45 protein-coding genes (2 of these 45 only partly in view) are annotated in these 57671 nt (G+C 53.1%); 17 read left to right on the plus strand and 28 right to left on the minus strand.

Features of this window, described 5'->3' with window-relative positions; all coding sequences use genetic code 11:
- On the plus strand, positions 1–279 hold the 3' end of the coding sequence (locus AC0YNS_RS21775) for a DsbA family oxidoreductase (protein ID WP_475783066.1). The gene continues 357 nt to the left of window position 1, outside the view; only the last 279 of its 636 coding nucleotides appear in the window; its start codon lies off the left edge, out of view; its stop codon occupies positions 277–279.
- A gap of 49 nt (positions 280–328) precedes the next feature.
- Positions 329–496, plus strand: a complete 168-nt coding sequence (locus tag AC0YNS_RS21780; RefSeq protein ID WP_475783067.1) for a glucoamylase family protein — start codon at positions 329–331, stop codon at positions 494–496.
- Positions 497–564: 68 nt separating this feature from the next.
- Here the strand turns inward: AC0YNS_RS21780 and AC0YNS_RS21785 are convergent, their stop codons facing one another.
- From AC0YNS_RS21785 to AC0YNS_RS21795, 3 genes are read right to left on the minus strand one after another with little or no spacing between them, the layout of a single operon-like run.
- Complete coding sequence (locus tag AC0YNS_RS21785) at positions 565–888, minus strand: DMT family transporter (protein ID WP_475783068.1); 324 nt, start codon at positions 886–888, stop codon at positions 565–567.
- 16 nt (positions 889–904) lie between these two features.
- The gene (locus tag AC0YNS_RS21790) at positions 905–1276 is read right to left on the minus strand and encodes a DMT family transporter (RefSeq protein ID WP_475783069.1); all 372 of its coding nucleotides are present in this window, start codon (positions 1274–1276) and stop codon (positions 905–907) included.
- Between the two features lie 17 nt (positions 1277–1293).
- The gene (locus tag AC0YNS_RS21795) at positions 1294–1878 is read right to left on the minus strand and encodes a TetR/AcrR family transcriptional regulator (RefSeq protein ID WP_475783070.1); all 585 of its coding nucleotides are present in this window, start codon (positions 1876–1878) and stop codon (positions 1294–1296) included.
- Between the two features lie 277 nt (positions 1879–2155).
- Between AC0YNS_RS21795 and AC0YNS_RS21800 the strand changes: the two genes are divergently transcribed.
- Positions 2156–3901, plus strand: a complete 1746-nt coding sequence (locus AC0YNS_RS21800; protein ID WP_475783071.1) for an alpha-glycosidase — start codon at positions 2156–2158, stop codon at positions 3899–3901.
- Positions 3902–4192: 291 nt separating this feature from the next.
- Here AC0YNS_RS21800 and AC0YNS_RS21805 read toward each other — a convergent pair whose 3' ends face one another.
- From AC0YNS_RS21805 to AC0YNS_RS21835, 7 genes are all read right to left on the minus strand, one after another.
- The gene (locus AC0YNS_RS21805; protein ID WP_475783072.1) at positions 4193–4960 is read right to left on the minus strand and encodes a GTP cyclohydrolase II; all 768 of its coding nucleotides are present in this window, start codon (positions 4958–4960) and stop codon (positions 4193–4195) included.
- Between the two features lie 162 nt (positions 4961–5122).
- Positions 5123–6295 carry a DUF4097 family beta strand repeat-containing protein gene (locus AC0YNS_RS21810; protein ID WP_475783073.1) on the minus strand — a complete coding sequence of 391 codons (1173 nt, stop codon included), beginning with the start codon at positions 6293–6295 and terminating at the stop codon, positions 5123–5125.
- Between the two features lie 15 nt (positions 6296–6310).
- Positions 6311–6709: a DUF2089 family protein gene (locus tag AC0YNS_RS21815; protein ID WP_475783318.1), complete on the minus strand. Its 399-nt coding sequence runs from the start codon at positions 6707–6709 to the stop codon at positions 6311–6313.
- A gap of 786 nt (positions 6710–7495) precedes the next feature.
- Positions 7496–9133 (minus strand): alpha-amylase family glycosyl hydrolase, encoded by a 1638-nt coding sequence (locus AC0YNS_RS21820; RefSeq protein ID WP_475783319.1) that lies wholly within the window; start codon positions 9131–9133, stop codon positions 7496–7498.
- Positions 9133–9972: a sugar ABC transporter permease gene (locus tag AC0YNS_RS21825; RefSeq protein WP_475783074.1), complete on the minus strand. Its 840-nt coding sequence runs from the start codon at positions 9970–9972 to the stop codon at positions 9133–9135. The genes AC0YNS_RS21820 and AC0YNS_RS21825 overlap by 1 nt, the downstream gene beginning before the upstream one ends.
- Positions 9969–11282, minus strand: a complete 1314-nt coding sequence (locus AC0YNS_RS21830) for a carbohydrate ABC transporter permease (protein WP_475783075.1) — start codon at positions 11280–11282, stop codon at positions 9969–9971. The genes AC0YNS_RS21825 and AC0YNS_RS21830 overlap by 4 nt, the downstream gene beginning before the upstream one ends.
- Before the next feature lie 127 nt (positions 11283–11409).
- Positions 11410–12714 (minus strand): sugar ABC transporter substrate-binding protein, encoded by a 1305-nt coding sequence (locus AC0YNS_RS21835; protein WP_475783076.1) that lies wholly within the window; start codon positions 12712–12714, stop codon positions 11410–11412.
- 489 nt (positions 12715–13203) lie between these two features.
- On the opposite strand from AC0YNS_RS21835, the gene AC0YNS_RS21840 reads away from it, so the two are divergent.
- Positions 13204–14235 (plus strand): LacI family DNA-binding transcriptional regulator, encoded by a 1032-nt coding sequence (locus tag AC0YNS_RS21840; protein ID WP_475783077.1) that lies wholly within the window; start codon positions 13204–13206, stop codon positions 14233–14235.
- A gap of 103 nt (positions 14236–14338) precedes the next feature.
- Here the strand turns inward: AC0YNS_RS21840 and nagZ are convergent, their stop codons facing one another.
- The 8 genes from nagZ to nirB all read right to left on the minus strand — a co-directional run bounded on the left by nagZ (position 14339) and on the right by nirB (position 23355).
- Positions 14339–15670, minus strand: a complete 1332-nt coding sequence (gene nagZ / locus AC0YNS_RS21845; RefSeq protein WP_475783078.1) for a beta-N-acetylhexosaminidase — start codon at positions 15668–15670, stop codon at positions 14339–14341.
- Between the two features lie 276 nt (positions 15671–15946).
- Entirely contained in the window at positions 15947–16771 is an 825-nt protein-coding gene (locus tag AC0YNS_RS21850) for an alpha/beta hydrolase family protein (RefSeq protein ID WP_475783079.1), read from the minus strand.
- A gap of 101 nt (positions 16772–16872) precedes the next feature.
- Positions 16873–17520 (minus strand): DNA alkylation repair protein, encoded by a 648-nt coding sequence (locus AC0YNS_RS21855; protein ID WP_475783320.1) that lies wholly within the window; start codon positions 17518–17520, stop codon positions 16873–16875.
- A 159-nt stretch (positions 17521–17679) separates the two neighbouring features.
- The gene (locus AC0YNS_RS21860; RefSeq protein WP_475783080.1) at positions 17680–18441 is read right to left on the minus strand and encodes a hypothetical protein; all 762 of its coding nucleotides are present in this window, start codon (positions 18439–18441) and stop codon (positions 17680–17682) included.
- A 90-nt stretch (positions 18442–18531) separates the two neighbouring features.
- On the minus strand, positions 18532–19299 hold the full coding sequence (cobA, locus tag AC0YNS_RS21865; protein ID WP_475783081.1) for a uroporphyrinogen-III C-methyltransferase: 768 nt from the start codon (positions 19297–19299) through the stop codon (positions 18532–18534).
- Between the two features lie 66 nt (positions 19300–19365).
- Entirely contained in the window at positions 19366–20448 is a 1083-nt protein-coding gene (locus AC0YNS_RS21870; protein ID WP_475783082.1) for a uroporphyrinogen-III synthase, read from the minus strand.
- Between the two features lie 51 nt (positions 20449–20499).
- Positions 20500–20838 (minus strand): nitrite reductase small subunit NirD, encoded by a 339-nt coding sequence (gene nirD / locus AC0YNS_RS21875; RefSeq protein ID WP_475783083.1) that lies wholly within the window; start codon positions 20836–20838, stop codon positions 20500–20502.
- Between the two features lie 51 nt (positions 20839–20889).
- Positions 20890–23355, minus strand: coding sequence for a nitrite reductase large subunit NirB (gene nirB, locus AC0YNS_RS21880; protein WP_475783084.1), 2466 nt, complete (start codon positions 23353–23355; stop codon positions 20890–20892).
- Between the two features lie 380 nt (positions 23356–23735).
- On the opposite strand from nirB, the gene AC0YNS_RS21885 reads away from it, so the two are divergent.
- The 3 genes from AC0YNS_RS21885 (at position 23736) to AC0YNS_RS21895 (ending at position 28192) form a co-directional block, all read left to right on the plus strand.
- The gene (locus tag AC0YNS_RS21885) at positions 23736–24293 is read left to right on the plus strand and encodes an ANTAR domain-containing response regulator (RefSeq protein ID WP_475783085.1); all 558 of its coding nucleotides are present in this window, start codon (positions 23736–23738) and stop codon (positions 24291–24293) included.
- Between the two features lie 366 nt (positions 24294–24659).
- Positions 24660–25901, plus strand: a complete 1242-nt coding sequence (locus AC0YNS_RS21890; protein ID WP_475783321.1) for a nitrate/nitrite transporter — start codon at positions 24660–24662, stop codon at positions 25899–25901.
- Positions 25902–26062: 161 nt separating this feature from the next.
- On the plus strand, positions 26063–28192 hold the full coding sequence (locus AC0YNS_RS21895) for a molybdopterin oxidoreductase family protein (protein WP_475783086.1): 2130 nt from the start codon (positions 26063–26065) through the stop codon (positions 28190–28192).
- A gap of 260 nt (positions 28193–28452) precedes the next feature.
- On the opposite strand, the gene mobA is transcribed toward AC0YNS_RS21895, so the two are convergent.
- Complete coding sequence (gene mobA, locus AC0YNS_RS21900) at positions 28453–29106, minus strand: molybdenum cofactor guanylyltransferase (protein ID WP_475783087.1); 654 nt, start codon at positions 29104–29106, stop codon at positions 28453–28455.
- A gap of 311 nt (positions 29107–29417) precedes the next feature.
- Positions 29418–30527 carry a glycoside hydrolase family 172 protein gene (locus AC0YNS_RS21905; RefSeq protein ID WP_475783088.1) on the minus strand — a complete coding sequence of 370 codons (1110 nt, stop codon included), beginning with the start codon at positions 30525–30527 and terminating at the stop codon, positions 29418–29420.
- A gap of 131 nt (positions 30528–30658) precedes the next feature.
- On the opposite strand from AC0YNS_RS21905, the gene AC0YNS_RS21910 reads away from it, so the two are divergent.
- Complete coding sequence (locus AC0YNS_RS21910; protein ID WP_475783089.1) at positions 30659–31555, plus strand: AraC family transcriptional regulator; 897 nt, start codon at positions 30659–30661, stop codon at positions 31553–31555.
- A gap of 96 nt (positions 31556–31651) precedes the next feature.
- A complete protein-coding gene (locus AC0YNS_RS21915; protein WP_475783090.1) occupies positions 31652–33004 on the plus strand; it encodes a hypothetical protein in 1353 nt (450 codons plus the stop codon).
- Between the two features lie 680 nt (positions 33005–33684).
- Here AC0YNS_RS21915 and AC0YNS_RS21920 read toward each other — a convergent pair.
- Entirely contained in the window at positions 33685–35343 is a 1659-nt protein-coding gene (locus tag AC0YNS_RS21920) for a glutamine--tRNA ligase/YqeY domain fusion protein (protein ID WP_090982104.1), read from the minus strand.
- Positions 35344–35498: 155 nt separating this feature from the next.
- Between AC0YNS_RS21920 and AC0YNS_RS21925 the strand changes: the two genes are divergently transcribed.
- From AC0YNS_RS21925 to AC0YNS_RS21945, 5 genes are all read left to right on the plus strand, one after another.
- On the plus strand, positions 35499–36023 hold the full coding sequence (locus AC0YNS_RS21925; RefSeq protein WP_475783091.1) for a MarR family winged helix-turn-helix transcriptional regulator: 525 nt from the start codon (positions 35499–35501) through the stop codon (positions 36021–36023).
- 6 nt (positions 36024–36029) lie between these two features.
- Positions 36030–37763, plus strand: a complete 1734-nt coding sequence (locus AC0YNS_RS21930; protein ID WP_475783092.1) for an ABC transporter ATP-binding protein — start codon at positions 36030–36032, stop codon at positions 37761–37763.
- Positions 37760–39748, plus strand: coding sequence for an ABC transporter ATP-binding protein (locus AC0YNS_RS21935; RefSeq protein WP_475783093.1), 1989 nt, complete (start codon positions 37760–37762; stop codon positions 39746–39748). The genes AC0YNS_RS21930 and AC0YNS_RS21935 overlap by 4 nt, the downstream gene beginning before the upstream one ends.
- A gap of 166 nt (positions 39749–39914) precedes the next feature.
- A complete protein-coding gene (locus tag AC0YNS_RS21940; RefSeq protein WP_475783094.1) occupies positions 39915–41486 on the plus strand; it encodes a glutamate synthase-related protein in 1572 nt (523 codons plus the stop codon).
- 113 nt (positions 41487–41599) lie between these two features.
- Positions 41600–42133 carry a YceI family protein gene (locus AC0YNS_RS21945; protein ID WP_475783095.1) on the plus strand — a complete coding sequence of 178 codons (534 nt, stop codon included), beginning with the start codon at positions 41600–41602 and terminating at the stop codon, positions 42131–42133.
- 539 nt (positions 42134–42672) lie between these two features.
- On the opposite strand, the gene AC0YNS_RS21950 is transcribed toward AC0YNS_RS21945, so the two are convergent.
- From AC0YNS_RS21950 to AC0YNS_RS21975, 6 genes are all read right to left on the minus strand, one after another.
- The gene (locus AC0YNS_RS21950) at positions 42673–43932 is read right to left on the minus strand and encodes an MGH1-like glycoside hydrolase domain-containing protein (protein ID WP_475783096.1); all 1260 of its coding nucleotides are present in this window, start codon (positions 43930–43932) and stop codon (positions 42673–42675) included.
- Between the two features lie 42 nt (positions 43933–43974).
- A complete protein-coding gene (locus AC0YNS_RS21955) occupies positions 43975–44868 on the minus strand; it encodes a carbohydrate ABC transporter permease (protein ID WP_475783097.1) in 894 nt (297 codons plus the stop codon).
- Positions 44869–44886: 18 nt separating this feature from the next.
- A complete protein-coding gene (locus AC0YNS_RS21960; RefSeq protein ID WP_475783098.1) occupies positions 44887–45792 on the minus strand; it encodes an ABC transporter permease in 906 nt (301 codons plus the stop codon).
- A gap of 71 nt (positions 45793–45863) precedes the next feature.
- Positions 45864–47570 (minus strand): sugar ABC transporter substrate-binding protein, encoded by a 1707-nt coding sequence (locus AC0YNS_RS21965; RefSeq protein ID WP_475783099.1) that lies wholly within the window; start codon positions 47568–47570, stop codon positions 45864–45866.
- 136 nt (positions 47571–47706) lie between these two features.
- Positions 47707–48744: a response regulator transcription factor gene (locus AC0YNS_RS21970; RefSeq protein ID WP_475783100.1), complete on the minus strand. Its 1038-nt coding sequence runs from the start codon at positions 48742–48744 to the stop codon at positions 47707–47709.
- Positions 48719–50554, minus strand: coding sequence for a sensor histidine kinase (locus AC0YNS_RS21975; RefSeq protein WP_475783101.1), 1836 nt, complete (start codon positions 50552–50554; stop codon positions 48719–48721). Before AC0YNS_RS21975 ends, AC0YNS_RS21970 begins: the two co-directional genes overlap by 26 nt.
- Before the next feature lie 255 nt (positions 50555–50809).
- On the opposite strand from AC0YNS_RS21975, the gene AC0YNS_RS21980 reads away from it, so the two are divergent.
- From AC0YNS_RS21980 to AC0YNS_RS21990, 3 genes are read left to right on the plus strand one after another with little or no spacing between them, the layout of a single operon-like run.
- Positions 50810–52009, plus strand: coding sequence for a tetratricopeptide repeat protein (locus AC0YNS_RS21980; RefSeq protein ID WP_475783102.1), 1200 nt, complete (start codon positions 50810–50812; stop codon positions 52007–52009).
- Positions 52006–52761, plus strand: a complete 756-nt coding sequence (locus AC0YNS_RS21985) for a glycosyltransferase family 2 protein (protein ID WP_475783103.1) — start codon at positions 52006–52008, stop codon at positions 52759–52761. The genes AC0YNS_RS21980 and AC0YNS_RS21985 overlap by 4 nt, the downstream gene beginning before the upstream one ends.
- Positions 52758–54401, plus strand: coding sequence for a glycosyltransferase (locus AC0YNS_RS21990; RefSeq protein ID WP_475783104.1), 1644 nt, complete (start codon positions 52758–52760; stop codon positions 54399–54401). Before AC0YNS_RS21985 ends, AC0YNS_RS21990 begins: the two co-directional genes overlap by 4 nt.
- A 556-nt stretch (positions 54402–54957) precedes the next feature.
- On the opposite strand, the gene AC0YNS_RS21995 is transcribed toward AC0YNS_RS21990, so the two are convergent.
- Positions 54958–57671, minus strand: partial view of a X2-like carbohydrate binding domain-containing protein gene (locus AC0YNS_RS21995; RefSeq protein ID WP_475783105.1) — the 3' portion only. 1999 nt of this gene lie beyond the right edge of the window; only the last 2714 of its 4713 coding nucleotides appear in the window; its start codon lies off the right edge, out of view — the gene reads right to left on this strand; its stop codon occupies positions 54958–54960.

The following is a 57671-nucleotide window of genomic DNA, read 5'->3' on the forward strand; positions in this document are numbered from 1 at the left end:
GAGCTGTTTCGTGCGTATTTCGAAGAAGGCCTTGATGTGGCGCAGATGAGCGTCATTATGTTGATTGCGGAGCGACTCGGCGTTTTCTCTCCAGAACTGCAAGCTCGTCTTGAGATCGGCGAAGGTGGCGAGGCCGTAGACGCCGATCTGAAGCGCGCGCAGCAAATTGGCGTGACAGGCGTTCCTTTCTTCGTCTTCAACAACCGCTATGCGCTGTCCGGCGCTTATCCCGCTGAAGAACTGCTAGGTTTGATGAGCGGCGTGAACACGGGCGTATAGCCACCTGTAAGCTGCTGCACAACTTCTGGCGGTCGAGGAGCAGACTGGAATGAATTCTTTGAACAGAAGGTATGACACTGACGTCATCGGGATCGACAAAGGCATCACCTTGCTGATGCTGGAGAACTACCGGAGCGGCTTCGTGTGGGAGCAATATATGAAGAATGCCCATGTGAAGCTTGGGGCGCAGAAGATTGGGTTGAACGCGAAAAAATAAAAGAAGCTTACCCTGCCGTCTTATGACGTCGCGGTAAGCTTCTTTTTTATTATAAGGCAGATCATTAATTAATGACCGCCGCCTGTAATACGTAATCCTGCAACACTTATTATGATCATAGCGATAAAGAGCAATTTCCGTTTATCCTTCGATTCACCAAACACCAGCATCCCCAGTATAACACTACCGACCGAGCCAATCCCCGTCCAAACGCCGTAGGCGGTGCTGATCGGGACATCCTGCAGCGATCGCGACAGGAAATAGAAGCTGACCATCCCGGACGCTAACGCGAGCACCGTTCCCTTCCAGTTTTTGAACCCATTCGACAGCTTCATCCCCGTCACGCCGCCTACCTCACCCAGCCCAGATATGAGCAAGAACAACCAGGCCACTTGCAGTCACCTCCATTTACTCCGTTGCCTCAGGAGCAGCATGCTCCGCTTGAGATTTCTTCGGCGTCTCTTCCTTACTTGATATCACTTTGAGCCCCACGATACCTCCGATAAGCATCGCGATAAACAACAGTTTGAGCAGATCTGCCGGCTCTCCTCGGACAATGCCGACGATGACGGTACCCACGGTACCAATACCGGTAAATATCGCGTACGCCGTTCCGATTTCGATGGTCCGCATCGCTCGTGCAAACAACATAAAACTTATAATTAACAACACAATGGTGATTACACTAGGCAGCCACTCCGTAAATCCATCTGACGCCTGCATGCCATAAGCCCAGCCCACCTCAAGCAGCCCGGCCAGCAGCAAATACAGCCATGCCATCGCGACTCATCCCCTCTCTATGCCGTTGCCGGCTTCAACGCCTCCCGCAGCCAGCTCCACAGCTGTTCCTGCCTCTTCCGATACAGCGCCGAATCGTACAATTTATGTTCCACGAGCAAGCCGTCAATAAGCGCATAAAATAAAGCCAGCAGCCGTTCAGCCTGTAACTCGCCCAGATTCCCCTCATTCGAGCTGCCCCGAAGCAGCGCCGATACGTGAACCGTTACTTCCTCTTCATAAGTCGTAAAATATTGGCTAAGCCGCGACTCCAAATGCCGTGGCGGGACAAGCATGGTTCGCTTAAGGAAGGATTGCCCCTTCGTAATCTGATCCAGATCGGTGTAAAACAAGAACACGGCATACAGCCGCTCTATTGGCGGATGATCCTCCATACTTTGAAGCAGCAGCAGAAGCTTCTCCCGCTCTTCCCGAATCGCGTCCTCCAGCAGCTCGATAAACAGCTGTTCCTTGGAGTCAAAATGAGCATAAATCGACGGTGTCTTGATACCCACTGACTTGGCGATCTCCGATAAGGAAACACCCTCATAGCCCGAATCCGCAAATAACGTCAATGCAGCTTGCTTCAACCGATTCGCCGTCATTATTAGTTCTCCCCTTGCATGGTCCGTATTATTGCCTAACGAACGTTAGTTAGCCTCAAGTGATAATAGCCCCTTTGGCAGCGGGTGTCAAGCGGTGGACAAATTCAATCCAAACTTTGGACGAAAGAGGTGAATATTTCATCGCAGATGTGGTACAATAGACGTAATTAAAAGGCCATGCTACCGCAAGGGTACAACCTCGTTATGAATGACGAGGTTGTACCCTTTTTTGCATTTTGCATGGGCTCAGATCTATTTTAGGAGAGTGAACCATATTATGATGCTTGAAGCCATTTATCATCGTCCGAAGCAAAACTGGTCCTACGCCTACGACCGTTCCACGCTGCATTTGCGTATCCGCACGCAGAAAGGCGACATGGATGCTGTCCAAGCCGTGGTAGGCGACAAATATGCGTGGGACAAAACGATGCAAATCGTGCCGATGCGTATTTTTACAACGGATGCGATGTTCGACTACTGGGAAGTTGCCGTGGAACCGCCGTTTCGCCGTCTGCGTTATGCGTTCCAATTAGAGAAAGGCACGAAGACGCTTTGGCTGACCGAAAGTGGTTTCGTTGACGCGCTTCCTTCCGACTCCCTCACGTTCTACGACTACCCGTTCATCAACCCGATCGACGTGTTCCAGCCGCCGGCTTGGGTGAAGGAAGCCGTTTTCTATCAAATCTTCCCGGAACGTTTCGCGAACGGCGACCCCTCGCTCGATCCCGACAATGTAGAGCCATGGGGCGGCAAGCCGACACCGAAGAACTTCTTCGGCGGCGATATTCAAGGGGTTATCGATCACCTGGACTATTTGGAGACGCTCGGCGTAACCGCGATTTATTTCACCCCTGTATTTGAAGCGACGACGAATCACAAATACGATACGCAGGATTATTTGAAGGTTGATCCCCATTTCGGCACCAATGCGCTCATGAAGGAGCTCGTGGACATCTGCCACAAACGCGGCTTGCGCGTATTGCTTGATGCGGTGTTCAATCATGCCGGCGCTACTTTCCCTCCGTTCCTCGATGTGCAGGAGAAAGGTGCCGATTCGAAGTATGCGGGCTGGTTCCATGTTCGTGAGTGGCCGCTTCGTATCGAGGATGGTATCCCTACTTACGACACGTTTGCTTTTGAACCGATCATGCCGAAGTTGAATACCGAGAATCCGGATGTCAAAAAGTACCTGTTGGACGTGGCCCGCTACTGGGTGGAGGAAATCGGCATCGACGGCTGGCGGCTTGATGTCGCGAATGAGGTCGATCATCATTTCTGGCGCGACTTCCGCAAGACGGTCAAGGACGTTAATCCGGATGCCTACATTCTCGGCGAGATTTGGCATGATTCGATGATGTGGCTCGAGGGTGATCAATTCGACGCGGTCATGAACTACCCATTCACCAACGCCGTGCTCGATTATGCCGCTTATGGCAAGCTTGACGGGTGCAGCTTCGCGAACGCCATCGGCACGCAGCTGGCGAACTATCCTCAGCAAGCGACCGAGGCTGCGTTCAACCTGCTGGACAGCCATGACACGCCGCGTCTGCTCACGTTGTGCGATGATGAAGAGGGCCGCATGAAGCTGGCCGTGCTGTTCCAAATGACATACCCGGGTACACCGTGCATCTACTACGGTGATGAAGTGGGCATGTCCGGAGCGGGCGATCCCGACTGCCGTCAATGCATGGTGTGGGAAGAGGAGCAGCAGAACGGCGATCTGCTGAAGTTCTATCAGACACTGATTGCGCTTCGTAAGCAGCACGCCGCTCTTCGCTCGTTGGATATTACGTTCCTGCACGCCGAGGCGAATGATGCAGCGGTAGTTTATGCTCGCCGCAGCGGAGATGAGCAATTCATTATTGCGATGAATGCCGGAGCGCAATCTCGCAGCCTCACTGTGCCGGCTGCAAGCGGGAAGTGGCAGGATATGTTCGCCGGTTCGACGGTCGAGTCGAAGGGCGCGCAGCTCTCCATCGCGCTCGATGGCTTCGGATTCGTTGTGTATAAGCTTGTAGGTTAGTTTGATTGGCCGGCCGCATCCGGCTGGCTGCTCCCCCAGCCGCCGCAAGGGGGCGATTTCGGAGCTGAGAGCCGCGTTTTCCGACTCTCGGCTCTTTTTTGCGGCGGATTTGGCGCTGACAGTCGGTTTTTCATACTCTCAATGAGGCAGCCATCCACCTACACGCGGCGGCCAGAGGGTGAGCTGAAAGCAAAAAAGACCAACCCTTCATCATCCACGATGAAGAGTCGGCCTTCCCTACCCGGCACGGGGTCGTCAGCTCCTTCGCAAGTCAGCCTTCTCCCTACGCCGTCACTTCTTAATCGTCAGTTCCTCCGCGAAGTGCCCGGAGCGGTTCACTTTGGTCTCCAGATACTTGCGGTTGAATTCGGAAATGTCGCCCCAGAGCGGGACACGGTCTTCCACGTTCATGCCGGATGCTTTGAGCGCCGCCAGCTTCCTTGGATTGTTCGTGATGAGCGTGACTGGCTTGCTGCGCAGATGGGCGAGTACGAGCAGCGTCTCTTCGTAGCTGCGTGTATCGTCCTGAAATCCGAGCTCCAGATTTGCCTCAACCGTGTCGTAGCCCTTCTCCTGCAGAATGTAGGCCATCGCCTTACTGAACAGCCCGATTCCCCGGCCTTCATGGTTGGCTAAGTAGAACAGAGCGCCGGTACCGTGCGAGGTGATCATTTTCATCGATTGGTGCAGCTGATACCCGCAATCGCACCGCTTGCTCCCGAAAATATCTCCCGTATGGCAGATGCTATGCATACGAATCAATGCTTCCTCCCCGCCGGCGAAGTCGCCATACACGAGCGCGCTGGACTGCTGCTTCTCAGCCAGATTGGACGCGGACAGCTGCTCAATCAGAAACTCGGTCCGCTCCTTTTCCTTACAACCGCCCTCGGTATGGACCAGGTCCCTGCACGGAAGCCAGCAATACCACTGGAAGGTGTGCGTTTCCCCCTCCAAATTAACCGGCAGCTGAATAGGCCCAACCAAGATCAACGTACCGTTTTTGCTTTTGATCGTTTCAATCCTATCATCCAGAATGCCAACGATTTTCTCATCAATCATGCCATGACGTCCTTCCCGCTTCTGACAGTCAACCTCAGGTTAGTGTTTATTGCGCGGAGAGGAAATATGCAGCCATCAGCTGCCTCACCTATTTCTTCCACCCCATGCTCGCCCGTCTATCCAGCCTGCGCGCCGTACCCTCGTTCACATAATACATGCAGGCTAAAATTCGTCGCTCACATGGATCGATCCGTTGTGGGAAGAAGCCTCCACATAGATTAATTCCTCGTCTCCTTGACGGAATGTTTGGCAGGAGTCAGTATCATCGCCCTGTTTCTTGTCGACCAGCTGTTGGCCATTCAAGCGGCAAGCCGCGCGACCATGATTGACGTTTAATTCGCCATATACACCGGTCGAATGAGCCGGGAACTGAATCGTAATGCTGCCATTATGTGTTTTAGCGGTAACGCTGCTTTCTGAGGTCGCATTCGCTACCCGAATTTCAATCTTCCCATTTTGCGATTTGCATGCCAATTCCTCGAACTGGCAATTCGCTTTGATGTTGCCATTCTGCGTGTGTACCTCTATCGTCTCGGCTATAACGTCGTCTGTATGGACGGAACCGTTCGTTGTCCGGCATTCCAACTTCTCCAGTTGGCCTTTCGCTATAATATTACCGTTCGTTGTCGTAAGAACAGCTGATTCCGCCAGGAGCCCACCCGTGTGAATGAAGCCGTTAACCGATGTTACTTTCACCTGCTCAACCTGTATGCCTTCAATCTTGATTTTTCCGTTCGTCGATGTGAATGCAGCCGTCTCTGAGATCATCTGCTGGACATCAAGGCCACCGTTCGTCGCAGACATGTGGAATAACTCGTAGGCTTGTCCTTGCGGAACTTGAATGGTTACGGCGAGATCTACTTGACGGCCATTCAGATCGTCCGTCTTCAAGCTGAATCGGTAACGTTCGTCATCGGAGCTTTGCGAAACCGCCTCTTGCAGCCAGCTGTGCAAATCGAAGCTGCTCTCGGGTTTATCCATCTTCGCCGATACATTCACCTGCGTAAATTCTTGATCCCATGTCAGGTACTGGATGGAGGCGTTATCCGTCGCAAATTCCACATACTCTGTCGGAAACGAATGATGCTTACTTTCCCAGTAAGCTTCACCTTGCGCCCCATGAGCGCTGACCTGCGGCTCGATTTCTTTATGAAGCGGTGCCGCAGGGGAGGGTGGGGCTGGTGCAGGAGGAGGAGTGGGAGTAACTGCTGTCCCTTCAGCTTCAACCGACTTACTGTCGCCTCGTTCAAGCGCTTCAAGCAGCGCCAAGCCTTCCTCTACGGTAATTTTATGCTCCTCGATCATTTTTGTAATCATCGTCCGTTCTTCACTCATATCGCAATCGCTCCTTTATTTTTTGCTGGCTTGGATGAGCTTAAGCGCCTCTTCTACGGTTATCGTGCCTTCATCGAGCTTCGATAGAATCTGCTTGCGCTGTGAATCCTCCGTGGCGGCGGGCGTCTCTGTCGCAGGCGAGGTCTGGTAACCAAGCGCTTCCACGATGTGGTCTAGCCGGTTCCGTACCGTTGGATACGATATGCTGAGCTCCTTCTCCATCTCCCGGATGTTCCCCCGAACCTTCAAGAAAACCTCCACGAATTTCAATTGTTCGTCGTTCAAGGAGGCTAGTCGGGTCGATTCGAAGCTGCCTTTAATCGTCGTGTGGCAATGATCGCATTTGAGCTCTTGGATCGTCAGCTTATTCTCGCAAACGGGACATTGCTGCGGTGGTGGGTATTTCAGAGCAATCCCTCCTTCTGTTTAATGGTGAGTTTAAAAATATTTATATTATATTGAATTATATTAAACAATAATATTGAATTTTACAAGTTATAAGTTAAATAAATTAATTTATATGTTTATGCGTGGCGTTTTATCTGCTAGCCTTGAGCAGGGAGCTCGACTATCAGGCGGGTGGGGGGGGGATTTACTTAGTGATGAGCGGAGGAAGGGAGAAATTGCTGCTTAAAATGCAACATTTCCCCCTCAGAATGAGCAAAGACAGCCAATTGTTGCGCGATATGCAACATTCAGCTGTGGAAGGACGATCAGGAGGCTAGTTGGGGCGAAAATGTTGATATATGCGCAACATTTCCTCCACTAGCCTCCCTTTTCATCAAAAATGCTGCATGTTATGCAACATTTCATCTAGACCTGCCACCTAGGTGGGCGGCGAGGTTACTTGATGTTGGTGGGTAAGCGAAGATTAGGTGGACGGCAGGGTTACTTGGTGTTAGGCGAGGGAGCGACGATTAGATGGACGGCAGGGTTACTTGGTGTTAGGTCGAGAGGCGACTGTCAGGTAGTCAGCGAGATTACTCGGCGATGTGTAGGTTGCACGACTATCAGGCCGCCAGCAGGGTTTTACCTGTTGATAAGTCAGGGGAGCGTCCGCCAGCGCTGCATTCGGGCTCGTTATCCCCAAACTTACGCACATATTATCCACATTATCCACAGCTTACTCAGAATTCTCATCAAAAAAAGCTGCCCCACCCGGCATCATCCTGCGATGATCACGAGTGGGACAGCCACTTACTATTGCAATATAACCGTACTATACGGCGGCAGCTTCAGCTTGCCTTCGCCGAATTTCGCGCCTTCCTTGCTGGACCGCGCGATTTCCTTCAAATCATCCTTCTCAGCGGTTCCCCCCGAAGTCAGATCGATAATCTGCTCCGTAGCTGACATATTATGCGCAACGAGAACCTTCTGATCGTTCGTTACTCGGTAATACGCAGCAACGGCCGGGCTGTCGGTGTTCTTCTCTACGATCGTGCCATCGCGCAGTGCAGGCAATTCATTACGCCAAGCAATCAGCTTCTTGTAATGCGATAACAACGAGTTCGGGTCCGCTTGCTCCGCTTCAACCGAAACCGTGTTCGGCGTCGTGTTGTAGCGGGAGGCTTCCCAAGTCGTCTGCCCCTTGCCGCCCGCAGCGCCTGAAGCGTACCAAGGCATCGGCTCGCGAATGGCCTCGTCGGGCTTCATCCCCTTCATGCCTAATTCCTCGCCGTAGTAGATGAACGGATTGCCCGGAAGCGTAAGCAGCAAGGCCGAGGCCATCTTGGCATGGTCCACGTTGCCGCCAAGCTCGCTCATTGTCCGGTTCTGGTCGTGATTCGTCAGAAACGGCGCATCCACAAACGCACCATTCGATGACTTGTTGTACATCTGGTAGATACGGCCAAGACTAAACCCGACATCGGGATTCTGCTCCCGATCTGCACCGGACAGCAGTTTCTTCGCCAAATCAAAGTTAAAAGCCGAATCCAGCGCTTGATCCAAGTACGGTGCGATAATAACCGAAGAATCCCACACTTCGCCTACGATATAGGCATCCTTCTTCGTGTCGGCAATGCCCTTGCGGAACTCCTGCCACCACTTCTGGTTGCTCGCTTTGACGGCATCGGTGTTAATGGTAGACGCGAAGTCGCCATAGATATGCTTCGCAGCATCCATCCGGAAGCCATCCAAGCCTTGCTCCAGCCAGTAATTGCCAACGTTGATCATCTCACTGCGTACAGCAGGCTCGTCAAAGTTCAAATCAGGCATCCCTTCCCAGAAGTCGCCTAAGTACTTCAAGCTCCCAAACGGATGCCACGGATTACCGCCAACTGCGCCGTCTGCCGGCACCTGTACATCCGCTTCCTCAATATGATACCAATTCCGATACGGACTCTTCGGATCAGCGATCGCGGATTTGAACCACGGATGCTCATTGCTCGTATGATTGACCACCAGATCCATAATGACCTTTATCCCCAGCTTATGAGCGGCTTCCGTCAGTTTATTCAAATCTGCCATCGTGCCGTAATCCTTGTTAATTCCATAATAATCCGTTACATCATACCCGTGATAGCTGGGAGAAGGATTAATCGGCATCAGCCAGATCCCGCCAATGCCCAGCTCCTTCAGGTAGCTCAGTTTCTCAGTCACACCATTCAGATCGCCAATGCCATCACCGTTGGAGTCCGAGAAGGAACGAACAAAGATTTCATAATAAACCGCTCCCGGCTGCTCATCGACCTGTGCCGCAACCGCATCTTTCCCAACCTTCTTCTCTAGCTCCTGCTCGCCCTTAGAGGAGGAGCAGCCTGCCAGCACGCTGATTAGAAGAGCGGCGGCCAATATGGCCGCCGCGAATATGTTGCTTATACCTGTACGGATGATCATCACCCCTTGGATGCCCCCGCAGTGAGTCCTTCAACAAGGAACTTCTGCAGAAACGCGAACAGAATCATAATCGGAATCGCAATCATAACTGCGCCTGCCGCGAACATCGTGAAGTTACTGTTCTGGAAGTTAGCCACCATATCCCACATGCCGACCGCAAGCGTCCAGTTTTCTTTGGAACGCAGAACAAGTCTTGCGAAGATAAAGTCTACCCACGCACCGGTAAACGTCGTTAGTCCGATGTACGTAAGCATTGGACGAGACAACGGGAGCATAATGCGCCAGAAGATCGTTAAGTGGCTTGCACCGTCAATCCGCGCTGCTTCATCCAAGCTCCGCGGAATCGTATCGTAGAACCCTTTTACAATGAAGCCGCCAAGCACAGATCCCGAAGAATATACGAGAACGAGCGCTGTATGCGTATCAAGCAAATCCAGCTGAAGCAGCAGGATATAGATCGCGACCATGCTCATGAAACCCGGGAACATCCCAAGGACGAGCATCGTAGTGAGCAAGGTTTTACGACCTTTGAAACGGAAACGCGACAAAGCGTACATGCTCAGCGTAGTCAGCAAAGTCGAGAGAATCATCGACAGTGTAGCGATCTTCAGCGTGTTCCAATACCAGCGGCCGAAGCTGAAGCTAGGTGAAGTGAACAGCTCCTTGAAATGGATAAGAGTCGGATGACTCGGGAAGAACTGTTCGCTAAACAGTGCGCTGCCGGGACGCAGAGCTGAGAACAGCACCCATACGGCCGGATAAATCGCACAAATCGCAATCAGGGTCAGAATGATATAGGTCAACGTTAAACGGAAGACGTTCCTCGATTTCATACTCATTGGATCATATCCTCCTCTTTAAACGACCGTGAACGACGGTAGCTCCAGATCGAGAGCGAAGCGACAATCACGAAGATGATAATACCGATCGCGGATGCAAAATTGTACTTGTTGTTATTAAGCGTCAGCTTGTACAGCCATGTAACGAGCAAGTCGGTGCTGCCTGCATACTGATAGTCACCCTTAACCGGATCACCATTCGTCAGCAGGAAGATGACGTTGAAGTTATTGATGTTACCTGCAAATTGCGTAATGAGAATCGGTGTTGTAGCAAAGAACACGAAAGGCAACGTGATTACGCGAAGCTTCTGGAACGCTGTGGCACCATCGACCTCGGCAGCCTCGTACATATCTCTTGGAATGGCAGTAAGTACGCCCAGAATAAGGACCATGGAGACCGGAATCCCGACCCACATGTTGACGAGAATGACCGTAACCTTCGCCCAGAACGGATCCGTCAGCCAAGGAAGCTTGCCGATTCCGAAATAGCCGAGGTACTGATTGATCGGTCCGAATTGGCCGTTGAACAAGTTACGCATTACAAGCAGCGAGATGAGCTGCGGAATCGCGTAAGGAATAATGAAGATCGAACGCCACATGCCTTTGAAACGAATGCCCTGCTGATTGATGAGCAGCGCAACGAACAAACCGCCGAAATACGTCGTAACGGTGGCGATAACCGCCCAAATGACCGTCCAAATGAAAACCCCGTAGAACGTATGGCTCCACGTCTTTAATTGGAGCAAATCGATAAACGTCTGGAACCCAACCCAATCGACAAGCTTCGCAGGCGGAATATGCTCCGGTGCGGAGTAGTTGGTGAATGCGAGCAGGATCGCCATCATAATCGGCATGATCGTTAAGAACAGCACGGAGATAGCAGGCAGCGTGAGGAGCAGCTGAGGGAACCGTCTGTCGGTTACATAGCTGACTGTTTGCTTAAACGATGCCGGTGTTACGCCTTCATCCCGCAGCTTGCCGGTTCGGTTCGCATCCCTGACGTTCATCACATAGATGACAACAAATAAGCTGAATAAAATCAGAATAACAAGCCCGCCGATTAATAAGTTGACGGAGTGGTCACCAACAACGTTCTTATAGCGCTTGCCGATTTTGACAAGCTTTGTCGGTGTATCACCAAGCGTTACAAGACCCCAGATTGCATGAGGAAGCCTTTGTACGAAATAATAACCGCCCATAATTTCAACACAAAGCAGAAGAATGCCTTTCACGAACTGACGATTGTACAGTTGACCAAGACCCATCGCGAGAACAGATAAAATTGTGGCTGTTTTTTGATGCCGCTGCATCCACCTCCAGCTCCTTTCCCTTGTCCGAATAAAGTTACGTCACCCGCCCCTCATAAGAAAGGGCGGGTGACGGCATTGTATGGTTGTTTATTCGCAGCCAACAGGCTGCGTCTGATGCTGCCGCGATTTACTTCGCAGCTGCGTTAGCATCTTCGATTTGCTTCACAGCATTATCAAGTGTTGCTTTCGGATCTTTGCCAGCGTTCCAGATGTCGGAAAGCGCTGCGCCGATTGGTGTCCATACGTTGCCCATTTCAGGGATCGAAGGCATCGGCTGCGAGTTTTTGAACTGCTCAACGAATGCTTTTACAATTTCATCGCCTTGGATCTTCGGATCTTCTGTTGCTTCCTTGTTTGCAGGAATCGCGCCAGTCAACGAGAAGTCATCCAATTGCGCTTCTTTCGTGGAAGCAAAACGTGCGAACAATTTCGCTGCGTTCGGGTATTTCGTGTACGAGTTTACGTACCAAGCTTTAACGCCGGAGAACGATACGGATTGTTTGCCGTTGATGCTAGGGATTGGCGCTGCACCGAAGTTGATGCCGGATTTCTTGATATCGCCGATTGCCCATGGGCCGTCGATGTTCATCGCAAGCGTACCGCCTGTGAACAGACCTTTCTTGATATCATAAGTTACATCACCGGATTTAAGCGGCAATACGTCTTTCTTCAGCGATGCGAAGTAAGTTGCGCCTTCTACCGCACCGGCGTTGTTAAGGCCGATTTCAGCTTTGTCTTGGCCGTTGTTGCCGTATACGAAGCCGCCTGTAGTAGCTAGGAACGGATAGCTGAAGTAGAAGTTTCCGATATCCCACATGAATGCATATTTATTCTTTTTACCGTCGTTGAACGTTTTCGCGAATTCTTTCACTTCGTCGAACGTTGTTGGAGGCGTTGCGATCAGATCTTTGTTGTAGAACATCGCATACGTTTCAACTGCACGCGGGAAGCCGTATAGAACGCCATCATACGTTACCGCTTGAACCGCAACATCGCTGTTCTCCGATTTCGCTTCTTCTTCATAAACGTCATTCGGAAGCACAAGACCTGCTGCTACTGCTTTACCAAGGTTATCGTGCGGGAACAATACAACGTCTGCACCGATTCCGGCAGGACCGTCAGTTGTAAGCTTCGCCACTTGGTCGCCAGCGCCAAGCTCTTCCATTTTCACTTCAACGCCGTATTTTTCTTTGAATTCTTTCATCATTTTCTCAACGAAAGGACGCTCTTCTTTGGCTTCCCATACAAGCAAAGTTGCGCCGTCTTCCGGTACAAGCTCAGCGTCTTCAGCTGTGTTGTTGCCAGTGCCGTTGTTTACTGTGCCCGTGTTTGTTTCACCGGTGTTCTCATTCGCATTGTTGTTCTTCGAGCCGCAAGCTGTCAGTGTTGCAGCAAGTGTTAGAACTAGAAGTAAGGATACTGTCTTTTTCATTCTATTTAACCCCTCTCGTTATTAAAGCGTAATCGCGCCGGAGCATAAACCTAGAGTAACCAATTATCGACATCCTATTACGAATAGCGCGATTGCTTCGGATGATGCAATAACCGAGCTTGCAAGTATTTCTCAAAAATGCGGCTCTTGCATTGTACACGATCCTCTGCGTTTGTGCAAACGTTTGTACAGATGGCAATCGAAATGGGAATTCAAGGCTTTAATTTCCTTCTAATTGCGAAAGAAAGCGTTTTACCGACGCCCTTACTATACACTACGGCCTGCAGATTGGGAAAACGTTTGCACAGTTCATTTGCACAAATAATCACGGACCGTTCTTCCATTTGCTCTGTTTTTCTCTCCCTATCTCAGAAAATTAAATTTGTGCATGAAAAACTTTTCAATGATATACTCTAGGTAAAGTACAGCTATAGCATCGGCTCACATAAACAATGATACGTGCATACGTTTGCGCAATTGGGGGATTTTATGTCAGTCACGATTAAAGATATTGCAAAAATCGCCGGCGTCTCGCCTTCAACCGTTTCACGGGTTGTCTCGAATCATCCGCGAATTAGCCGGGAAACGTCCCGTAAAGTCAAAGAGATTATGGAGCAGCTCGGCTATCACCCGAACATGATGGCGAAGAGTCTGGTGTCGAAAACAACCCAAACGATTGGCATCGTCTTGCCGCGCCCTGCCGAGGAGCTGTTTCTGAACTTCTTCTTCGGCGAGCTGATTCGAGGGATCGTTACGCAGGCGACCAGAGCCGGTTATGACATGCTGATGACGACGGTTACGTCTGACTCTAATGAGCTTGAAGCCATCTCGCGCCTCGTCATGGGACGCCGCGTTGATGGTATTTTGCTATTGTCGTCCCGCACCTCGGATCCGATCATCGGATTTCTGAAACAGCAGAACTTCCCCTTCGTTCTCATCGGGCGAAGCGACGAGTTTCCGGACGTGCTTTCGATTGATAATAACAACATCCAAGCAGCTTATGATGCCACGAGCCACTTTATCGCCCAGGGGCATAAGCGGATCGGCTTCATCAGCGGTCCGCCGAATCTCGTTGTTTCCCAGGATCGACTGTTCGGCTATAAGAAAGCGCTCAAGGAAGCCAACCTGCCGTTTCAGCAGGAATGGGTGCTGGAAGGCGATCTGCTGCAGCAAAGCGGATACCGGGCGATGTCCTTCTTCATGAGCTTGCCGGATCGGCCGACAGCGCTTGTCATCTTCGACGATTTGCTCGCCTTTGGCGTGCTGCGCGGACTGACAGAGCTTGGCTACAGCGTTCCGCAGGACATTTGCATCGTCAGCTTTAACAATATTCCGCTGTCCGAGCTCGCTTCAACGCCGATCAGCTCCATCGATATCGGCACTTATCAGCTCGGCTATACCGCGTCACAGTCGCTGCTTCGCATCGTACACGATGAGCCGCTGTCGCAGAACCATATCATTATTCCGCATCGACTGATTGTGCGGGAATCATCGATTCATTCGAGCAGCAAGAAAACATGACAAAAGGCATCCTCCGCTGACAAGCCGGGAGATGCCTTTTTAGTTATCCTACGCTAAATAAATCGCTCGATTGCCATGACTGCCGCCGAGGCTATAGTTGACTTTAATAGACAGCTACTGCTTTTTGAATCGCTGCATTAAGTGCATCCAGATTCGGCGTTGACGGCGTCTTAGCGTCCGTCAGCTCGTATTTCCCTTTCAGCATGAGAATCCGTTTCACGCTCTCATCTATCCGCTCCACCGTAATCTCTCCGCTATTCACGCTCTTCTTCAGCGCTGCGAGTATGGCGTCCACATTCTTGTACTCATGGGCCACCAGCAAAATATCACTGCCCGCCTTGACCGTCATGACCGCCGCTTCTCCCATGCCATAATTCTTCGCAATGGCCCCCATCGTGAGGTCGTCCGTCATGACGACACCTTCGAATCCCAATTCGCCGCGAAGCTCATCCGTGATGACTCGTTTGGACAGGGAGGCCGGCACTTTGTCGTCCACCTTAGGGTAGAGAATATGCGCGATCATGACCGCATCCACCCCTTTATCGATGGCTTCTTGGAAGGGCAGCCACTCGAAGGCTTTGAGCGCAGCTTCGCTTTTGCCCACAACCGGCAGCTCCAGATGGGAATCAACCGACGTATCCCCATGCCCCGGAAAATGCTTCACCACCGGAATGACACCTTCCTCCTCGATAGCCTCCATAACGGCGATCCCCATCTTCGTAACAACCTTAGGCGTCGAACCGTAGGAGCGGTCGCCGATGACCGGATTCTTCGGGTTACTGTTAATGTCCAGCACCGGTGCGAAATCTACGTTGAAGCCCATCTTCTTGCTCGCTTCCCCAAGTATGCTTCCTATCTTGGCTGCATATTCACTCTTGCCGGTGTCTCCGATTGCCTTGGCGGTTGGCAGCTTCACAAGTCCGGGAAGCCGGCTCACCCTGCCCCCCTCCTGATCGACAGAGACGATCAGCGGTGAAGCATTATCTTTGTTCCAAGCCTTCAACTGATTCACATAGGCGACAACCCCTGTAGGCGTCGAAATATTATTCGCATAGAAAATAACGCCGCCCACATGCTGACTCGCAATCATCCGTTTCGCTGCCTGACTGCCCGTCGTACCGTCCACGCCGGCAATAATCATCGCCCCAAGCTTCTCATCGAGCGACATTTTCTCCACCTGCTGCGTGATTTCATCCGCCGGCGCCTGCTCGGGCTGATCGGGCGTCTCCGGCACGGCCGGTGTTGCCGGTTCTTCTTCCGACGTATCCGGCGGCGTTTCCGGTGTCTGCGTTGGCGGTTCATCCGTCGGCTGCTCCGAGTCCGGCGGCGAAACGACGACAGGCGGCTGGTCAGCGGTCTCTCCCTTATGCGTACAACCGCCTAATATTCCGATCGACAAAGCCATTAATCCTATAGCAAGTTTTCTCATCTGCATGGTCACCCGTTCCTCTTCGCGTACTTATTGCAATTGTAACCATTAGAACGCAAGAAGAACCGCCAAATGTTGCAGCATCGGAATTAAGATTCTTTAATTCCCGCTAAGGGCTTGGATGCGGCGGTAGGGAAATGTTGCGTTTTGCGCAACATAATCAGGAAAACCGCAGCTAGTTGGCTAAAATGTTGCATGAATCGCAGCATTTCACCTCCGCCAAACAAACCAAAAAACCGCTTCCCCCTCGAAGAGGGAAAAGCGATCCACAAATAAATTCAATTAGATCGTCCACAAGCTCCAATCATTGCGTCTGCGGCCGATGGAATCAATCCAGCGCAGCGATACATCGAACAACTCATCGCGCGAAGCTTTCGAAGAGAACGTATGGTCACCTTGCAAAATAACCTCTTTGTCGCAATTGCCCTCTTTGCGCAGCCAGAACATTTTCTGATACAAGAAGCAGTAGTCGACTGGGATCACCGTGTCCGCCGTGCCATGCACGATCAGCACATCCCCGTTGTAGCCGCGCAGCTCCGTCAGCGGTTGATATTGCGCCAACGAATCGGTGAACTTCTTCGTAAACTGATAATGCATATAATCCGTCGTACCATTGGTGTCAATCTCTTGAATCGCCTTGGTTCCGATAATGTTGCGGATATCCATGAACGGGTGGGCGACCGGCGCCCACATGACCAATGACTTCACGCGCGAGTCGCGAGCAGCTGTCAACACCGCGACCGCGCCGCCCAGGCTGTGGCCCACAAGAATAAGCCGCTCCGCATCCACCATATCGAGGCTGAGCGCGTAATCGATGACCGTTCTCGTCTGTCCGATCAGCTCATCCAAACCGCCGCTTCCGTAATCGCCGGTGCTCTCGCCGCAGCCGCCGTAATCGAAGCGCAGCACAAGATAACCGCTGCGAGTCAGCCGTTCTGCTGCCTCAACGAATAACCGGTCCGTCCCCATACGATTGCCGATAAAGCCATGGCAAATGATGATAAGCGGGTATTTGGCAGCTCTCTTCTCTTCGCGATCCACTACGGGATACTGCAGCACGCCGGACAATTCTATGTCGCCGCTGCGGATTGATATGGGATGATTCATGATCGGCACCACCTTATTCCTATAATTCCTACCTACTTTGTTGGAATTAAGAATATCACGGATATGCGGCATCGTCAATCGTCAGTTTGCACGGCTTCGGACTATGCTTTTACACCGACATGTTTGAGCGCTTCACGTACACTTAACGGTGATAACGCCGTATCCGCTACGAACTGCTGCACCGCAGCCGAATCGGTCTTCGCATATTCGCGCAATGCCCAACCGATTGCTTTGCGAATGAAGAACTCTTCCTCATGCGCAGTTCGGCGAATGAGCGAGAATAGCAGCTCCGCATCCGTCCGGCCTTTATAACCGAGCTGGAACAAGATTGCGGTACGACGCAGCCAGAGGTTGTCCGATGTGATCCATTTCTCCGTGTAGGCGGGCACAAGCTCCGGATAGCGGGTGAACATCGTGCCAACAAGGTGGCTCGCAATCATATCGACCGTATCCCACCACGATTGTGCCGTAATGAGATGTTCGATGAACGCTACCTGGTCAATCGTCAGATCCTTCTGCCGCTTCTCAAGCAGGAGCAGCGCCGTATAATGAAACTCCCGCTCCGGCAGCGACCACAGCTTACGAGCAATCCTTTCAAGCTCCGCACCCGACGGTACACCGTGCTCCTTCATAAACCGCTTCGTCACCGCAGCCCGCTCCGGCGTCCGAATGCCCAGAAACGGAAATAAATCGCGCATATAAGCCTTCATCGGGCCTGCGACTTCCTCACTCGCATGACTGCGAAGCATCTTCTCGAGATCCTCGCAGTAGGTGTCCGAAACGATATTCACTTTCACTGGCAGCAGCCTCCTTCATATGACCCCATTATACCAAACCTGTCACCGCATCTAAGCAAGGGCAGCAACAAAAAGACGACCGATGATCCAGCCATCCGTCGCCCTTTTGCATTATCTCTTATAGATCAGCTTCCGCTGCTCCTCTACCAGTAGCTTCAGTCCATCTGTCGCATAGGCGCCGGGGCTCAGCACGCCGAACTTGATCCAGTAGCCAACTCCAAACGACGAGCCGTCTTCCAAAATAACCTGCAAACTGTAACTCCCGCCGGCTAAGTTCTTTGTCTGTTTGGCAATCGTCATGCGGTCTACAACGTTCAGCTTTACGTACTCCTCCGCAAACGCAGCGACCGCTTCCGGCGTGAAGTCTTTCAGCGGCGAACCGTCGTTTCCGCTTACGAAACGGACATTCTTGATTCGGCCTGTAATATCATAGAGGTCGCCGATTGTATCCGCAGCTTTATTCTCGGAGACTTGATAGAGCTCACCGCCTGCCAATAGTCGGAAGCTTTGCTTATAGCCTTTTACCTCGAACAGCTCCGTCCCGATCTCCAGCAGCGTGGCATCTCCGTCCTGCATCACATAATCCTCGCAGGCATGGTCTGATAGTTTATAGCCGATTTGTCCGATTCGCTTCCCTTGCTGGACGATGCTCGCATCATCGCGGTCCCCCATAGACATATACAGGATACCATTCCATCGAAGCGCCGGGACATAGTCGATTTCGGACGTCTTATCGCGGCATTCCTTTCTATCTGCGCCACCTGCCTTGGTGCCCGGCAATTGAAACGAACAACCCGTCAGAAGCAATAGAGCGCTTAATAGAAGAAGCATCGCTCTCCTTGCAGTTCTCCTCCGGCCAAAACCCTGCTTCATTGATCCTCACTCCGACTCTCATTGTTGCTCCTATAGACGAGGCTGTATCGCCATTAGTTGCAGCATATGGTCAATCATACAGGAATTGGATCAATTCAGCACAGCCTCTACCGCCCGCCACCTCAGCTTGTCCCGCATGGTGACGACCGGGCCGATGACGATGGCGACCGGGCTGACCAGCTCCGCTACCTCAGGCAGCGAGGTTATGGTTCGAAGCGTGCCGACGACCGTTCGCTGCTCGGAGCAGGTTCCGCTTTGCACGAGCGCGATCGGCGTGCTCGGCGGTTTATCATTGCCGAGCAGCTGCTCCACGATGTAAGCAAGCTGCGCCAGCCCCATCAGCACGACGAGCGTCTCCGCGCCGGCCGCCCACGCCCAATCGACACAGGCGCTGTCCTTGTCGGTACATTCGTGGCCGGTAATGACCGCGAAGGAAGCAGCCAGCTTGCGATGCGTAACCGGAATGCCGGCGTAAGCAGGGGCGGCGATGCAAGAGGAGATGCCGGGCACGATTTCGAATGCGATCCCGCGCTCTGTTAAGTGGGCGGCCTCTTCGCCGCCTCGCCCGAACACGAAGGGATCGCCTCCCTTCAGCCGGGTGACGGTCAGTCCGCGCATTGCGCGCTCGGCGAGAAGAGCATTAATCTCTTCTTGCCGCAGCGTATGTCGTCCGGAAGCTTTGCCGACATAGATGAGCTCCACATCCGACCGAGCCTCCTTAATCAGCTCCTCTGACACGAGTCTGTCATATACAATGACATCAGCCAGTCGTATGCTTTCCAGTCCGCGGACCGTAATCAGCTTCGGGTCGCCAGGACCCGCTCCCGTTAAGTACACCTTCCCATAATCGCCGCCCATGCGCCCACTCTCCCTGTCCCAGCTATGTCTTGCTGCCATTATATTGGATTAAGATCCGCTCTTGGACTATGAATTCGCGCTTACACCTGTATGGGGCTCTACTTCCACGCGTGCTCCATGCCCCGCACTACCGGGACCTCGAGCCGAGTCTTCACCTTGCACCATGGCTAGACCTGCACCCGGACATGCAACACTTTCTGCGACAGCAATCGGAACGGCTCCTATGCCCTCCGCACTTGCAACGACACCTGCACCTGCGCCTGCACCAGAACCAGAACCAGCTCCTGCGCCGCCCGCGCATTCACCCGACACAGCACCAACCGCCGTCTCGCTTTCCGTCAATTGACCGCCGCCGAAGAATTTACTCATCGCAACGACCATACTGCCCATGCGCTCCTCTTCAGGAAACAGTACCCGCTCCACGCCTTCCTCTTGCAGCGCTTCCGCCGTCACCTTACCAACGGCTACGGCCAGCACGCGCTCCGAGAAAGCAGCGCGAACCGCTTCCAGCTTACCGAGCTTCGCCGCGCAGCCCATCACATAACGAACCTGAACGGTGCTCGTGAGCGTGACAGCATCTACATCGCCGCTGACAATTTCCTCAATCAGCGTCTCGACGATATCGCCCTGCGGCGGGATATGCCGATAAGGGAGCAGCTCCTCGCAGAGCGCGCCGCGTCCGGCCAGCTCGCCGATCAGACGCGGGGCCGGATCGCCATATAGCTGCAGCGCAACGGTCCGACCATAGAGATCATGGTCGCCCATTAAGCGAAGCAATCCCGCAGTCGTGCCGTCATCATCACGCACCTCCGGCGTGATGCCCAGCTTGCGCAGCGCGTTCACCGTCTTATAGCCGCGAGCGGCTACTCGCATCTCGCTCAGCACATGGACAAACTGCTCCGCCAAACCGAGCCGCTCGGCAATTTGCACGAGCGCCTCCGTTCCAACGCCTGTCGTCAGCACGAGCCAATCGGCCGGCTTCGCGATGAGCGAGCATAGCTGCTCTTCAATCCCGGAATCGTCGAGAAACACGGTTCCCTGCGCAGGACGAAGCACCGCCGATCCACCGAATTTAGCAATCATTTTGCTCAGCTCATCCGCTTTGCGCGGCCCCGTCACCGCGATCCTCTTCCCCTCTAAACGCGCCATAGCCGCCGCCTCCCAGTCCAATCGATATCCACTCGCATTAAGGCAGCAATCTTACGATACTTTTCTTGCGGACGCTCCATCCTGTACCAGCAAAATCACATTACCCGCTTCATCAACAATCGTGCTGTACGTATTCACGCAACCCTCATCCGGCGCCTGCACGAGCCCATCATGTAAATTAATCTTCCAATCATGCAGCGGACAATAGACATGATGATCGCATACGATCCCTTCGGAGAGCTTGCCGTTCTTATGCGGGCATAAATTCTCAATCGCTTTGACCGTTCCATCGGTCAGCTTGAACAGTGCCAATTCGATATCGCCGAACCGCACAACGCGTCCGGCCCGTTCAGGAAATTCTGAAATGTGTCCAATGATCAGTTCGTTCATTTTCTCATCCGCTCCCTCCGCTGCTGCCGCCTGGCGCAGCGCTGTCTCTGGTTATGGCTTCAACGTTGCGTCTGCTGCTGCAGCTTCCGGACTCATCGGTGCTGTCAGCGCATCGAATGCGCTGCGCAGATCGTCACTTTCGATGATTTGCTGCCAAGGATCCTTCATGAGATCAAGCGTCTTATCAATGCGTGCATTCAAGGCGTCACGATCCTCTGGTTTCTCCAGCGCAGCTTTGATCGTATCGAGACCAATTCGAAGCGACCACTCACTCGTCCGTTCCATGTAGTTGGCCGTTTCCCGGTAATATTGCAAGTAAGCGCCCGTCCACGCCAGAACTTCCTCTTCCGTCTTTACCTTTGTCAGCAAATCTGCTGCGCGCACGCGAGTTCCTCCGTTACCGGCCACGTAAATCTCCCATCCGCCGTCAATTGCGACTACGCCGAGATCTTTGATGGTCGCCTCTGCGCAGTTGCGCGGGCAGCCCGAGACAGCCAGCTTCACTTTATGAGGGGTGTTCAACCGCTCGAATTTCTTCTCCAAGTCGACGCCCATTTTGATCGCATCCTGTGTTCCGAACCGACAAAACGTATTGCCTACGCAAGTTTTCACGGTGCGCAGCGCCTTGCCGTATGCATAGCCGGAAGGCATATCGAGATCCTTCCACATGCCAGGCAGGTCTTCTTTCTTCACACCGAGCAGGTCAATTCGCTGGCCTCCGGTTATTTTGACAAGCGGCACTTGGTATTTCTCCGCTACCGTCGCAATTCTCTTCAAATCCTCCGGCGTCGTCACCCCACCATAGATGCGGGGAACAACGGAGAACGTGCCGTCCTTCTGAATGTTCGCGTGATTGCGCTCATTAACGAAACGAGATTCCAGCTCATCCTCATGTTCGTCAGGGAACGCCATGCCGAGGTAATAATTGAGTGCAGGCCGGCATTTGGAGCAGCCCTCCGGGTTGTTCCACTCCAGCACATGCATAACTTCCTTCGTCGTCGTGAGGTGCATTTGCTGAATGGCATTCACCACTTCGTCGCGCGAGAGCGTCGTGCATCCGCAGATGCCCTCTTTCACCGCCGTTACCTGATCTGCGCCGAGCGTCGTTGTCAGAATAGCTTCCACGAGTGGTTTACAGCCGCCGCAGCCTCCCGAAGCTTTGGTGCAGGCCTTCAACTCACCTACGCTGACGCAGCCTTTCTCCGTGATCGCCTCCACCAACGTGTCTTTCGTTACGCCGTTGCAGCCGCAGATGATTTCGTCCCCACTCATGGCGGTTACGAGATCCGCCGTGCTCACCGACTTACCGCCTCCGCCTCCGCCGGACGGTCCGAACAGCACTTCTTTCTCGCTTCCCGTAAAGTCCTTACCGCTGCGAATAACCGAGAAAAGCCTTGAACTGTCGCTGGTATCGCCGAACAGAACAGCACCGACGACCTTCCCATTCTCAAACACTACCTTCTTATAAATGCCGTCCAAATCATCCTGTACGCGAAGCGCCTTCGTACCCGGTTCATCCGCAAACCGCCCAGCCGAGAATACGTTGACCCCGGATACCTTCAGCTTGGTTGACAGCACCGATCCTTGATAGCCATCACTTTCGACACCGGCCAATTTCTTCGCGAGAATGGCTCCTTGCTCGTAGAGCGGCGCCACCAGACCGTACACAACCCCGCGATGCTCGGCACATTCACCTACCGCATGTATGTTAGCTATACTCCCCTGAAGATGATCACCCACGACAATACCGCGATTCACTTCCACGCCGGCACTCTTCGCCAGCTGCACATTCGGCCTGATGCCCGCTGCCATGACGATGAGATCCGCCTCTACATGCGTCCCATCCTTGAACGTCAGACCTGTTACACGTTCATCTCCCGTAATGAAATCGGACTGCTTCTCCAGCAGAAACTTCATCCCCTGCCGTTCCAACTCCGCTTGCAGAAGACGCGAAGCCGTAGCATCGAGCTGCCGCTCCATCAAGTAGCTGAAGATATGAACAACGCTCACTTCCATGCCGAGATTGACCAGCCCCCGTGCCGCCTCAATACCGAGCAAACCGCCGCCGATAACTACAGCCTTCCGGTACGTCTTCGCTGTATCGATCATCGTTTCACAATCTTTGATGTCCCGGAATGCAATGACGCCTTCCTTATCAGCCCCCGGTATCGGAAGCATGAACGGCAGTGATCCCGTAGCAAAAACAAGCTCATCGTACGATAATGTCAGTCCTTGATCCGTCGTTACCGTACGCGCCTCCGTATCCACTGCTGTCGCTTGTTGACCGGTGTGAAGCGAAATCTCGTTATCGCGATACCAATCCCAATCATTCAGAATAATATCCTTCATGCTGGCATCCCCTGCGAGCACAGACGACAACATAATGCGGTTATAGTTGGGGTGCGGCTCCGCCCCAATAATTGAAATTTCGTAGCGATGCGGGTTCAGCTTGAGCAGCTGCTCCACGAATGACACGCCGGCCATCCCATTTCCGATCATGACTAGTTTTTTTCTCATGGCTATCTCTCCTAAAAGTTAGTGCGTCGCACGAGGTACGACCCTTATTGCGCTGCAGCCCCGGCCGCTTCCGAAAACATAAAAAGCCTACCCCCTCGTCGCAATTGACGAAAGAATAGGCTCCATTGCCGGATTTAAGAGGGCACGCCATTGTGCCGTCGTAAAGATCTTGGCTTTAGTATAGGTCGCATTATCGCGCATGTCAATATATCTAACATAAAATAGCACGTAAAGTGCCATTAATGGTCACTCGCCTAAAATTTAGGGAAAATAGTTGAAATGAACGTCGACATTCTGAGGGAGGGTATGTTATATTTTATTACAAATTTGCAGGCAGGGCTTCAAAGCCAGACAATTGCTGTGCCTAACCGAGGTGACCGATGATGAGATCAATCCTTTTTCTCGAGGAAGGAAGACCTCCCGTTTCGATGCATAGCTTGCAGCAAAACTGCCGCACCTTGCATCGTGCAGCTAATGTAGAAGAGGCAAAGAGCCTCATTAGCGTCGCGGATGCCGTGGTGATGCATGTTCCCTTAGAGAGGATGCAGGATTGGCAATCCACAATTGCAGGAATGAGACGACTGCCGACGCTATGGCTCTGCTCCGAGAACGCGGTTCCGAGCGAGCTTGAGTTTGGTTTCACATTGGACGGCGTCCTCTTCAGCTCTATGAACACCTTGGAATTTGGCGTTGCCTTGAAGTGGGGACAGCGTGTATTCCAGCAGCGCAAGCGATGGGCCGAGGAACGGGAGCAGCTGCTGCAGCGTATTGATGAGCGCAAATGGATCGATCAAGCAAAGGCCGTATTGTGCGAAATCAAAGGGATTTCCGAGGCGGAAGCCTATGATTTCCTGCGAAAACAGGCGATGAACGAACGCAAACGGATCGGCGATATTGCAGCCTCCATCGTGAAAGTTTACCAACTTATCCACGGCTAACTCTCGGCATCAGCTCCTATACGTATTAAACCACCCCCGCTCCCCCCCTAAAATTTTGTATGTCAGCTATATTGACACAGACCTCGCAAGCCCCCTATAATTGCAACTAAGATCACAATGACGTGAATCGAACGATAACTTGGCTTCCACACCGACGTGGAGCCGATGGCAAAGAGGCCGTATTGCAGTTATATAACTGCGATGCGGCCTTTTATTGTGTTAGAAACGCTTACAAAGCAGTCACTTCAAGCGAGCAACCCTCAAATTTCTCGTTTGACAAGCTGAAGATGAAGATGAAGCAGCAGGACCTTTTACTAAAGAGAGAGATCAACCGGAATGAACAATGGAGAGGAGCTACTTGCAATGATGAATCGCGATGGATTTCTAAAAAGCGGACACAGCCCGTCCTTGCTGAGCGCATTTTTGTATTTTGACATGAGCTTCATGGTGTGGGTGCTGCTAGGGCCGCTGGCTGTCATTATTATGAGCGACTATCAGATGGATGCCGCCCAGAAAGCGAACCTCGTCGCACTGCCGATACTCGGGGGTTCCATCCTCCGCCTTGTGCTCGGTTATTTCACCGATGTGATCGGACCGAAACGCACGGGACAAATCGGCATTCTGCTTACGATGGTCCCGCTCGTCTGGGGCTGGAAGTTCGTCGACTCCCTAGGTGAGCTGTATATCGTCGCGCTGCTGCTCGGCGTTGCCGGCGCTTCCTTCGCTGCCGCACTGCCGCTCGCAAGCCGCTGGTATCCGCCGAAGTATCAAGGTCTCGCGATGGGAATCGCCGGCGCAGGCAACAGCGGAACGGTATTCACTACGCTGTTTGCCAATCGGATCGCCCAGCATTATGGCAGCTGGCATGTTGTTTTCGGCATGGCGCTCATTCCGATCGCAATTGTTTTCATCGTGTTCACCCTGCTCGCCAAGGACAGCCCGAACCAGCCCTCCCCGCGCAAACTGTCCGATTACGGTTCGGTGTTGAAGCAGCGGGACACATGGATGTTCTGTATGCTGTATGCCGTCACATTCGGCGGCTTCGTTGGGATGTCCAACTATTTGACGATTTTCTTCAACACCCAATATGGGCTTAGTCCCGTCCGGGCAGCTGACTTCGCCACAATCTGTGTCATCGCAGGCAGCTTCTTCCGTCCGGTTGGCGGCTGGCTGGCCGACCGAATTGGCGGCCTGCGCATGCTGATTGCCCTATACGCGGTCGTCGCCATTATGATGGCCTGCATCTCTACCCTGCCGCCGCTTCCGGCCATGATTGTCCTGCTGTTCATCGGAATGATGGCCCTCGGTATGGGCAACGGTTCTGTATTCCAGCTTGTGCCGCAACGCTTCCAGAACGAGATCGGCATCGTCACCGGTATTGTCGGCGCCGCAGGAGGACTGGGAGGTTATTTTCTTCCTAAGATTCTTGGTAATCTGAAGCTCTCTTCCGGTTCCTATACACCGGGTTTCCTTATTCTTAGCGGCGTGGCGCTCATCTGTATCGTTCTCATCTTCCTTGTGCAAGGCGCATGGAAGAGATCCTGGATCGGCAGCGGCGGCAAAGCCCGTATCGATTCGGCGGGCATGCAGAACACGGCCACCTCTTAATTAATTCGATAGGCGGACTGCTCAGCCCGCTTGATTCCCGCACTTTCAGTTGACTGAACCCTATGCCGGCAGAAGGCAGCGTGCATCATCCGGGGCAGACGGAACAAAGCCGTTCCGTCTGCACGCCTTACCCCTACGCAAGCGGAAATGGAGGAAACCTCATGAGCGCACTACCTATAGCAGCTGATCCGGAAGCGACTCGAATTAGCTCACATTGCTGTTTCTGCAGTATGCAGTGCGGAATTGAACTGCTTCCCGATGACAATGCGGCAGGGTTCGAAATTAAGCCCAGCCCGGATTTCCCTGTGGCAACGGGCCGCTTGTGCCAGAAAGGGCTGAACGCCTTAGGGCATACCGTCCATGAGGAGCGTCTCCTCGTACCGCAGCGCAGGGTTGGCTCTGCCCTGCCGGGTTCGATATGGCAGCCATCCAGCTGGGAAGATGCGCTTGATGGCATCGCCTCCTCGATCTTATCCATTCAAGAGCAGCATGGTCGTGACGCCGTATCCGTCTTCGGCGGAGGCTCACTCACCAATGAGGTCTGTTACTTGCTCGGTAAGTTTACGCGTGTCGCTTTACGCTCCAAATATATTGATTATAACGGACGCTACTGCATGTCCTCCGCTGCTGCAGCGCAAATGCGCGCTTTTGGCATCGATCGCGGGATGAATGTGCCGTTGGATGATTTAATCATGGCGAACTATATTATTTTGGCCGGAACCAATATCGCGGAATGTCAGCCGACGATGGTTCCGTATTTGATGGCAGCGAAGAAACGCGGCGCCATTATCGTAACGATTGATCCACGCCCTACCATGACCTCCAAGCTAGCCGATATTCACGTGAATTTACAGCCGGGGTTTGACTCCGTGTTCGTAAACGGCCTACTCCATGTCATCCTAAGCGAGAATCTCTATGATCAAGCTTATGTGGACGCACACACGACCGGGATTGAAGAGGTTCGGGAATCTGTGCGGGATTTCTCGCCTGATACCGTATCGACGTACACCGGCATTCCCAAAGAAGTCATCCGCACCATCGCACGCGGATTTGCCCGTGCAGAAACAGGCGTCGTCCTCACTGCGCGCGGATTGGAACAGCAAATTAACGGCGTAGAGCACACGCTGAACTATATCAATCTCTGTCTGTTAACCGGCAAAATGGGCCGACCCGGCTGCGGATTCGGACCGGTAACCGGTCAAGCTAACGGTCAAGGCGGCCGCGAGCACGGTCAGAAAGCCGACCAGCTGCCGGGCTACCGCATGATCGACGACCCCGAAGCAAGGCGGCATGTCGCGGCGGTTTGGGGAATTGATCCCGAGGAGATCCCGGGCAAAGGCGTGTCGGCGTATGAGCTGTTCGATCGCATTCTGGAAGGTGAAATCAAGGCGATGATCGTGCTTGGCTCCAATCCGCTTGTATCGAGTCCGAATAATTCACGTGTAGAAGAGGCCTTGAAGAAGCTCGAGCTGCTCGTTGTCATCGATCTCTTCGAGACGGAAACCGCCGCTTACGCGCACTGGCTGCTGCCTGGATCGACTTTTCTGGAGGCGGAGGGCACACTAACCAATCTCGAAGGCCGCGTGTTTCATCGTCCGCGCGCGCTGAAGACGCCGGGCGAAGTGATGGAGGATTACAAGCTGATAGCTGCACTTGCTGCTCGGCTTGGGCGAGGGGAATATTTTCAATATGAGTCCCCCGAAGCGGTATTCGATGAGCTGAGCCGAGCAAGCGCAGGCGGAAAAGCAGACTACAGCGGCATGTCCTATTCACGAATTAAGGAGAAGAAAGGCTTGTTCTGGCCCTGCCCTTCGCCGGAGCATCCGGGAACGCCTCGCATGTTCGAGAACGGCGTCTATTTCCATCCGAACGGACGCGCTAAGCTGCACGGAATTACGCCGAAGAAACCCGCCGAGACGACGAGCCGCGAGTATCCGTATATCCTGACGACCGGCAGGCTCGGCAACCATTACTTGAGCGGCACCCAGACGCGGCGCACCGCCGCCCTGATGAAGAAAGCGCCGGTGCCTATTGCGGAAATTCATCCGACGGCAGCCGAGAAGCTGCTGCTTCGTCCCGGCGACCGTCTCCGCCTCACCACGCGGCGCGGCACGATGGTCATCGACGTCAAGGTGGTGCAGGATATCCACCCGACGACGGTATTCGTCCCTTTCCACTGGGGCGGCGACCTAGCAATCAATAAGCTGACCAACGATGCGCTGCATCCCATTAGCCGCATGCCGGAATTCAAGCTATGCGCCGTTCGGCTTGAGCGGGAAGCTCCGCCGTAAGCGGCCATGTTACGCCAATGGGTAGTGGAAAATCATAGTAAATAGTCACGTAAAAAAGCACCCCTGCGGGTGCTTTTTTACATGGATAAGTAACTTGCGACAGAATGTGGCTATATCGCTCTAAGTGCGGTTCCTGGTACCTCTCATTACCGGGAAAAAGTAGCCACCACAGCGACACATCCGCAAGTATTGGACGATTTCTGTTGAAGTGTTGCGCTCATCAGAACAACACTTCAACAGCTAACTGGATTTCCAGCCTTTTATGGGGGTAAAGTGCCCTTCGCGCGTATGTAGTCGGCGTACAATTCGGGGGTATTCAAATTTACAAATGCGGCTTCTTCATCAGGAAGAGACCTCATTTCAACAGTGTTCAGCGCATCAAGCAGCGACATTAGTCGAAGCTCACGCCGCTCCAGCCGTTGCCGCAATTCATTTGCCACGCTCGTATGATAGAGTGCGTGGAACGGCTGATTCGCCGTGCGAATGACTTGCGGCATGCCCGCTTCCGGCCGCAATACGCTCTTCTCGCTTGCCAGCTCCAGCATTCGTGCCAGCAGCGAGCCCGATAACACCGGCATATCACATGCCATAACGAAGCCATAACCCGGCTCTTGCATAGCGGACAATGCAGCATGTAGTCCAGCCAGTGGTCCGCAGTCCGGATAGGAGTCGTGTACGAATTGAACTTGACCCGGCAAACCCTCCAGTTGGGTTCTATAGACATCCTCCCGCTCACTGTCGCCAACGGAAACAACGACATTCGGCAAGCCCAGAGCCACCATTTGCTCGGCAACTACTTTCAGAATCACATCACCCTCAGTTCCAATGGGCAGCAATGCCTTATCCGAACCCATTCGCGAGCTTCGTCCGCCTGCCAGAATGATTCCCGTCACCTTCGATATAGCTACTGACACGCTGTCCCCCTCCGATCACCAAATAGTTGCCCTTAGTATACCAGCCCACAGCAGATACCTGTACTCTCTTCTAATCAAAAAGATGCTGAGAGTACGCAAACCGCGCTCTCAGCCCCCAACCTACACCTAGTCAACCGCTTCTGCCGCTGAGAGTCGCCAATTCCAATTCTGAGCATTCAATCCCTATCAAGCCCCCTAATCGAACTGGAGAATGTTTAGGGAACTTAGGTACTATTTCATCAGCGGTCGATGGAAAAGTAGACAGTGCAAAAAGAACCGCCCACACGGGACGGTTCTCCAACATAATGCGATTATTTCTCGTTCCCCCACAAGGTTGGCGAGTTGCCGTTCGCGCCGCGCCATGCATGCCGCCACCGATGCACATCAACGACGCCGACTTCCGGCATGTTGGCGCGCTCTTCCTTCGCCGGCAGTGCCGGGAATGGGTTATGCGGCTCGCTTTGATACCAATAAGCAACGGTCGATAGATCGAGCGTCAAGCTATTGTCATGTCCATGCTCGATGCTCGCATGCAGCGATTTCTCGAAGCGGATCGGATCCTCCAAGAAGAAACGGTAGCAATGCGTGCGGCCCATCCAGCCCAGCTTGTTCGGCACTTTAGCGTAACCGAAATACGGATGCGCATACACTTCATTCGGGCACCAGGAGCTGTTGAAGAAGTCCTCTGTCCCCGTTCCATGCAGGGAGCCCGGCCAATCCTCGCCATCGATCAGCCACATGTCATCGCCTTCGCCGTACCACATCGGACCCGGATTATCGACGTAGTAGTTGATGCCCACAAACTGCCCGCTGCCGACGATATCTGCGAACACATAGTTGTGTTCCGTCGACGGATTGGCGCTTTGCGGTCCGATCACGCTCCACTCCGTTTCTCCTTCTTGCGGATGAACACCTGTGACCTCACGGTTCCACCACGCATGGAACCGGCCTTCAGAGGCAGGAATCTCCGGGTGCTCCTCGAAATCAATATAATAATAGAAGCTCGTAATGGGCTCTGCCGATTGGTTCTCGATCGTAATTCGTGCCCCGTCGCCGAATGGCATCGGAAAATAACAGTTAAACGCTTTGCCGTTCGCAGGAGCCGCAGCAAGCGGAAGCGATGCAAAATTGTATTCTTCACCGAATCCTTGTCCGAAGAAATCGCCAATCGGCGATTCTACGCTCGGCTCGGTTTCGCCGTCCCAATACATCCGAATGACGGCATTGCGACGGATGAACTTGTCCGGCGTACTGATCGTGATCCAAATATGCTTGATGATGCCAGCCCCGGCGATGACAGCAAGATCCGCTGTTTCTCCTGCGGGAATCGGAATAAAGTCGGCATTTCCCCCACTTCGGTCATAGCTCGAAATCCGTTTCGTTTTAATGCCAGGTTGAATCTTACTGATATGGTTTAACATATTCGTCTCCTCTCGCTAGCTCCATGATAGCTTGATTATAACGAACCGCTTCGGATAAATATTTATCAGGACCATGTGACTTTTTAACAACAATTGCTCTTCTGATCAATCGCAGCCAGGGAGGCACGCAGATGCAGGAACATGATATCATCACGGGACTCAGTCCCTACGTTCGTATAGCAATGACAAACATAGCCCCTTCTAATTGGTCCGTTTCCCCGCGGCAAATTTGGGATTACGAGCTTCTTTATTTGCAGGAGGGGAATTTGCTTGTAACGGTGGAAGACGAGACCTACGAAGGCATTCCAGGCGATATCTTCCTGTTTAAGCCGCGGCAAAGGCATTCCATCCGGGTGCTTGGCAATGCGGTCATAAGCCAGCCACATGTCCATTTTGACCTGATCGAGATGCCGGATAGCCCGGACCTGTCGGTGTCCTTTCAGATGTCCAGCCATATGTCGAAGGAACAGCTGGCATGGTTTCGGCCGGACTGGATGTCCGAGGGAGCGCTCGCGCTCCCAAGCCATATTCGGCTTCGTCAACCGAAGCGGTTTGAGTCGATGCTGCTGGAATTAATCGAGGAGTTCCAAATGCGATTGCCGCTTTACGAAACCTCTTGTAAAGGATTGCTTCTCTCCCTGCTCACTTACTTAATCAGACAGCATGACCTCGGCATGAAACGTCCAGGTACGGATATGCAAGCCATCCGCCGGCATCTTCACTCCAAATGGGACAGCGAGATCACGCTGGAGGAGCTGTCTGAACGTTTTAATATCAGCAAGTACTATATGCTGCGCACCTTCAAGAAGCACTATCTCATGACGCCAATCCAATACCATCGTCAAATCCGAATGGATCAAGCCAAACAATTGCTGCGGTACACGAATCTCTCAATCCAGCATATTTCGGATCACCTCGGATTCGGCAGCATCCATGCGTTCAGCCGCGCCTTCAAGGTGGCGGAGGGACTGCCTCCAATAGCTTTCAGAACGAAGAGCGGTCCGAGTGCGGAAGAGATGAACAGTTGATTTTGACAAAAAACGAGATTGTTTAGACCAAGAATTTTCCCCTTAGAACTTATATAATCGTACGTAAGTACAACTTTCATAAGGGAGTGTCGCGCAATGAACAGAGTCGTTATTGACAATAAAGGTATCCCGCCTCTTGCCGGAATATGCTCCTACGAAGAGGCCTGTAAGCCCGGATTTACCGTCGACCAAAGTGTGAATCTGCTGAAGCGTTTCAACTTTATTGCCAAGAACCTCAATCAAATCTTGTCCGCGCATCTGGCAGCTGTTCCGGAATGGGAAGTAAAATGTGCGTTTGGCTATCATCTGTGGCTCGATGCCGAGCACAGCGCCGCTATTCGCAAACGGGTTTCTGAAATGCGCGAGCCTCCCCTGCATCTGGATCAAGACCCGGATGAGCATCTGCGCATCTGGCTTGATGAAGCCATTCGCGCGGAGAATACGGTCGAGCTGCTCACCGGGATCTATCGGGTCATTCGACCGGAATTGGTGAAAGCGCTGTCTAGCTATATTGCGGATGTGAATAAAATCACGGAGCATCCCACGTATCGTCTGCTTCGAGGTATGCTTCAGGACGAAGAAGAAATGATTGCATGGGGAGACGCCGCTCTGACGGCATTGATCGATACGCCTGAGCAGGCGACATTGGCATCGGAGTGGGAAGCCCATCTACGCGCGTTCTTGCTAGCGGCAGGCGGCGTATCGGGCGATCTCGATGCCGTCGTTTGCGAGACTGAACCGCGTTCGGACGGTCAACGCTATGAGATGGACCCGATGCCTCGGCGCGACGAGCGGTTCATCGACCCTTACAACACCTCCGCTAAGATCGATTCCTACTTCTGGGATGACAGCTGCTCGCCGGAAGAGCGCGCGTATTCTTTGATTTACAAACGGCTTCGCGAGATGGATGTACCGGAGTGGATGGGGCCGATTCTGTACAAAACGGAAGGCAAGCCGTGGGAATACTACACCGATCTCAGCCGCCAGCTATGGGATGAAACCCGGCATGCGATGCTTGGGGAAATCGGCCTTTACTTCGGCGGTGTCCCGTTCTATAAGTACCCGATTCATATGGGATCTTCGGTGATCCTGAATACCGAGTTTAGTCCGCAGGAGGCTCACCTCATCCTGTGGCGGATCGAACAAAGCCTCATGCCTAAACATACGGGCAAGCAGAAAGAGTGGGAAATCGCGAAGGATACCAACAATCCGATTTCGCTGCTGATCCAAGATTACGACTGGGCCGACGAGGTGCTTCATGCCCAAATCGGACGCAAGTGGCTCGTTCCGGATTACGGCAGCTTAGCCGCCATGACAGAGAGTGGCGACCAAGCGATGAAGGCATGGGGGCAGGCGAACGTCAAAACGGCCACCTGGTCCGAGCAGACCGAGTGGTGGCCGCAGTTCATGGATGAAATCCGCGCCAATGAGCTGGCGCGGAAGGGTTAGGTTTGGGGCACCGCCATTGGCGGTGCTTCTTTTGGGCTGGACCGGCCGGGCGAGCTTGAACAAGTAGCCTGGCTAAGGCGGGGTTCGCCGGGTCGGTCGGGCTAGCAAGGCTACCGGCTAGAGCGCGACCGGGCCGAGGTGGCCAACTTGGCAGGCAAGCGAGTGCAAGGATGGCGAAGAAGGCCAATTAGCCCTACTCGCTGGCCACGCAGTCGCGCCAGTGGCTGATCACCATGGAATGTTACGCTAAATGCAACATTTGAACGGATTAGCCGCTCCATTCAGTCAAATGCTGCACAAAATGCAACATTGTTCGGTAAACTAACCCTTATTAGGCTGTTTTCACGGGAAATGTTGCATATCGCGCAACATTCCTTTCCCTGCTCGCTCTTTATCGCAAAGATTGTTGCAGGTTATGCAACATTTCGGCCCTCTCGCGGCGCGAAGATGCATAACCAGGTAGATATCCTGCAGCAAATGATTACAGAAAGTAGCATATCGGGTTGGTTTTACTCGGATTGCGACGCCATTAGCGACTATTCCGCTTATGAGTCAGTTTTGGCGTGGTTTCGCCCCACTTTAGCGGATATGCCGCTATCAGCGGTATCCACCAAATCAAAAACAAAGGGGCCGGCTCCACAGTCATGAACAATGACTGCGGAGCCGGCCCCTTAACGCGCTTAAGCCTTCGGATCAAACGAGCTCTTCAGCGACACGATGCGGTTGAAGACAACCTTCGATTCGCTGGTATGCTTCGGATCTACGTTGAAGTAGCCGTGGCGGAAGAATTGGAACTTGTCCTGTCCGCGCGCTTCCTTCATGTTCGGTTCGACGAAGCCCTGCAGCACGTCGAGGGAGTTCGGGTTAATGCGGTCAAGGAAGTCCTTGCCCTCATCCTCCGGATTGTCGAGAAGCAGCGGCTCGAACAGGCGGAATTCCGCAGGTACCGCTTGGGAAGCTTCCACCCAGTGGATGGTGCCCTTCACCTTACGGCCGGTGAAGCCTGATCCGCTCTTCGTTTCCGGATCATAGGTGCAGCGAAGCTCCACTACGTTGCCGGCTTCGTCCTTCACCACTTCTTGGCATGTAATGAAGTAAGCATGCTTCAAGCGGACTTCGTTGCCGGGGAACAACCGGAAATATTTGTTCGGCGGGTTCTCCATGAAGTCGTCCTGCTCGATATAAATTTCACGCGAGAACGGAATTTGACGGCTGCCCATCTCTTCGTTCTCCGCATTATTCTCGGCTTCAAGCATCTCCACTTGCCCTTCCGGGTAGTTAGTGATGACTACTTTCAGCGGTGCAAGCACGGCCATCGTGCGGGGCGCCTTCAGCTTCAAATCTTCACGGATGAAGAACTCCAGCATCCGCTCATCTACCACGCTATAAGCACGCGCTACGCCGATTTCGCGGCAGAAGGCACGCAGCGATTCCGCCGTAAAGCCGCGGCGGCGAAGACCGCTGATCGTCGGCATGCGAGGATCGTCCCAGCTTTCGACGACGCCTTGATCGACGAGCATTTTGAGGTACCGTTTGCTCATGATCGTATTCGTCACGTTCAAGCGGGCAAACTCATATTGACGCGGCTGCGATTCCATCTCGCATTCGATGATCGTCCAATCGTACAACGGGCGGTGATCTTCGAACTCCAGCGTACAGATCGAGTGAGTTACGCCCTCAATCGCGTCGCTGATCGGGTGAGCGTAGTCATACATCGGATAGATGCACCAAGCATCTCCCGTCCGGTGATGATGAGCGTGAGCAATGCGGTACAGCGCAGGGTCGCGCAGGTTGATGTTCGGCGAGCTCATGTCGATTTTGGCACGCAGAATCCGTTCGCCGTCCTTGAATTCACCTGCACGCATGCGAGCGAACAGATCCAAGTTCTCTTCCACGCTGCGATCACGGTAAGGGCTGTTTTTGCCGGGCTCCGTCAAGGATCCGCGCATTTCGCGCATTTGCTCAGCCGTCAAGTCGCAGACAAACGCTTTGCCTTTCTTAATCAGAAGCACCGCACGTTGATAGAGCTCCTCGAAATAATCCGAAGCAAAACGAAGGTCATCCCACTCAAAACCGAGCCAAGTCACGTCCTCTTGGATCGATTCTACATATTCCGTATCTTCTTTCACCGGATTCGTATCGTCAAAACGCAGGTTCGTTTTCCCGCCATATTCGTCGGCAAGCTCAAAATTCAGACAGATCGATTTGGCATGGCCAATATGCAGGTAACCGTTCGGCTCCGGCGGGAAGCGAGTAATGACCTCGCTGACTTTACCGGCTTTCAAATCTTCAGCCACGATATTTTTAATAAAGTTAGAGGATGATGTCTTGTTCTCCATTGCGACCAACCTTTCCTACCTAAAATCTTATCCTACTATCATACACAATTTTCAGAGTGTTTATAAATAGTAATCTTGACATTCCATTGGCGGAATAAATATACTTAGGTTAGCTAACTAAACTAAATGCATGACGCAAAAAAGGAGCACTTCCTATGCAAGGTGATCACGAGCACGAACGCCACACCAGCCACCAGCTTATCCGCGCATTCCGCCAGCTCAAGCATATTCCGTTCAAGAACCGCAACCCGATCGAGAACTGCACGCCCAGCGAGACGATGACGCTGTTTACCATCGGCGGAGCGATGCGCTCCAATCCCGCCGGACTGAAGGCATCGGAACTCAGCAATCTGATGAATGTTGCCTCGCCGACGATCACACAGACTGTGAATGTGCTAACGGCCAGAGGTCTGCTTGAGCGCAGTACGGACCCGAGTGATCGCAGAGTGGTACGAATTAAACTGACGGAGGAAGGCGCCAGACTGACCGGACTTGCTCGAGCCGCCATGCATGCCCGGATGAACGGACTGATTGAGCATCTGGGCGAGGATCGCGCAGAACTCCTCGTAGAATTACTCGATGATGTCTTCGCCTTCTATCATGGGGAGCGACCGGAGGAATGCTCCGCATGGTGCAAGGATAACTCAAACAAACCAACCAATACCAAAGAGGGTGAATAAGCGTTTATGATGAAACTTCTTCGTATGCTGCGGCCTTACCGCATCCCTGTTTTTTTCGTGCTTCTATTCGTATTCCTTCAATCGCTATCGGACCTGTACCTCCCAACGCTGCTCGCCGACATTGTCGACAAAGGCGTTGTGCAAGGCGATAATCCGTACATCTGGCGGATCGGCGGCTTCATGCTGCTCATCGCACTGGGCGGCGGCATCTGTTCGATTGGTGCGAGTTACCTGTCCGCTAAAGCAGCAGGCGGCTTCGGCCGTGACCTGCGCAGTCGTGTCTTCGGACATGTAGAGAAGTATTCCTTGCATGAATTCGACCAAATCGGCACCGCTTCCCTCATTACGCGGACGACCAACGACATTACGCAAGTACAGCAAGTCCTCATGATGATGATGCGGGTCATGGTCATGGCCCCGATGATGTGCTTCGGCGGGATCATCATGGCACTCTACAAGGACGTTAATCTCTCGTTCATCATTATTGCGATCGTACCGATTCTCGCACTCATTATCTTCGCAATCGTCAGTCGCGGTGTCCCGCTGTTCAAGGCTATGCAGAAGAAGATCGACAAGCTCAACCTCGTACTCCGCGAAAATCTTACCGGGATCCGCGTTATCCGTTCCTTTAACCGGATCAACCATGAGCAAAGACGCTTCAATGATGCCAATTTCGATCTGACCGATACATCGATCAAAGTAAACCGGATCATGGCCTCGCTTATGCCTGCGATGATGCTGGTGTTGAACTTCGCGAGCCTTGCCATCGTCTGGTACGGCGGGCTTCGTATCGACGGCGGCCATATGGAGGTCGGTGATTTGATGGCCTTCATCCAATACGCGTGGCAAATCATGTTCGCGTTAATCTTTGCCTCCATGATGTTCGTCATGATCCCGCGTGCGTCCGCTTCGGCAACTCGGATTAACGAGGTGCTGAACATGGTGCCGGATATTACAGACCCAAGCGCGGCTTCTTCGGCTCGTTCAGTCGTTGCAAGCGGCGAGCTTGCGTTCAACAATGTATTCTTTCATTACCCTGGTGCCGAAATGCCGGCGCTCTCCGATATTTCGTTCCGAGCAGGACGCGGCGAGGTGACGGCCATAATCGGCGGCACAGGCTCCGGCAAGTCTACGCTGATCAATCTCATTCCGCGCTTCTATGATGCTTCAAGCGGCAGCATTACGATCGGCGGCATCGATGTACGCCATATGTCGCAGGAGACGCTTCGTTCCATGATTGGCCTTGTGCCGCAGAAGGCGGTGCTCTTCACGGGCACCATTGCCGAGAACATTCGCTTCGGCAAAGAAGATGCGACTGACGAGGAAATTCGCCATGCAGCCGTTGTCGCACAAGCCAATGACTTCATCTCCGAGATGAAGGAAGGCTTCGGCTCGCCGATTGCGCAAGGCGGTACCAATGTATCCGGCGGTCAGAAGCAGCGGTTGTCCATTGCCCGCGCACTTATCCGTAGGCCTTCGGTCTATTTGTTCGACGACAGCTTCTCCGCGCTCGACTTCAAGACGGATGCCAAGCTGCGCGAGGCACTGCGCAGTGAAACGACGGATGCGACAGTCTTAATCGTCGCCCAGCGGGTCAGCACCGTCATGGATGCCGACCGCATCATCGTGCTCGATGACGGCCAAATCTCCGCGATTGGCACGCACCGCGAGCTGCTGCAATCGTCTACCGTCTATCGCGAAATCGTCACGTCACAGCTGTCAGAGGAGGAAATCGCATGAGCGAACTACAGAAAGGTCCTGCAGGCGGCGGTCCGGGCGGCCCCGGCGGTTCAGGCGGTCCGAGACCGGGCGCTCCAACCGGCCCGGGTCCGGGTAATTTCGGCTTTGGCCCGGGACGCGGCGGCCCTGGCGGCATGATGGGTATGCAAGTTCAGAAGGCGAAGGATTTCAAAGGTACCTTGCGCAGATTGACCGCTTATCTGAAGCCACACAAGACGGCACTCCTAGTCGTGCTGTTGACAGCGGTGCTCAGTACGGTCTTCTCCATTCTCGGACCGAAGATCATGGGAAAAGCAACAACGAAGCTGTTCGAAGGACTGATGGGCAAGATCAAAGGCGTGCCCGGTTCAGAAATCGACTTTCATTATATTTGGCAAATCCTTGTTGTACTTGCGGTCTTATATGTCATTAGTGCTCTATTCGGATTCATTCAACAGTATGTCATGGCAAGCGTTGCGCAGAAAACCGTATACGACCTTCGCAAGGACGTTAATGAGAAGCTGGCGCGATTGCCTCTGAAGTTCTTCGATTCCCGGACACACGGGGAAATACTAAGCCGTGCTGTCAACGATGTCGACAACATCAGCGGCACGCTGCAGCAAAGCTTAACGCAGTTCATCACCGCCTTCGTGACGCTGATCGGCGTTGTCGTCATGATGCTGACGATCAGTCCGCTCATGACGCTCATCACGATTGTGACGCTGCCGCTTAGCTTCCTCGCGATTAAGATGATTGCGAAGCGATCACAGCTTTATTTTAAAGGGCAACAGAAAGCACTCGGTGAATTGAACGGCCACGTTGAGGAGATGTACACCGGCCACAATATCGTGAAAGCCTTCGGTCATGAGCGCAAATCCGTTGCCAAGTTTGATGCGGTCAATGAGGAGCTGTATCAATCCGGCTGGCGGGCGCAGTTCGTCTCCGGGATGATTATGCCGATCATGGGCTTCATCGGCAACATCGGCTATGTACTGGTCAGTGTCGCGGGCGGCATTCTGGTGCTGCATAAGTCGATTACAATCGGGGACGTGCAGGCATTCATCTCCTATTCGCGCCAATTCGCGATGCCGATTACGCAAACGGCTCAAATCGCCAACATCATTCAGTCGACGATTGCTTCCGCAGAGCGGATATTCGAGCTGCTGGATGAGGAAGAAGAAGTGTTGGAAGCGGCCGTTCCGGTTGCCATTGTAAGCAATCAGGCTGCAGCCGTTGTCGGCAAAGCGATGAAGCCGAAGGGCGACGTGAGCTTCAACCATGTGCAGTTCCGTTATAAAGAGGACACGGCGCTCATTGAAGACATGGATATCCATGTCCGCGCAGGTCAAACGATCGCCATCGTCGGCCCAACCGGCGCCGGCAAAACAACGCTGATTAACCTGCTGATGCGCTTCTATGAGCTCAATAACGGCAGCATTACCATTGATGGCGTAAACCTGACGGAGCTTCGCCGCGGCGATCTTCGGGGCTTGTTCGGCATGGTGCTCCAGGATACGTGGCTGTTCAACGGAACCATCCGCGACAACATCGCTTACGGACGCATCAGCGCCTCGGAAGACGAGGTGGTTGCAGCAGCCAGAGCGGCTTACGCCGACCACTTCATTCGAACTCTGCCCGATGGCTACGATACGATTTTGAATGAAGAGGCCTCGAATATTTCTCAGGGTCAAAAGCAATTGCTCACCATCGCCCGCGCCATTCTCGCTGACCCTGCCATCCTCATCCTTGATGAGGCGACAAGCAGCGTCGACACGCGGACAGAAATTCATATTCAGCATGCGATGAATCAGCTGATGCAAGGACGGACCAGCTTCGTCATCGCCCACCGCCTCTCGACGATCCGTGATGCCGATCTCATTCTCGTCATGAACCACGGCACCGTGATCGAGCAAGGCACACACGAAGACCTGCTCACCGCAGGCGGTTTCTACGCCGATCTGTACGAAAGTCAGTTCAGCAACCGCAAGCGTCAGGATGTAAGCTAGCACGCAGACGGCAGTACACAAACCTCCACCCTACCTTCCAAGGCGGGATGGAGGTTTTCTCGTTCTTCCCTCTCCACCCACAGTAGTTAAGACTAAAACATGGAAGTACACGGTATACTGAAATGGGGATTATCGCCTGCTAATTTGACAACTGGGGGAGTCCGAGATGATATCCACGATTCTAATTTCCGCCGTATTCTTGCTTGTCGCACTGCCGCTGCTCGGGTTCTTCAGCTATATGTACATCCTCTCCAAGCGGCCCAAGCATTCCATTATCCGATCGCATCCTTTTCTCGGCTGGGTCCGCTATTTGCTGGAGAAGCTGGGTCCGGAGTTCCGACAATATTGGTTCGACAATGATACAGAAGGAAGGCCGTTCTCGCGGGCTGATTTCGTCGGCATCGTGTATGCGGCCAAATACCGCACGGATCTCATCTCCTTCGGCGGCCGGCGCGACTATGAGAAGCCGGGCTTTTACATTTCCAATGCCATGTTTCCTAAGCTGACGAGCGAGCTTAAGGTCGACAACCTTCAGCTTGTGCCCGGCCGAAAATACGTCATCACCGATGAAGGTTTATTTACGCGCAAAGAACGAACGGTCGACGAAAGCGTCAAACGCTGGCTCCTCGCTGACGACGATGTCATTATTGTCGGTCAAGATCGCCCTCAGCCATGGCGGCTTAAAGGCATGTTCGGCGCGTCCGCTACTTCCTTCGGCGCTGTGGGCGAGAACTATATCCAATCGACAGGCAGCGGCGCAGCTATGGCCGGCGGGTCATGGATCAATACAGGCGAAGGCGGCGTTGCAGGCGTTCACCTGGCAACCGGTGTAGACGTCGTTTCCCAGATCGGTCCCGGTATGTTTGGTTTCCGTGACGATCAAGGCAAATTCTCGATTGAAGCGTTCAAGCACAAAGCAGAGAATCCGAACATTAAAGCGTTCGAGCTTAAATTCCATCAGGGAGCCAAGATCCGCGGCGGACATCTGGAAGGCTCCAAAGTAACAGAAGCGGTAGCGGCAGCAAGACTTGTCCCTGTCGGCAAAACCGTCAATTCGCCCAATCGTTTCGAAATGCTGACAGGTCCGGAAGAAGCACTCCGTTTCATCGGATCCTTGCAAGAGGCCGGCGGCAAACCCGTCGGCATTAAGATCGTCGTCGGGGACCCGCAGCGGCTCGAGCCGTTATTCTCGGCGATGCTTGCGCTGAACATCTATCCTGACTTCATCACGGTGGACGGCTCCGAGGGAGGGTCCGGCGCTACGTTCAAGGCGATGGCTGACGGCATGGGGCTGCCGCTATATGCGGCGCTTATCATTCTGGACGACACGGCCCGTAAATTCGGCGTTCGCGAGCGCATCCGCATCTTTGCCTCAGGCAAGCTGATCACGCCGGACAAAGTAGCGATTGCCCTCGCGCTTGGAGCAGACTGCGTCAATTCGGCGCGCGGTTTCATGATGGCTAACGGCTGCATCATGGCGATGCAATGCCACACCGGCAAATGCCCGACCGGCATCACGACAACCGATGCCAAGTACCAAGCCGCACTCGCGCCTGAGGAGAAGCAGTGGCGGGTGATGAATTATATTTTGCAGCTGCGGGAGGGATTGTTCTCGCTGTCTGCGGCATGCGGTCTCGACAGTCCGCGCGGGCTGCGGCGAGAGCATGTCGTATTCACGACCGAAAGCGGCCAAACTACTCGAATTGCCGATCTGTTCCCTTATCCGGAGCCACAATAATGCATGAAGGATTTTTCTGACATTCGTATTGACAAAGACCTTATTTCCCGATTAAACTTACTATATAATATTTAGTTTATTATTAATTGTAAGTAAATTTAGGAGGTCAATTCATGTCTTTGTCCAAATGGGTCGTTGATGCAAGCCACAGTAGTGTTGATTTCACAATCAGACATATGATGATTGCTAAAGTTAAAGGTACGTTTCACGAATTTAATGCCTCCATCGAAGCGGATCCAGCGGATCTGACTACGGCGAACATCGAATTTAATGTCGCGCTTAGCAGCATCGACACTCGCAATGCCGATCGTGATAACCACCTTCGCACAGGCGATTTCTTCGATATCGAGCAGTACCCAACACTATCCTTCAAATCGACATCGATCAGCAAAACGGATGATGGCGAATACGACGTGACTGGCGATCTAACTTTGCACGGCTTGACTCGTACAGAAACATTCACCGTTACTTACGAAGGCAGCGGCAAAGATCCATGGGGCAACGAGAAAGTTGGCTTCAGCGGTAAAGGCGCTATCAAACGCAGCGAATTCGGCCTCACTTACAACGCAGCGCTTGAAACAGGCGGCGTTCTAATCGGCGACGAAGTGAAATTCACGATCGAAATCGAAGCTTCCAAACAAGCTTAATCGCACTTAAACAAAAAGATGGCAGCAGGGGGTTACCCTTGTGCCATCTTTTTTTGGTTTGCTTCACACGCATCCCCTCGCCTAAGTAGCAGGGCCACTGCAGGGCCACTGCAGGGCCACAAGAAATGTTACGTTTTCTGCAACATTTCCGGGGTTTATCGAGCTTATTCTAGTAGATGATGCACAAAGTGCAACATTTTCGTTCTAATACGCTCATATAGCGCTCTTCTGCTCAGAAATGTTGCATTTCCTGCAACATTAGCTCCCCAGTACCCTCATGACGGCCAAATTGTTGCACTTTATGCAACAATCATGCACTCTCGCTCGCTCCGAAGCCCCGCCTAAGCAGCAGATGGCAGCAGAGGTTACCCTTGTGCGATCTTCGCACCTCCCGCCTAAGCAGCAGGAATAAGCAACTGGCATTACTCTTTTCTCTCGTTACGGCCAATTTGTTGCATTTCCTGCAACAATCTCGCACGCGCCACCTAAGCAGAAGAACCATATCACCGCATGGCTGCCAGCACGAAGCATCTTCGTCGTCAGACGCAGAATTCTTCCCGCTCTTCTAGCGAAACCCGCTTATCGCCAATGCGCACATGGATAACCGGCCCCTGTTGATTAACCACCGTAATGCGGCCATCCCGAACTTCAACAAGCAGCGTATTGCTCAGCATCGCGATCCCTTCTGCTCTTACCCAGTCCACCCCATCCGGCAGCTGCGGTGTAATCTCGATCAGCTGTTGGTCGGCATATGGACGGACGCCCAGCATCCCCGTGACCATATTCCCGATAACCGAATACGACACCTCCGGGTACTCCCTGCGCTCCATCCCTTCGTCACACAGCGTAAGAATAGCCCGATAGGCCTCTTCTTTCTCACCCGTGGCATAATAGATGTCTGCCAAATGCGACATCTCCTCCACATTGGAGACACCGTTGCGAATGATATCCTGCACCGCCAGCCGCCGTTTCTCACCAGACAAGATCAGTCCAAAGTATACAGGCATGTATTGCGCCGACAAGTAATAGCTCGTATGGAAGCGACCATCCTGCAAAATAGCCGCACTGAACCGCTGCTCCGCCTCACTCCACCACTCTGCATCAAACTTACGCTGCAGCCGCTCCGCCAAAGCCATATAATGTGCCGCTTTATCAAACTCCCCGCGCAGTGAAGCAATCGCACTATAGGCGGCATAAGCGCCATATTGCGCCGCTACCAGGTCGCCTCCCACCTTCGGAGTAAGCGAATCCTCCACATAAGACGCAATACCGCGCCGACCTTCCCCCCTCACATGGTCGGGAATGCCGTCGCCATCGCGATCCCAGCGCTGCACGTACTCATCCAAGCTCCGCTCATAGAAGTGAAGGAAGCGTTCATCGTTCAAGTAGTCGCGATCGCCGCTCCACAAATATTGCCGATAGCAGCAGTCAATCACATCGAAGTTTGCGGGCAGGTTATACCAGAAGTCTTCATCATTCGTATAATCATCCGGGCATGGAAGCCCGTCCTTCGTGATTTCCCAATACGTACACCAATCCTTGGATTCGCTAATGTTCTCCGCAAACTTCAGCAGCATATTCTTCGTATGTGCGCCTAATCCAAGCACGGCCGCCCCTGCACTCATATGCGCCACATCGCGCATGCAGAATGCCTGACGCCCCGGCAGTGCGGCTTCATACCACGGCCCAACCGGATCACTTGCCGACGCATAAGCCAGCGCCTGCTCCGTCGCCCAGCGCGCAGCAGCCTGAAGCCCAGCAGATGAAGAAGTCAGCTTAAACGGACTTAATACGGACATCGGACTCACTCCTTAACCTCCCTTATCTCAAAGCAACCGAATCTATTTAACCGAACCTAACGTAATCCCACCGATAAAATACTTCTGCAAAAACGGATACACGCACAGAATCGGCACCGTCACGAGGACAGTTGTCGCCGCACGCAGCGTCTGCGGAGATAAGCCCTGAAACTTATGCAGCAGTAGCTGTTGATCGCGAATTTGCTGCGTGGCCTCGACTTCCAGAAGCAGCCTACGAAGGTACACCTGGAGCGTATCGAATTTGCCGTTAAAGTTATACAGAATGACATCGAACCATGAGTTCCAGTGCCCCACTGCTCCATAGATAGACACAGCGGCGAATACGGGCATCGCTACAGGAATGACAATGCGCCAATAGATGCGCAGTTCCCCTGCTCCGTCAATCCGCGCCGATTCGAACAGCGCTTCCGGCAGGTCGGAGATATAAGAAGCCATGAGCAGCATGAAGTACGCATTAATAATCCCCGGAATCCAGTACACCTGGAACGTATTCGTCAGATGGAGCTGGTTCATCAGAATATAAGTCGGGATGATGCCGCCGCTGAAGTACATCGTCATGAAGAACAGAATGCGCATAAACTTGCGGCCCGAGAACGTCCGAATGCTGATGATGTAAGACAAGAGCCCCGTAACGAATAAGCAGGTTCCCGTGCCGACCACGACACGCAGAACGGACCAGCCGAGCCCTTTCAGCAGCTTCTCATTCTCGAACAGCATGCTATAGGCGGAGAATGAGAACTTGCGCGGGAAGAAATAAATGCCGCCGCGCGCCGCATCCTTGCCGTCATTAAAGGACAAAGCCAGCAGATTGATGAACGGATAGACAACGATAAAAGCCAGCAGCAGCAGAGCGGCAACAATAAGGACATCCGCCACCCGGCTTGCAAAAGAGTTCTTGATATAAGAGGTTTCCATCGCAGGCAGTCCTCCTTCCTAGAAAATAGATGATTGCATGTAGCGCTTGGACAGACGGTTCGCCACGATGACGAGAATAAGACCGATTCCGCTCTTCATCAACCCGACGGCTGTTCCGTAGGAGTAATTCCCGAGCTGAACGCCGAAGCGATACACATACGTATCAATAACCTCGTAATGATCCTGCGTGAGCGGATTGCCGATCAAGAGCTGCTGCTCGAAGCCGGCATTCAGAATGCCGCCAATCGCGAGGATGAGCAGAAGTACGGCTGTAGAGCGGATGCCCGGCAGCGTAATATGACGCACAAGACCGAAGCGCCCCAGCCCGTCTACCCGGCCTGCTTCGTACTGCTCCTTATCAATCCCCGCAATAGCGGACAAGTAAATAATGGCGGAGAAGCCCATGTCCTTCCACACGTTGCTGCTAACAAGGATCGTCCAGAAGTATTTGCCCTCTGTCAGAAATCCGATCGGTCCGTCAATGAAGCCAAGCCTGATCAATATATCGTTCAGAATCCCGTCGCTTCCCAGCAGCGTGATGAGGATGTTAGCCACCACCACCCACGAGATAAAGTAAGGAATGTACGACAGCGATTGAATGGTCTTTTTAAAATAACGGCCTCTCAATTCGTTCAGCAGCAGCGCGAGAATAATCGGAGCGGGAAAACCAACGATTAAGTTTAAGAAGCTGATTACGAGCGTGTTGCGCATGATTTGCAGAAAATCCGGTTCATTGAAGAAGCGAACGAAATTGTCCAGCCCGATCCAATTGGAGAACATGGAATGTCCGGGGATATAATTCTGAAAGGAGATGAGCAGTCCATACATCGGGTAATACGAGAACGTAAGCACCCATGCGATCATCGGAATACAGAGCAGCCAAATTTGCCGTTCACGCCGCACTCTTTTCCACAGCTGTGTCATACTTGAGCCTCCATTTCCTATGAGAAAGGGAACCGCCCCGAACAGGAACGATTCCCCCGCTTTGCGCGTCGTTACTGCATTTTAGCCAAATTGCTCTGATACTCCTTGGTACGGAAGGCTTCAATATCCTTCAGGCCTAGCTTCTCTGCTTTATCGCGCATATCGTTGAAGGCGTTAACCGCATCCTGCTCGGTTTTGCTCATAACCGCCTTGGCAAACCCGGTTTTGATCAAATCTTCAATCTGCTGATTGACGATGGTAAGCGGATTATCGACCGAGAAGACGACGCGTCTTGCGGTATTGTCATAAATCGTATCCTTCAGGTTCGTGTTCATCAGCGCTTTCCACTTGTCTTCCATGTTGAAGTTCTGATCGTACCAAGCGGTGCTCTTATTGTCGTCGCTCATGAGTCCTTGCGGATGAGCCAGCCAAATTTGATTCCAGCCCGTAAGCTCATCTTCCTTCTCAAAATCAAGCGTGCCCGCAAACAGCTCCTTCTTGTGCTCCTCGTTGAAGGACCATTTGCCGCCTTCTTCATAATTCCACACCGACTCCGGTAAGTTCGGAATGCCCCAGCCCAATAAACGCGTGCCGATCGGCGTCATTTCAAAATCAAGGAATTTGATAATGTCTTCCGGATGCTCTTCTTTATCTGTAATGACCGTATAGTTCCAACCCGTTGTATCTTTAGGCGACAAGTATGCGGCTTCGGCCTCCGGTGCTTTCAAGCTGATTTGCACGTAGCGCTGCTCATCCGTCCAGCCCTGCATCGTCGTCTTCCATACCTCATGGCCGGCATTCCACGACTGCCACCAAGTTCCGATATGGCCCAGGATACGTTCGTTCGAGAACTTCAGTTTCCAGTCATCGAATTTGTTCAAGAAGCTGTCTGGATCCATCAACCCTTCGCGGAAGAAGCGATTGTAATATTTCACCGCATCAAGACCTTCCGACGTATTCAGCCAGTGCGTCAGGTTGTGGCTTGCATCATCCTTGTAGCCATCCTTCAAGCCCCAGATGCCCATGACGTTGTTGATGCCCACTTGATCGTTCCAGGAAATCGCGTACGTTTTCTCGCCCTGCGCGTTCTTCGGATGTTCGGCCACCATTTGCTTCAGCACATTGTAGTAATCATCCGGCGTCTCGATCTTCGGCGAGCCCATCGCTTGATACCAATCCCAGCGAATATGAGCACTAAAGTCCGGAATCGGCAAGTAGCCCCAGCCTCTTGGCACGCCCCAAAGCTTGCCATCCTTGTCCAGATAGGAGTTATATTTGGCACCGAGTTCTTTCTTGATGTTCGGGCCGTACTTGTCTACCAGAGGAGCTAAGTCAATCAGCTTGCCTTGGGAACGCCATTTGTCCAGCGACTCGCTGTCAATGGATGACATGACGCCGGGATAATCGCTGGAAGCCAGCATCAGGTTCAGCTTCTCTTTGCCATCGACATCATATTGCGTTTTCTTCACGTCAACGTTGAAATTCTCGAGGAGGTAATCATGAATCGCAACCAGCTTCTTCGCCGCTTTATCGGGATTGTCTTTGTCTGCGGAATAGTAATCGATCGTAATCGTCTTCTCGGGAACCGTCCAGCCGAACGCATTAACCTTCGGTGCAGCCGCTGCATCTGTCTCTGTATTCTGCTGCGTGTTTGTTGCTGCGCCTGTCGATTCGTCGTTCGTGTTCGCATCCTTAGCGTTGTCCGAACAGCCCGCCAGCAGCCCTCCGGTTAGAAGCACCGAGCCTAATACCATAGCCGTACTTTTTCTAAACTTCATCCTTTCATCCCCCTAACAGTGATAGTGTTTCGCTCGAGACGTAATGCTTACATGACTTATACTAGGGGACATGAATGGAATTGAGGATGTACATATCTTCACGAGTATGTGTTATTCATCACTGGGATGACAGCGTTTACACGAGCTTCCGATATTCGCTTGGCGTGACACCGACAACCTTCTTGAACAGCTTGGTGAAATGCGGGTAATCCGGATACCCCACCCGCTCGCCGACCTCGTAGGTTTTGAGCTGTTTCTGCTGACTCAGCAGCCTCTTGGCTTGCTCAATCCGGTATTCAATCAAGTAGGTGATGAACGACTTGCCTGTCTCCTGCTTGAACATGTTATAGAAATGCGTGACCGATATATTCAGCACCGAGAGCAGCTCATCCAGCTTGAACTGCGGATCGGCGTAACGAGCTTGAATAACGGCAATTGCATCGTAAATGGCGGAGTGTTTCCCCCAATTTCGACTGCCTCTTACTTGACCCAGCCCATGAAGAAGCATGTCGTGAAAATGCTGAATCATCTCAGAGAGCTGCTCTCTCCACACAAGTTCAAAGGCAAGCGGTGTTCCCCGTTCTTCCGAATGATGCCGAATGGCGGCAGCCGTGTCGAGCAAACTCTCTTTCTTCTGCTCATCCGGCAGCTCGTAGCTCAGAATCATCCGTACAACCCCATCAGCTGCCGCTTTCACGCCGGGCTCGTCCGCCTTCCAAATCAGCTCGAACAGCTCTCCGGATACTTGCAGGCATTGAAACATGAGGTCGCTCTTCGTGTGGCAGCACTCGATTTTCTTCCGGTGCTTCTCGTAAAGGCCCAGCATCAGTTCCTTAACGGCGGAGACGCGAATCGGCTTCAAAATATAATCAGCTACGCCATAACGCAGCGCTTCCCGCGCATAATCAAACTCCCCATAACCGGATAGGATCACGATCTCCGGCTTCCAGCCCTTCTCGTGTATGGCGCGAATCAGCTCCAGCCCGCCCATGACGGGCATGCTGATATCGGTAATAATGACATGCGGCTGTTCCCTCTCCGCCATTTCCAGCGCTTCTTGACCGTCCATCGCTTCCCCCACGATGACGAAATCGGGATGTGTATCGGTTACTATTTTGCGCATGCTCAGCTTGATCATCGGTTCATCATCAACCAGCAAGATGCGGTAGCTCATCGGTCTTGTCCTCCTTTGATTGGGCATGAAGCGGCAGCACCAATTGAATCGTAGTTCCGTTCTCATCCGAGGCTGCAATATACAGGCCATACGGATCTCCGAAGAGCATCCGCGTGCGTGAATGCACATTATGCAATCCAATTGACAGCGAGCCCGGTTGCGGGCTGAAGCGACTCGCTGCGTCGGTTTCATTTTGCTGGAAGACTGTATTGTAACGTTCCATCGTTTCAGGCGGCATGCCATGTCCGGTATCTGTGATTTCCAGCACGAATCGGTTGTCATCGACGATGCTGCCCGCAATTCGAATTGCGCCGGGACGGAGTTTATGACGTTCATAGCCATGTTTGAAGCAGTTCTCCACAATTGGCTGGAGCGTCGAACGCACGGCCGGAATTGAAGCAGCTAGCGAACGGTCGACATCGATCCGATACGTAAACGTTGGATAACGCTCGGATTGAATCGCCAGATAAGCTTCGATATGCTGTAATTCATCTGCCAGAAACACGCCGCCGTTCGGATTCTGTACATTGTAGCGGAACATATCTCCCAAGGAGACAATCATATTGCTAATTTTCTCGTTCCCTTCCACGATGGCGTTGGAGTTAATAAACTCCAAGGTGTTATATAGAAAATGAGGATTAATCTGCGCCTGCATCGCATGCAGCAGCGACTCCTTCTGCTTCACTTCAAGCTCTTTCTCCCGAAGCTCGGACACATGCACGATTTCGATGAGCCGCTTGATCTCCTCGACCATTTTGTTAAATCCGCGGTACAAGCTCCCAATCTCATGCCCTCCGCCTTCACTCGGAGCTTTCGCGGTGAAATCGCCCATTTCTGCGCTCTTCATGAGCTGCAGCAGCTTCACCAAGGACTTGGTAATGGAGTAGACCACCCCGCTGGCAGCCAGCATCGACAACAGGAATAGCAGGACCAGCACTGCAATTGAAATTCGGCTTACGGTGACGATCGATTGATTGAGCTCCGACAGCAGCACCTCTGAGATCAAGGTCAAATCGGTGCGATCTGAACGAATAAACACGACTAGCTTCTTGCCTTGATCCGTATTCATCGTAAAGGTGCCGCTTTGCTTCGTACCCATCTCCTTTAGATAGTTAGCCGGGACAACCTGCGACAGCTGGTCATCCTGCGGATGATAGATGACTTGATTGGCGGAATCCGCCACCCATACAAACCCTGTCCGCCCAAGCTGCACCTGCTGAATGATATGCACCATCTCATCGCGCTTAAGGTCCACGATGAGCATCCCTTGCTTCATCGTGCTTTGCGGCGGATTAAATTTCATCGCCATTGCCACGACCCTTGTGCTCGGTGTCCCTTCGAAGCCCATGATTCGGAATTTCCCCGGAGACTTCAGCCGTTTGAGATAGAGCGAATACCGCTGCTCCGCAAGCATGAAGCTTGAGCTTGAGGTCGCTTTAATCCTGTCAGAGATGAGCGAGATCCCCTGAATATCCTGCCGATTCATGACGATCTTGGCAAACAGCTCCTTCTCGATTCGATAAGAAAGCTCATAACGCTTAATGGGGTCATCATCCTGATTGTTGAGAAATGCCCCTGTCAAATCACTCGCCAGCATGGGCAGCATCGTCCGCTGCACTTCCGTGAAATACGTCTCCAAATGCAGATTGACCTGGTTCACCATCTGGATACTGGAATCTACCGCATTGCTCTCAATCACCTCGTAGGTCCGTTCATACCAGATCCAGCCGAGAATCGGCAGCGGAAAATAGAGAAAAATCATAATGAAAAGCAGCTTCTTCTGAAGTGAAACAGGCTTCAAGCGCTTCATAAGTAACCCTCCAATAAGCAATGGCTGTCGCCGTCGCAGTCGCAGATCGCGAGATAAGTCGATGAAATCAATGAACGAGGAACGATTAGAATTTGAATATAATCGATAATCTATGAAAGCGCTATAATAATTCAAGCTACAGCGACTGGGCATAAATGGAATGTTCATCGGCCCCTACCCATACAATGAGGGATGAGTCAAAAGTCTGCGCGCTGCCCCTGCGGCAGTGCCGCTCAAACGGTGGGATGAGCTGAAATGGCAGATACCATTGTGTTGTTCCCGCATTGTGCATGGGAGGACTTCCCTTATCGTGCAATGATCGAGTCAGCCGGCCGCGGGCGGACTGTCTACGTTGTAGCATCGGCAGCCGCAATGGCAGGTGCCCCGGAAGGCTATCGCGCTATCGCACCCGAGGCACTTGTTGCTATTCCGTGGGCAAGTACGGCGGCTGTTGTTTCCCATCCCTGCTGGATTTATGAGATTGCCGGCAGGCAGCCGGAAGCTCTGGTCATGCTTCTCCCCGCTGAGCTTGAGCAAGGGGATGAAGCTTATTTGCACTGTCGCGACGACTTGTGCGCGTCGGCTGCGCTTGTCGTGGCCGGCTCGGAGCCGTTCTACTTCGAGCAGTGGTTTCGGCGCGGCCGCGTCTTCATGCAGGATGGCATCGACACGGCGGCGGACGGGATTGCCACGGCAGCCGTAAGCGATGCGATCAGCGGGAAGGGGGTTGCTTCGCTGGCAAGGCTGCAGCTGCTGCGCCGATGTGATTTTCGCGAGGAGCAGTTGAAGCTGCTGCTGCCATCGGCCATGCAGTCTTTTTTTCAAACGGTTTATTACTATTTGCTTGGTGACACCGATAAGGCCGAGCAGTTGGGTAAGGCGGCGTTCGAGCGGGCGATCTTCACGGGTGATTCCGGGGCGATTTCGACTTATTTTCGCTTCTTATCTGCCATAAGGCTGCTGCAAGGGCGGCTGTCAGCTGCAATTGATACGTATGGGATCAGTGTGGTAACCGATCATGAGCGTGACGCCTTCTCGGAGTTAGTTGGATTACTGGCCGCAGGTCGCAATGAACTCGCCTCAGCGTTGCTCTATCGGCTGAATGACGATTACCGGCATGCCGCTGAACTCCTCGAGCCGCTTGTTGGCAATGCTGAGTCGGATGCCGATGTGCGAAGACGCGCAGCGGAGCTGTTAGTTGAGGTTTATTTGCTGAGCGGGCGGCCTGATGCGGCTTTGCCTCTTCTGGAGACTTTGCGGACGGATAATGTACAGAGTCGTTTGAAACGTTTGCAGATTGAGGGGAAAGTTCTGGCGCTGCAAGGTGAGCGCCATGCTGCCGTGCATGCGATGCTGCAAGCCGCCATGACAGGCATGGACCCGCTGAAAGCCGTCGCTGCGCTGGCCGCAGTCGACTACAAAGCACATCAGCTGGCAGAGGGGGAATATGCGTGAGCGATGCACCTCGGCCGCTTCGGAAGGCAAGCGGCAATAAGCTGACGGCTATGATGCAGGTGCGTAATGAGGCCGGTCGTTATCTGGAGGCCGCATTGGCCGACTTGTCCGGCTTTGTCGATGAAATCGTCATTGTCGATGACGCGAGTGATGACGGGACGCCGGATATTTGCGGCTCCTTCCCTAAGGTGAAACTGCTGGTGCGGCTGGAGGAGCCGCTGTTCGGGCAGGAGGCGCGGCTTCGCCAACTGTTATGGGAAGCGGCCTTGCGGACAGAGCCGGACTGGCTGCTGTCTATCGATGCGGATGAATTCTTCGAACAGAAGGCTAAGACGCGGATCCGAGCACTTATTGACCAGGATCGGTATGACTGGGTTGCTTTTCGCATGTATGATTTCTGGGGCTCGCTCGCCTACTATCGGGACGACCCGTTATGGCAGCTGCATAAGCGGCATACGATGATGCTTGTCCGCTACTTGCCGCTCTACTCCTACTTCTATCCGGCTTGGAATCACCATGTACCGCGGCTGCCGATCTCTTGCGCCGCACTGACAGGCTTCCAATCCGAGCTTCGCGTCAAGCATTACGGCTGGGCAGGCGATGAGGCGCAGCGAAAGGCCAAATACGACCGCTATATGCAAAATGACCCCCTCGGCAAGTGGGGCAGCTTGGAGCATTACGCCTCCATTCTCGATCCCCACCCCCACCTTGTGCGCTGGCAGGAGGATGAGGAAGCAGGTGGTGGGATTTGAAGACCGTTACGATTTTGACGCACAGCTACTTGAACGGTTATTCAGAGGGCGAAGCTTATTCGAGGCCGTTCGGAGGTGGCTTGGAACGGTATATTTTCGACTTATGCCGGGTCATTCAGGCGCGTGGCTGGCGTGCCGTTGTGTATCAGCTGTCGTATTTTCGCAGCTTCGATACGACCTATAACGGTGTAACCGTGCGGGGTTTTGCCTATGAGCTGAATGATATTGCCGGCGCGTTCGAGCGGATGGCCGCTGAAGCTGAGGGGCTAATTATTTACGGGAGCTGCCTGTGGCATCCTATTCGGTATGTACCGGGCAGTATCGGGATTTGTCACGGCGTCAGCTGGGATTGGCATGATATGAGCGAAGTGGTCAAAGCAGATGTCGCCGTTATGATTCAACGGGCGGTCAACGGCTTGGAGCGCATCGTGACCGTTGATTCACATTTCCAGACGTACTGCCGCTCCTGCTGCTCGTACGATGATGCGGAGCGGCTCGTGCTGCTGCCCAACGCAGTGGATACGGCGTGGTTCACGCCGAGGGGCGAGTTGGAGGATGATGGACTAGAGGAGGATCGGTTGGTGGATGGCGAGCTCGTGGATGACGGACTAGCGGACAATCGGCTGGTGGACGGCGGACTAGTAGACGATCGGCTCGAGAATGGCAGACTGGAGAATGAGGCAGTAGAAATAGTGCGGCTGGGGATCGTGACGGAGGCGGATGGCGAGCGAACATTAGAGGAGCGGGCATTAGCGCGAGATGAGGAGTTAGAGGTACAGGTTACGGAGGGCGAGGACTTATACTCGAGCGTAGTTGTAAGTTTTGACTTGGCTGGCGAAGATCTCGGTGAGAGTAATACCTCTGATATACGCGATAATTGCGTAACAAGTGCAACAGGCGATGACGTGGTAGCAGCGAGTGAGAATGCAGCAGGTGACGACGGGGTGGCGGCGAGTGTGGGGCTGGATGTGGCTAGTGATTCGGTTGTAAGTGGCGAAATAGTCGCGCACAATAGCGATCCGGCTAAAGCTTCTATCCACCTGATTAATTTGCCAGAGCTTGTCTCTAGCGGGCGACTTAGACTACTCTATCCGAGGCGGCTGAGCTACGAGCGCGGCATCGTGCCGATGATGCTCATTGCCGATCGACTGCTGGCTGAGATGCCGATGCTGACGGTGGAGTTTGCCGGCGAGCTTGTGGAAGGTACGCCGGTGGCGCTGGCTTTCTACACCTGGCTGAAGAGTCACCCTTACCGCGATCGAATCGTGCATCACACCTATGCTTTTTCTTCTGTGCGGGATGCTTACCGAGCTGCGGATGTCGCCGTTATACCAACCGTCTATTCGGAGGGAACCTCCCTCTCCTGCCTAGAGGCGATGAGCTGCGGCGTTGCCATTGTCGCAACCAATGTCGGCGGCCTCAATGATCTCATTACCGATGGCTTCAACGGACGCCTTGTCCCGCCAACCGAGAATGCGCTGTATGCCGCTGTGCGCGAGCTTCTCCTTGATGAGGAACTCAGACAGCGGTATGGCGCGGATGCAAGGCGCACGGCATTCGCTTTCGATATCGGCCGGTGGCAGCAGCGGTGGGGTTCGTTGTTGGAGGAACAGTTTGAACGACGGGACGCCGGCAGCTGAAAGGCTGCTCTGCCCCGGGATGCGAATTACACTGTGGGAACAGCTCGATTATCACCGTAACGTCCCGCTTGCCCTTTCTCTAGCAACAAAACTAGACATGATACTCTAACGAACCGTAGAGGTCTTATTTACACCAAAAACCTCGATTCTAAATTCTAACGAACCGTACAGGGCTTATTTACTCCCAAACCCGTGCATTTCCGCTTAACTGGGGCAAATAAGACCTCTGTGGTTCGTTAGAATTTTGGAAGCGCCTATTTCTACGAAATAAGACCCCCACGGTTCGTTAGAGTTGTGAGAGGCGAGGCTGAGGAAGGTTAGCGATGCGATTGCCAGCCACCAAGGCGTCTTGACAGTGACCTTACAAGCGCCGAAGTACGATGTGTTGCAGGCGCAAGTTGGTTAAGATTGCGATGAACCATTCCGAGCGTAATACACCTCGATATAGACATAAGGAAGCAGCCCAGATGATTGATCCGGGCTGCTTCCTTTCATTTCATGCCTATATCAGCGTTCGGCGGTTCAGCATGAACGCCTGCCTATGCCAAGCTGTAAATTATTCCGCGGCCTGCTCGCCGCCGCCTGTTCTTGGCTGATATTGATGGTTGACCGAAGCTTCCTCGATATCGCCGGCAGCCCAATGGTTATCCGGAACGTCTTTCCATGGGGAATGCGCAATTCCGTAAAGCGGGCCTCTGCCAAGCACGCGGTTCATGATCGTTACCGCTTCTGCGCGCGTGAGCGTGCTGCCCGGATGGAACGTACCGTCTGTATAGCCTTTCAGATAACCTGCGCTTTGAGCGATCTTGATAGCCGATTCAGCCCAGTGGCCGGCCGTATCGGAATATCCCGCTCCTGCAGGCTGGCCCTTCGGAGCGAAGCTCGCCGTGATCGCAGCCAGCTCCGCACGGGTTACCGGCTGCTCCGGCTTGAAGCTGCCATCCGCATAACCGTGCATTAATCCCATGCGCGTCACTTTTGCAATCGCGTCGGCTGCCCAATAGCCGGTCTTAACGTCAGCGTACGTACGGCTGCCCTCTGTCTCGGATTGCGTGGAGATGCGGGACAGAATCGTCGCCAGCTCTGCACGGGTGATGCTGCCGTTCGGCTTGAACAAACCGCCGTCGTAGCCCTTCACGTAAAACGCATGTGCGAAGATAGGGGAATCGCCTGCGATCTTCATCAGCGCGAACGTACTGAACTTGTTCGTCGTAAATTGAATGCTGCGGACACCGTTAATCGTCGTCAGCGTACCTTGCTTGAACTCTGTAGTGCCGTCGCTGTGCTCAATGTAAACACCAAGCCGCTCCAGCTGCGATTCGCTGATGGTTGCATCCTCGATTGGAAGGACAAGCGTTACATCGCGATTTTGCAAATTCGTCTCGATTTCAACGGGATGACCCATTATCGTCACCTGGCTGCCGCCGGCTGCCGCGATTACGACCTTCGCGCTATTTGCGCGTTTCTCCAGCTCCTTGCCCTTATCCGCTGCTTTGACGGGAACGAGGTTAAAATAAGCATCGTCTTTGAAGTCCTTCAGCGACGCGTTCGGAATTTGAACCGTTACGCCATTCGCCTCCAATTTCACGTCAAGTCCGCTCTCCGCGAGCTGACCGAGCGTCTCTTTCGGAAGTGTGATGCTCGTTAAAGATACTTCCTTCGATACCGGAACCGAGACGATGACAGATTTGTCCCCTGCGGCTTTGGTTTTGTCAATTAACGCCTTCGCGTTGTCGCCGGATAATTTCACTTCGTCCTTGACTGAACCGTCAGGCAGCGTCGTATGCACGATGTCGATTGCGCTTGGATTTGTGTATCCGCCGCCCCCTCCGATATTGATCGGACCTGTCGAATCGGGATTTGCAGAGACATTGACTTTGAGCGCATCGACAAGCATGAGCGCGCCTGTCTTCTTGACGACTTTAAGCTTGTGCACGCCGTCTGTCAGTGACGAGATGCTGAACAAGCTGACCATCGCGTTCCGGGTTGGCGAATTCGCGCTCACCGCCCGCACCAGTTCGCCGTCAATAAAGATACCCATGTTGCCTTGCTCCGGCCCGGTCGGAGACAACAGCTCGACCCCTGTGCCCTTGAACTGATATTCGAAGTAATCGTTGTTTTCTGCCGTCACGTGCACATCATTGGCATAGTCTCCGATGAATGTGAACGTCAGCTTTGTCATACCGACCGGCTGAGCCGCCAAGTACGCCTTATTAATCGTGACTTTATTTCCTGAAATGCTATAATCCGTGCCGTTAACGAGCGTATACGCGCCGTTAGAGATTTCCTTGAGGTTGTCGATGCTGCCAAGCACGTTTACACTCACGTCGGCTTGCAAGGAGGGATTCTTATCGTAATCGGCTGCGGACACATCGATTAGATCGGTTAAACGCACTTTCAGTGCATCGAGCAGCATGAACTGACCGGATTTCTTAACCGCCTTCAGCGTATGAATGCCGGGCGTCAAACCAGAGACCGTATAGACGGCCTGCTGCGGCTTGTTGCTTGCATTAGCTTCATACGTGCTGACCGTTTTGTCGAATGCGCCATCGATATATATATCTACATCGCCTTGGCCTTTATCGACTTCGGTAATGTACGAAATGCCTGTGCCGTTGAACGTGTATGTGAAGAAGCCGCCGTTCGTTTCGAGATAGTGCACGTCTTTGTTGTAGTCGTCAAACGGGCGACCGGTGCTGCGATTCCACGAGCCCGTAAAATTAATATTAGGGTTGTCGTCGTTGATCATCGCGTAGCGTTCCGGCGATGCTGAATTTGTAACGCTGATGGCCAGCGTCTGCGGACTGCTCGCGCTGAATTCAAAGGTCAGGTTCGTCACGCCGACCGGCTGCTGCTGCAAATAGGATTTATTGATCGTCACGAGACCATTTGCGATCGTATAATCCGTACCCTCTGACAACGATGCCGAGCCGTTCTTGATCGCGGTTAGACTGTTGCCGCCGCCAAGCGTCAGTGTCGTCGTGACATTCGCTTGGAGCGATGTTTTCAAATCAAAGGTCGCGGCTAATGGGCTAAGCGACGTACCTGTAACCGCAATCGATATGGATTGCGTATCTCCTCCTGCAAAGCCGAAATTCAGCACGGTCGATTGGCCGGAAGGCTGCTGCATGAGATAGCTTTGCTTGATCGTCACGTCGCTGCCGGTAATCGAATAATCGGTATTGGCCGCAAGCGATGCCGCTCCGTTCTTGATGCCCGTCAGCGAGCTTGCTCCATACGGCAGATGAACCGTAATATCAGCAGGCACGT

The organism is Paenibacillus sp. J22FR21 (assembly GCF_056269135.1).

Bases quoted from the DNA above. Each gene is read 5' to 3' on its own strand.
- AC0YNS_RS21895 (WP_475783086.1), top strand. From the start codon at position 26,063: ATGAGCGCACTACCTATAGCAGCTGATCCGGAAGCGACTCGAATTAGC.
- AC0YNS_RS21800 (WP_475783071.1), top strand. From the start codon at position 2,156: ATGATGCTTGAAGCCATTTATCATCGTCCGAAGCAAAACTGGTCCTAC.
- AC0YNS_RS21870 (WP_475783082.1), bottom strand. From the start codon at position 20,448: ATGGCGCGTTTAGAGGGGAAGAGGATCGCGGTGACGGGGCCGCGCAAA.
- AC0YNS_RS21905 (WP_475783088.1), bottom strand. From the start codon at position 30,527: ATGTTAAACCATATCAGTAAGATTCAACCTGGCATTAAAACGAAACGG.
- AC0YNS_RS21790 (WP_475783069.1), bottom strand. From the start codon at position 1,276: ATGGCATGGCTGTATTTGCTGCTGGCCGGGCTGCTTGAGGTGGGCTGG.
- AC0YNS_RS21885 (WP_475783085.1), top strand. From the start codon at position 23,736: ATGATGAGATCAATCCTTTTTCTCGAGGAAGGAAGACCTCCCGTTTCG.
- AC0YNS_RS21830 (WP_475783075.1), bottom strand. From the start codon at position 11,282: ATGCAGCGGCATCAAAAAACAGCCACAATTTTATCTGTTCTCGCGATG.
- AC0YNS_RS21850 (WP_475783079.1), bottom strand. From the start codon at position 16,771: ATGAATCATCCCATATCAATCCGCAGCGGCGACATAGAATTGTCCGGC.
- AC0YNS_RS21915 (WP_475783090.1), top strand. From the start codon at position 31,652: ATGAACAGAGTCGTTATTGACAATAAAGGTATCCCGCCTCTTGCCGGA.
- AC0YNS_RS21935 (WP_475783093.1), top strand. From the start codon at position 37,760: ATGAGCGAACTACAGAAAGGTCCTGCAGGCGGCGGTCCGGGCGGCCCC.
- AC0YNS_RS21780 (WP_475783067.1), top strand. From the start codon at position 329: ATGAATTCTTTGAACAGAAGGTATGACACTGACGTCATCGGGATCGAC.
- AC0YNS_RS21960 (WP_475783098.1), bottom strand. From the start codon at position 45,792: ATGACACAGCTGTGGAAAAGAGTGCGGCGTGAACGGCAAATTTGGCTG.
- AC0YNS_RS21860 (WP_475783080.1), bottom strand. From the start codon at position 18,441: ATGAAGCAGGGTTTTGGCCGGAGGAGAACTGCAAGGAGAGCGATGCTT.
- nagZ (WP_475783078.1), bottom strand. From the start codon at position 15,670: ATGCAGATGAGAAAACTTGCTATAGGATTAATGGCTTTGTCGATCGGA.
- cobA (WP_475783081.1), bottom strand. From the start codon at position 19,299: ATGGGCGGCGATTATGGGAAGGTGTACTTAACGGGAGCGGGTCCTGGC.
- AC0YNS_RS21930 (WP_475783092.1), top strand. From the start codon at position 36,030: ATGATGAAACTTCTTCGTATGCTGCGGCCTTACCGCATCCCTGTTTTT.
- AC0YNS_RS21955 (WP_475783097.1), bottom strand. From the start codon at position 44,868: ATGGAAACCTCTTATATCAAGAACTCTTTTGCAAGCCGGGTGGCGGAT.
- AC0YNS_RS21820 (WP_475783319.1), bottom strand. From the start codon at position 9,133: ATGATCATCCGTACAGGTATAAGCAACATATTCGCGGCGGCCATATTG.
- AC0YNS_RS21975 (WP_475783101.1), bottom strand. From the start codon at position 50,554: ATGAAGCGCTTGAAGCCTGTTTCACTTCAGAAGAAGCTGCTTTTCATT.
- AC0YNS_RS21910 (WP_475783089.1), top strand. From the start codon at position 30,659: ATGCAGGAACATGATATCATCACGGGACTCAGTCCCTACGTTCGTATA.
- AC0YNS_RS21805 (WP_475783072.1), bottom strand. From the start codon at position 4,960: ATGATTGATGAGAAAATCGTTGGCATTCTGGATGATAGGATTGAAACG.
- nirB (WP_475783084.1), bottom strand. From the start codon at position 23,355: ATGAGAAAAAAACTAGTCATGATCGGAAATGGGATGGCCGGCGTGTCA.
- AC0YNS_RS21795 (WP_475783070.1), bottom strand. From the start codon at position 1,878: ATGACGGCGAATCGGTTGAAGCAAGCTGCATTGACGTTATTTGCGGAT.
- AC0YNS_RS21925 (WP_475783091.1), top strand. From the start codon at position 35,499: ATGCAAGGTGATCACGAGCACGAACGCCACACCAGCCACCAGCTTATC.
- AC0YNS_RS21970 (WP_475783100.1), bottom strand. From the start codon at position 48,744: ATGAGCTACCGCATCTTGCTGGTTGATGATGAACCGATGATCAAGCTG.
- AC0YNS_RS21840 (WP_475783077.1), top strand. From the start codon at position 13,204: ATGTCAGTCACGATTAAAGATATTGCAAAAATCGCCGGCGTCTCGCCT.
- AC0YNS_RS21980 (WP_475783102.1), top strand. From the start codon at position 50,810: ATGGCAGATACCATTGTGTTGTTCCCGCATTGTGCATGGGAGGACTTC.
- AC0YNS_RS21855 (WP_475783320.1), bottom strand. From the start codon at position 17,520: ATGCTTCGCAGTCATGCGAGTGAGGAAGTCGCAGGCCCGATGAAGGCT.
- AC0YNS_RS21810 (WP_475783073.1), bottom strand. From the start codon at position 6,295: ATGAGTGAAGAACGGACGATGATTACAAAAATGATCGAGGAGCATAAA.
- nirD (WP_475783083.1), bottom strand. From the start codon at position 20,838: ATGAACGAACTGATCATTGGACACATTTCAGAATTTCCTGAACGGGCC.
- AC0YNS_RS21920 (WP_090982104.1), bottom strand. From the start codon at position 35,343: ATGGAGAACAAGACATCATCCTCTAACTTTATTAAAAATATCGTGGCT.
- AC0YNS_RS21965 (WP_475783099.1), bottom strand. From the start codon at position 47,570: ATGAAGTTTAGAAAAAGTACGGCTATGGTATTAGGCTCGGTGCTTCTA.
- AC0YNS_RS21825 (WP_475783074.1), bottom strand. From the start codon at position 9,972: ATGAGTATGAAATCGAGGAACGTCTTCCGTTTAACGTTGACCTATATC.
- AC0YNS_RS21940 (WP_475783094.1), top strand. From the start codon at position 39,915: ATGATATCCACGATTCTAATTTCCGCCGTATTCTTGCTTGTCGCACTG.
- AC0YNS_RS21950 (WP_475783096.1), bottom strand. From the start codon at position 43,932: ATGTCCGTATTAAGTCCGTTTAAGCTGACTTCTTCATCTGCTGGGCTT.
- AC0YNS_RS21835 (WP_475783076.1), bottom strand. From the start codon at position 12,714: ATGAAAAAGACAGTATCCTTACTTCTAGTTCTAACACTTGCTGCAACA.
- AC0YNS_RS21890 (WP_475783321.1), top strand. From the start codon at position 24,660: ATGAATCGCGATGGATTTCTAAAAAGCGGACACAGCCCGTCCTTGCTG.
- AC0YNS_RS21945 (WP_475783095.1), top strand. From the start codon at position 41,600: ATGTCTTTGTCCAAATGGGTCGTTGATGCAAGCCACAGTAGTGTTGAT.